Below are 56,413 nucleotides of genomic sequence, written 5' to 3' on the forward strand. Positions count from 1 at the left end.
AGGCACTGGCCGGCACGAACCCTGTCGCGCTGCTCGAACACCCACCGCCGGGCTACCGTGGTGAGGTGGATCAACTCGATGGTCAAGAGATTCCCCGCGGCAGCTGGGTTTTCGACAGAAAACAACGGAAGCTTGTATATTTGTTCAGCGGCAACAAAAATTTTTCCGGACGTCACTATGCATATTGGAGTTACCGTGTAGAATCACTTTGCTTGCCCACGAACAACGCCAAGCCGCCAGGAACGCCAGCAAAAATGCCCAAGCTGAGCGTTGCCCTTCATCAGGTAGACGGTTGAACAGAATGTAAAACGCATCCTCGTGTCGTTTCCGTCACAAACATTCTTAATTGTTACGTTGGAGATTCTCATGCAATTCAAACAAGCTTCGCTGTCGCAGGCATCCCGTGGTCAAGGCGGTTTCACCCTGATCGAACTGATCGTCGTCATCGTCATCCTCGGCATCCTGGCCGCGACCGCGCTGCCGAAGTTCGCCGACATGGGTGCGGATGCGCGCCGCGCCAAGATGCAGGGTGCCCGTGGCGCCGTCTCCAGCGCAGCAGCGATCACCCGTGCGCAGTGGCTGGTGACCGGTAACACCACCAGTACCACGGTCAAGCTGGATGGCGTCGACATCACGACGTCGAGCGGCGCGGCTGGCGGCTATCCGACCACCGACGGCATCCAGCTGGCCGCTGGCCTCAGCTCTGAGGATTACACGATGACGGCCGCTGCCGGCGTCCTGACGATTGCCGACAAAAAGGTTGAGGGCTGCGCCTTCACCTACACCGCCGCGAGCGGCACCGTCGGCGCGCCGCCGGCCCTGGCCAGCTGTCAGTAAGCGATCGGCGGATAATGGCATACTCGTCCTCGTGACGACCGCCAGCCTCCTTCGACCCCATTCCCGGCTGCCCCGACTTCGTGCGGGGCAGTTTGGTTTTACGCTGGTCGAACTGGTCCTGGTCATCGTGATCGTCGGGATTCTCGGCGCCGTCGCCGCGCCGCGCTTTTTCGAGCGGCGCACGTTCGACGTGGCCGGCTATTCCCAGCAGGTGACGTCGCTGATCCGCTACGCGCAGAAGCAGGCCATCGCGCAGAACCGCAATGTCTTCGTCCGCCTGGACGGCTTCGGCGTGGCGCTGTGCTACGACACGAACTGCGCCGTCAAGGTCGTGCCGCCGGCGCGCAGCAACAGCGGCAGCGCCGCCACGCTGGCGCGCTGCAGCAACCTGACCGGCTGGGCCTGCGAGGGCGTGCCGGACGGGCTGGCGATCAGCGCTGCGCCGATGTTCTTCTTCGATCCCGCCGGGCGGCCGTTCAATGCCTCCGACAATGCGGCGGCGATCACGTCCACTTTCGTGGGCCGGCTCGCGGTGCGCGTCAGCGGCGGCGGTATCAGCCTGGACACGCTGGTGGAACCCGAGACGGGATTTACCCGATGACGACGGCGCGAGCAATGCACCGCCAGCGTGGCCTGACGATAATTGAACTGGTCATGTTCATCGTTATCGTCGGCATTGCCGTGGTCGGCGTGCTGACCGTCATCAGCCAGAATACCCGCGGCAGCGCCGACCCGATCCGCCAGAAGCAGGCCATGGCGATCGCCGAAAGCCTGCTGGACGAGATCCGCGCCGCGCGTTTCACGTGGTGCGACATCACCGATCCGAACTTCCTGACGGCGGCCTCGGCTGCCGATTGCACGCTGGCGGAAGGCCCGGGCCAGGAAGCGGGCGGGGGCCTGCGGCCGTTCGACAATGTCAACGATTACGCGGGGCCGAACTGGGCGGCGCGGACCTATGCCAACGATGTCGTCGGCACCCAGTTCCCGGCCGGCTACACGGCCACCGTCACCATTACGCCGACCGCCATCGGCCCGGCGGCGGCCACAGTGCCCGCCGCGGCATCGCTGCGCATCCAGGTCACGGTGGCCTACGGCGGCGACGCGGTCACGCTGGAAAGCTATCGCATCCGTTACGCACCTAATAACTGATCATGACGAATCTTCGCAGACAGGGCAGGGAAGCCGGGTTCACGCTGGTCGAGGCGATCATCGTGATCGTCATTACCGGCATTATCGCCGGCATGGTGGCCCTGTTCATCCGCGTGCCGGTACAAAGCAATATCGACACCCGTTCGCGCGCCGAACTGGCCGACGCCGCCGATCTGGCGCTGCGCCGCATGAGCCGCGAGCTGCGGCTGGCGGTGCCGAACAGCGTGGCGGTCTACAGCAACAAGCTGGCGATCCAGTTCCTGCTGACCAAGACCGGGGCCCGCTACGTCAACGTGCTCGACGGCGCGCCCGCCACCTTGAAGCCGCTCGACTTCGTCGGCGGCAACAATACCTTCGACATGGTGGGGGCGGCGCCCACCGGCCGGCAAGCCATCGTTCCCGGCGACTATATCGTGATCGGCAACCTGGGCATTGCGCCAGCCAACGCTTATGACTACGGCAAGGGCGCCAACAATATTTCGCGGGTCAGCGCCGTCGCCGGCAGCCGCATCACCTTGCAGGCCAATAGTTTTTCCACGACCCAGTCACCCGCTTCGACCTTCCAGGTCGTGACCGGCAAGGTGACGTACGTCTGCACGCCGGGCGCCAACGGCGCCGGGACGCTGCAGCGCTTCTTCAACGCCACCGACCTGAGCGCGGGACTCGGTGCGCTGGGCAACGGCGCCCTCCTGAGCGACAAGATCGCCGGTTGCATCTTCGACAATACCGTGCTGCCGGGCCAGAACGGCGGTTCGCTGATGACGATGGTGCTGTCGCTGCAGCATGCCAACGGCGAGCGGGCGCAGCTGGTGCGCCAGACCCAACTCGATAATCCGCCCTCATGAACCGTACCGACCCGCATCGTGTTCTCGTGCGCCGCGCCGGTCCGGGCGCCGTGCGCCGCTTTGGCCGCAGCCGGGGCGTCAGCATCGTGACCGCGATCTTCCTGCTCGTGGTCTTGAGCGGCATCGGCGCGGCCATCGTCACTGTCGCTACCACGCAGCGGCAGGCCGCGGCCGCCGACCTGCTGGGCACCCGCGCCTACGAGGCGGCGCGCAGCGGCGTGGAATACGGGCTGTACCAGTTCCTGGCCAACAACGGCATTTGCGCCAGCGCGGATTTCGCGGGGCCTGGCGGCCTGGCGGGCATGACCGTGTCCGTGCGCTGCGTGCAGACCGCCACCGAGGGCGTACCGGCGCTCACGCAGACGCGCATTACGGCCACCGCCTGCAACGCCCCGGTCAACGGCGCCTGCCCGAACGGGGCACCCGGTGGCGACTACGTGCAGCGCGTGGTCGAGGTGGTCATCTGATGAAAGTGCTTCGCATGCTCCGTTTCCTCCCTGGCGCGCTGTGCGCGGCCATCCTGTCGCTGGCCGCCGCGCCGGCGCGGGCCGATACGCCGATCGCGCTGTTCAAGAGCTTCGCCGGCAACATCACGATGACGGGTACGCAGAAATCGCTGCGCACCAAGTCGAACAATGACGATCCGTGCGCCATCACGTCGTCGGTCAGCATGACCCTGGCGGGGGTGCCATCGCCCACCGCGGTGCTGGCCGCCTACCTGTACTGGGCCGGCTCCGGCACCAAGACCGACTATGCTGTCACGTTCGACGGCAAGGCGGTGTCCGCGCCGGCGACCCGGCGCTACGCGTCGAACACGGTCGGCTACAACTATTTCGGCGGCGCCGCCGACGTGACCGACCAGGTCAGGGCCAAGGGCAACGGCACTTACACGGCCAAGGACCTGGACATCGAAACGAACCTGTTCTGTTCCGTGTCCGGCGTGCTGGGCGGCTTCCAGCTGCTGGTGATCTACCGGGACAGCAAGGAACCGTTCCGCGTGCTGAACGTCTACGAAGGTTTCCAGTACATCCGCTATTCGTCGATCGAGCTGACGCTGGCGAACTTCCAGATTCCCAATCCGCCCGGCACCGGGCGGGTCGGCCACATCACGTGGGAGGGCGATACCACGCTGTCCGGCGGCGGCGAAACGCTGCGCTACAACGGCGTGCAGCAGACCGACACGCTCAACCCGTCCGGCAACCAGTTCAACTCGATCAGCAGCGTCAACGGCGACAAGAATTCCTACGGCATCGACTTCGACGTCTACACGGTCGGTTCGCCGACGATCGCCAGCGGCCAGAAGTCGGCGAAGACCATCTATACGTCGGGGCAGGACCTGGTGCTCCTCAATGCCGAGGTGATCGCCGCGCCGAACGTGCCGGCCACCGACCGCGGCGTGACGATGACGCTGAACGGTTCGCTGGTGCCGTCGGCGCCCGCCACGTACACGATCAGCGTCGTCAACAACGGGCCGATGGACGAGGGCGGCCCGCTGACGGTGACCGGCACGCTGCCGCCCTCGCTGATCTACGGCGGCGCCTCCGGGGCCGGCTGGACCTGCACCGCCCAGGGCCAGCTGCTGACCTGCACGTACAGCGGCGTGGTGAAGGCCGATGTCACGCTGCCGCCGATCACGCTGACGGCGACACCGGCCGCATCGGCCACCGGACTGATCTCGTTCGGCGTCACGGTGGGCGCCAGGCTCTTCGATTATTACGACGGCAACGACACGTCGACCGTCAGCGCCCGCGTCGGCAACCAGACCTTCGTTCCGCAGTTCATCTTCACCGACAAGCCATGCGTGCACAACAAGCCGTTCGGCGATCCGGACCAGCCGTGCAAGCCGCTGCAGCTGGAACACATGCCCGCCAACACGGACCTGAGCACCTACATTACCTATGTGGTGAAGAACGTGCCCACCGCGCTGGCCAGCGCGAATACCACGCTGCCGATGCGCTTCGCGATGAGCTGCCACGACCCCAGCACCAACGCCGGCGTGCGCGGCACCTACGCGCTGCGCAGCGCCACGGTCACGCTGCCGCTGTGCGCAGCCAATGGCGTGATCCCCGAACAGACCTCGGCTGCGTGGAGCACGGCCAATAACATCCTGTATCCCGGCGGTTCGCCTTCCAGCCAGGCCAGCACCGCCAAGAACCGGGACGATGACGACGATTTCCTGCTGCGCTACCAGGACGTCGGCCGCATCGAGCTGTTCGTCACCGACAACCAGGCGCGGCTGGGGGCCACGGGCGCCTTCGTGTCGCGCCCCGACAAGCTTCTGCTGCTGGCGCAGTCCAGCAACAAGGCCGGCGATCCGGCCAGCGCCACCGATCCGCGTTTCGTGCCGGCCGGCACGGCGTTCACGATGACGGTGCGGGCGCTGATGCGGGACCTGACGACGCCGGCGCCCAACTTCGGCCGTGAAACCGAAGCCGAGACGATCAAGCTGGTCGCCATTCCCGCGTCCACCGAGGACGGCTCGGCGATCAAGGCGATGGTGGCCGATCGCGATCCGAACAAGCAGTTCGCCCCGGTGAAGCTGCTCGGCGAGTTCGGCCCCTTCGTGAACGGCATTGCCACCGGCAATAACTTCGTGTTCGACGACCTGGGTGTGATCAAGGTCGACTCGATGATCGCGCCCACCAAGGCCGAGCTGGACGAAGACGAGACCCGTCTGGCGGGCTCGTACCTGGGTACCGGCAACGTGATCGGCAACTCGATCAACGTGGGCCGCTTCTACCCGGACCACTTCGATACGTTCGTGACGGGCCCGATGGAGTGCCCGGTCGTCGCGCAGTGTCCGAAGAACCCGACGACGACCACGGTGCCGTCGGTGGAAATCCCGACGATGGCCTACTCCGGCCAGCCGTTCCGGGTGGTCGTGAAGGCATTCAGCAGCCGGGGCACGCTGCTGAAGAACTACCGCGAAGACCTGGCGCACGATGTGCTGCTGAGCGCATGGAAGGCGCCCAATGGCAGCACCGGTCAAAACGCGCCGTTTTCCGGGCAGACCGGGTCGGTCCTCGGCGACCCGGGCATCCCGGCCGCCACCTTCGACGCCGGCACGGCGACCGTCACGCGTACGTACACCTTCCCCGGCGCGCTGGCCTATACGAGCAGCGCGCCGGCCGCCAACAACTGGCCGCAGCCCGTCTCGGTCTACCTGCGCGCCGCCGAAGTGATCAACTTCGACGATGTCACGTCGAAGCGCGCCGCTGCAGTCGAGGGCGGCGTGCAGGTGGCCGCCGGCCGCTGGTGGGTGCCGAACCAGCAGGGTTCGGCGAACCTGGCCATGAATGTCGAGGTCAAGCCGCAGTTCTTCGGCAAGCTCAACGGCCTCGAAGCCTGGTATGACGCGGTGACCGATTCCGCGACCACGTATGTGCCGCAGACGGAGGTGAAGTTTTCCACTTGCACGAAGCTGGCCGGGGCCAGCAGCTGCCGGCTGGCCTTGAGTGTCGACAAGACTTCCGCCGGCACCGTCACCAATGGCGTTGGCATGGTGAAACTTGCGGCGCCGGGCGCTGGCAGCAGCGGTTCGGTGTACATGTGGATGAGTGGCCCGGCATGGCTGCCGAGCGTGCGTGGCGTGCTGACCTATGGCACAGTGCACACCAGCCCTTACCGCTACCTGCGCGAGATTTACTAGTGCGGGCGGCCGGAGGGCGGCGCCGTGAAAAAAATACGGCAAAGTAGCTTTTTGCTACCGGAAGTCGCAGGAAACTTGAATATAATCAAGACTCTGCATGGTTTTCTGCAAGCATCACTCGATATTGGAACAGGCGCATGGCTTTCTGGCACAAGGCGAAGAAGAAGGAAGGCTGGCTGGCTGTAAGAGCCGGGGCAGCCGGCGTGACGGCGGCGGTCGTGCGCCGCGCGGCGGCCACAAAAGACCCCGCAGCAGCGGACTCCAGGCCGGCCGTGCTGGCGGCTGCCCATCATCCTGGCGCGCGCGCCGAGGCGGCAGCCCTGCTGGCCCGGGTCGGCCGGGAACTCGATGCCGGCGGCCACCGGTGCTCGAGTGTGCTGGTGCCGGGCGAATACCAGCTGCTGGCGCTGGAAGCGCCGAACGTGCCGGCCGCGGAACTGAAGACAGCCGTAGGCTGGCGGCTGAAGGACATGATCGACTTCCCCGTGCCCGAGGCCACGATTGACGTGCTCGACATCCCGGTCGCCCCGAACGGCCCGGCCCATAACCATCAGGTCTTCGCGGTGGCGGCGCGCAACGGCATCATCGAGGCACTGCAGAACCTGTACACGGAAGTCAAGATCGACCTGGCAGCGATCGACATTCCCGAGACCGCCCAGCGCAACATTTCCGCGCTGCTCGAACCGGAGGGGCGCGGGCTGGCCATGCTGGCGTTCGACGACCACGGCGGGCTGCTGACGGTGACCTTCCGCGGCGAGCTGTACCTGGCGCGCCGGATGGACATGACGCTGGCCCAGGTCGAAGGACCGCATGAGGCCCGGCAAAACCTGTACGACCGCATCGCCCTGGAACTGCAGCGTTCGCTGGACAATTTCGAGCGGCAGTTCCAGTATGTCGCCGTGTCGAAACTGGTCCTGGCTCCGACCGGCAGCGCCGGCCTGCATGACTACCTGGCAGCCAACCTGTACCTGCCGGTCGACCTGCTCGACCTCGACGCCGTATTCGATCTCGACAAGGTTCCTGAACTGCGCGATGCAGCGCGGCAGGCCCGCTTTTTCACAGTGCTGGGCGGCGGGCTGCGCGACGAGGACGCGGTGGCATGAGCCAGCAGATCAACCTGTTCAATCCGCGCTTCCGCAAGGAGAAGCGCTACCTCACGGCGCCCGCGCTGGCGATCGTGGTCGGCGTCGCGCTCGCCGGCTCGGTGGCGGCGGCGGTTGCCGCGCATGGCCGCGTGAGCGCGCTGGAAGACGAAGCGAGAAGCTTGAAGGAGCAGCTGGCGGAAGCGGAAAGCCGCAAGGCAAGCGTGCTGGCCGGACTGGTACCGCGGCCGAAGGATGCCGCGGTGGAAAGCGAGTTCGTGCGCGCCGGCGTGGAACAGCGCGCGCTGCGCGGCGTGACCGACATCCTGGAACAGAACCGGGTCGGCGATCCGCGCGGTTACTCGGCATATTTCCAGGCGCTGGCGCGCAGCCGCGTCAGCGGCCTGTGGCTGACGGGCGTGGAGGTCAGCGGCCCGAACGCCGACATCGGCCTGCGCGGGCGCGCCTTGCGCGCCGAACTGCTGCCGGGCTACCTCAATGGCCTGGCGCGCGAGCCGGCGCTGCGCGGCAAGACGTTCGAACACGTCGAGATCGCACGCCCGGGGCAGGCGGAAGTCCGGCCCGGCCTGCCGGTGCGGCCCGCGCCCGCCGCGGCTGGCAGCCCGGCCGGTGCGGACGACACGCCCGGGACCGCGCCAGCACCGACGCCGCCGCCATATATCGAATTTACGCTTCAGGCGCGTGCCGGGGAGATGCAATGAAGGCGCTATGGCTGCAATGGGCGGCACGCATCGATGCACTGGCGCCGCGCGAGCGGGCAATGGCCTGCGTCGCCGCGGTGGCGGTGGTGATCTTCATCGCGTACATGGGTTTCATCGAGCCGTCCGGCGCGCGTGAGCGGACGTTGCGCGCCGCGATCCAGCAGCAGAAGGCCCAGCTGGCCGGCATCGACGTGGAAATCGCCCAGAAGCAGGCTGCCGCCCAGGCCGATCCGGACGCCGACCTGCGCAAGCGGCTGGCCGCGGTGCAAAGCGAAAACGGGCAGCTTCGTGCCAGCCTGCGCACTACGCAAACGGCCCTGGTGGCACCGGAACGGATGAGTGTCCTGCTGCAGCAGATGGTGCAGCAGAACGGCAAGCTGAAGCTGCTGTCGCTGCGCACGCTGGCGCCAGCCGGCACGACGGACGGAAATTTCGGTACGGATTCCGAAGGCGCGGCGGGCGCCCCGGCGGCGCCGGCTTTGCCGCGCACCGCGCTGTCGACCACGCCGCCCGGTGCGCCGGTCGTCGATGCAATCGCCAGTGAACTGGGCATAGGCAAGCCGGACAAGCCGCTGCTATACCGCCATGGCGTGCGCATCGTGCTGCAGGGCGCCTATGGCGACATGGTGGCATACATGGCTGCGCTGGAGCGGCTCCCGTCCCGGCTGTACTGGGACAAGGCGACGCTGGACGCCACCGAACATGACAAGGCGACACTGACCTTGACCTTATTTACACTGAGCCTGGACCAACAATGGATCGCCCTGTGATGAAGTGTTTCCCGACGCGCAGCATGCGACGGACGCTGGCCGCAGCCGGCGCCCTGGCTTTCGCCGTGGCGCTGGCGGGCGGGGCATGCGCGCAGAGCGCCGATCCGACCCTGCCGCCCCCGGGCCTGGACACGCTGGCCGCCGGTGCCGACGCGCCGCCGCCGGTGCCGGCGGGACCGGAGCTGCAGTCGATCCTCGTTTCAAACGAACCAGGCGGGCGCCGTATTGCCGTGATTAGTGGCGAAATGGTATGGCAGGGCAGCCGCTTCCAGGGTGCGGTGGTGGAAAAGGTGGGCAATGACCGCGTAGTGCTGCGCCGCGGCAAGGTACGTGAAACGCTGCGGCTCAATGAGCAGCCTGCACAAGCGGCGGGGACACCGGCCCCGTCCGCACGACAAGAATGACGACAATGAATCGAATCATGCGAATCAAGCACACGAAGCTCACCCTGGCAACGCTTGCCTGCGTGGCGCTGCTGGGCGCCGGCTGCGACAGCGCCGGCCGCCGCGACACCTACGACACGATCAGCGGCGAGATGCGCAATGCCGCGGCGAAGGCGGCGCAGGGGCAGCACAAGGCGCCCGACGCGGTCGAGGCGGCACTGCTTCCGCCTGCGCCCGTGCTGGCGGCCACGCTGCCCAAGGCGCGCGCCGTGCTCGACGAGCGGTTCAACGTGGCGCTGAACAATGTGCCGGCCCAGCAGTTTTTTGTTTCGATCGCCACCGGTACCCGTTACAACATGCTGGTGTCGCCTGAGGTAACGGGCACGCTGTCCGCCAACCTCAAGGATGTGACGATCTTCGAGGCGCTGGACGCGGTGCGCGAACTGTACGGCTACGACTACAAGGTGGAAGGTAATCGGATTTACATCCGGCCGCTGACGATGCAAACCCGCATGTTCAAGGTGAATTACCTGACGGGCAGCCGGCGCGGCATTTCGAACGTGCGCGTGTCGTCGACGTCGATCAATACCGTGGGTACCAACGGCCAGGGCCAGGCCGGACAGGGCGGCCAGGCCAATGCGACGCCGAATCCGTCGCAGACGCAGAACGGCGTGCCGAACGGCGGCCAGTCCGTGCAGGACGACGCGAGCAACGTCAAGATGACGTCCGAGACCGATTTCTGGGGCGACCTGAGGGCCGCGCTGGAAGCGATCGTCGGCAGCGGCGACGATGGCCGCAACGTGATCATCACGCCGCAGTCAGGCGTGGTGCTGGTGCGCGCACTGCCGCCGCAGCTGCGCGCCGTGGACGATTACCTGAAGGCGACCCGGCTGGCCGTGGAACGCCAGGTGATCCTGGAAGCGAAGATCCTCGAAGTGCAGCTGAACAGCGGCTTCCAGACGGGCGTCAACTGGGCGGCCTTCCGCCAGGGCGGCAACAGCGCCGGCGGCATCGGCCTGATCTCGCCAGGTACCAGCCTGGTGCGCCGCACCGCGAGCGGCGCGGTTGGCCAGAGCACCGGCGACGGCTTCAGTTCCACGCCGGGCGCCTCGCTGAGCAATGCCGCCGATGCGCTGGGCACGATGTTCGGCCTGGCGATCCAGACGAGCAATTTCTCGGCCATGCTGTCGTTTCTGGAATCGCAGGGGACGGTGCACGTGCTGTCCAGTCCCCGTATCGCCACGTTGAACAACCAGAAGGCCGTGCTGAAGATCGGTACCGACGAGTTCTACGTGACCGGCATCAGCACGACGACCAACTCGACCGTGGGCGGCAACACCGTGACGCCGAACGTGGTGGTTCAGCCGTTCTTTTCCGGCGTGCTGCTGGACGTGACGCCGCAGATCGACGACGATGGCCACATCATGCTGCACGTGCACCCGTCAGTCAGCTCCGTCACCACCATCAACAAGACGGTGAGCCTGGGCAGCGCCGGCTCGCTGAACCTGCCGCTGGCGGCATCGTCCACGTCCGAGATGGACAGCATGGTGCGCGGGCGCAACGGCGAAATCGTCGCCATTGGCGGGCTGATGCGCCAGGCCACGTCCAGCGACCAGTCGCAACTGCCCGGCGTGGGCAGCGTGCCGGTGCTGGGCTCGCTGTTCCGCAACAAGGACAGCGTCAGCCAGAAGCGTGAACTGGTGGTGCTGATCAAGCCGACCATCGTCGACGACGCCGGCAGCATGACCGATGAACTGAAGGACACGATGCGCCGCATCGAGCGGCTCGATCCGCAACGGGGGCGGTAATGTACGAAGCCCACTTCGGCCTCGCCGAGCTGCCGTTTTCGATCACGCCGGATACCAGCTTCTTTTTCGGCAGCCCCCACTCGCAGGAAGGCTTGAACACCTTGCTGGTGGCGGCGCGCAGCGGCGAAGGATTCATCAAGATCACCGGTGAAGTGGGCACCGGCAAGACCCTGTTGTGCCGCAAGTTCATGGCCACGCTGGGCGAGGAATTCCACACGGCGTATGTGCCCAATCCCTACCTGGAGCCGCGCGCGCTGATGATGGCGCTGGCCGACGAGCTGGAAATCGCGCTGCCGCGCGACGTCGACCAGCACCAGCTAGTGAAGTCGCTGACATTCCGGCTGCTGGAACTGGCCGCGCGCGGCAAGCATGTGGTGCTGTGCCTGGACGAGGCGCAGGCGCTGCCGCTGGAAAGCCTGGAAGCGCTGCGGCTGCTGACCAATCTCGAAACGGAAAAACGCAAGCTGCTGCAGATCGTGCTGTTCGGCCAGCCGGAACTGAATGCGCACCTGGCCAGCCCCAAGATACGGCAACTGGCGCAGCGCATCACGTTTCACTATCACCTGGGCGCGCTGCGGCGCGACGACCTGGATTACTACCTGGCGCACCGGCTGCGCGTCGCCGGCTTCACGGGCGCGCGGCTGTTCAGCGCGGCGGCGGTGCGGCGCCTGTACCGTGCCACCGGCGGCATTCCGCGGCTGGTCAACATCGTCGCGCACAAGGCGCTGATGCTGGCCTATGGCGAAGGCCGCCACCTGGTGGAAAAGCGCCATGTGGCGCTGGCCGCCGGCGACACGATCGGCACCCGGCCCGCGCGGAAGATGCGCTGGGCGTGGCTGGCGAGCGCGGCCGCGCTGGCCGCCGCGGGCGGCATTACGCTGGCATTGACCCGATGAGCCCTGACTACATGAGCCTGACGGATGAGCTTAATTAACAAGATGCTGCAGGACCTCGATGCGCGCGGTGGCACGGCACGGCCGGCTGCCAGCGGCGACGTGCGCCCGGTCGCCGCCGGGCGCACGTCGCGCGCCGCGATCGCCGTCGGCGCCGGGGTCGGCGTGCTGATCGCGGCTGCCGGCGCGGGCGGCTGGTACTGGCTGAACCGGGAACCGGCCGCGCCCGCGCCCGTGGTAGCTGCCGTGCCCGCCATGGCGGCCCCTGCGCCCGCCGTCCCCGCGCCCGTGGTGCTGGCGCCTGCTGTGCCGACGGCGCCGGCGGAGCCGGTCGCCGCGCTGGCTGCTCCGGTGCCGGAACCGGCTCCACCCGGGGCGCCGCGGCCCCAGCCGGTGCCAGCGCCGGTAGCGGAAGCATCGCCCCCGCCGCGTGCGGACAGTGCCGCGATTGCCGCCGCGCCGCGGACGACACAAAAGGAACGCCTGGCGCGTCTGGCGAGCGGAGAACGCGATCGCATCGCCGCAGCCGCATCGTCGGCGCCGGTACGCGCCGCCGGCTCCCAGGCCGGGCAGGGCATCACGCTCACCGCCGGCCAGCAGGGCGAAAATGCCTACCGCCGTGCGCTGGCCGCGCTGCAGGACGGTCGCGTGACCGAGGGCGTGGCGGCGCTGGAGCAGGCCGTGCAGGCCTGGCCGCGCCATGAAGCGGCACGCCAGACGCTGGTGGGCCTGCTGATCGAGAACGGCCGCGCCGACGAGGCGATGCGCCATGCGCAGCTGGGCCTGGGCCTGGACGCCAACCAGCCGCAACTGGCAATGGTGCTGGCGCGGCTGCAGCTGGAACGGGGCGGCCCGGCGGACCAGACGCTGCTGCGCACGCTGCCGCACGCCGCCGGCAATGCCGATTACCTCGCTTTCCTGGCCGGCGTGCTGCAAAGGCAGGGCCGGCACCGCGAGGCCGCGCAGCAGTACGAAGCGGCGCTGCGTCTGCGGCCAAATAACGGCGTGTGGTGGATGGGGCTGGGCATCTCTCAGCAGGCCGAAAACCAGCGCACCAATGCGCGCGAGGCGTTCCAGAAAGCCCGGGAGGCCGGGCTGTCGCCGGAACTGCAGGCATTCGTCGAGCGGCGGCTGGGGCAGCTGAACTAGGGCAACACCAACAATTCGGGACGGACCGGAACGCCGGACCGCCTGTTTTTTCAGGCAACGTCCGATGCGGACGAAGGCAGCAGCGTCCTGGTGTCGGACACCGGCATCGGTGTCGGACACTGGTTTGTCGCGTCATGTCGTGGAAATGCTACCGAAAACCGGTGTCCGACACCCAAGGGTGTCCGACACCAGCAGCTCCAAAAAATGGGGACGGACCCTGTTTTTGAAGAAATTTCCTCAAAAACAGGGTCCGTCCCTATTTATTCGTTCCTGTTTATTCGCCCCAATTTTTGCCTACAGGCTAGCCAGCGGGCCCCACACCTGTTTCATCGACACGGGCAGTTCGCTGTCGTCGTCGCCCAGCGCGGCGGCGATCGCGCAGCCTTCCTCGCCCACGCGGCGCGGCAGTGGCACCGTGAACGTCCGTCCGGCCGTGTCGCGCAGGCAGAAGACGACGGGGATGCCGCCGTCGCGATGCGCGACGATGCCCCATTCGCCACTGGCCAGCCGCACCACAGCGCCGGGCGGATAGGCGCCGATTTCTTCGCGGAACGCGGCCGACAGTTCGGGGTCCGGCGACCCTTCGATGACCCGTGCCAGCGCGTCGTCGGGCAGCAGTGCGCGGCGGTAGTTGCGCGGCGAAATGCCGGCGCAGTAGCGGTCGGCCATGCGCAGCAGGTGAGAAGCGGTGCCCAGGTCCGCGGTGGCTTCCGCCGCCGGTGCGTGGTCGAGCAGCAGGCAGGCGAACCAGTCCGGTTCGGCGCCCCCTGTGCAGCGCAACGCCGCTTCCACGGGCGGCGCACCGTCGTCGGCCCCGTGGCGTCCGGTCGCATGCAATGCCAGCGCGGCGGACACCAGCGATAGCAGGTACGCCGGCCGCATGTGCAGGCGGCGGCCGACCAGCGCGGCGACGACGGCCGTTTCGATGCTGTGCCGCATGGCATAGCTGCCGGCGACCTGGTTGCGCAGCACGCAGGCCAGCGCCACGTCGGCGGACAGATCGAGCGCATGCAGCAGATCGCGTGCCGTGGCGCGCAGGTCGGCCGGATCGCCGTGCGCAGGCGTGTGCCCGATCTGTTCGAGCCGCCGCTGCACCGCGTTCAGCGCGCGCAGCACCGATGGCGGCGTGGCGGGGCGGCTGGCGGCGTCCGCATCTTGCAGGTCGTGCAGGTGGGGTTGCGGCTGCATGGCCGTCACAGGCTTGCCAGGCGTTCGAGCGCCAGCGCCAGCGTTTCGTCGCGCTTGGCGAAGCAGAAGCGCACGATGCCCGATTCCTTCGGCTGGCGATAGAACGCCGATACGGGAATCGCCGCCACGCCGATGTCGGTTGTCAGCCATTCGGCGAACGCGGCTTCCGGCAGCGGGGAGATGGCGCCGTAGCGCACGCACTGGAAATAGGTGCCGTCCGCCGGCAGCAGTTCGAAGCGGCTGCCGGCCAGGCCCGCACGGAACAGGTCGCGCTTTCTCTGGTAGAACGCGGGCAGCTCCAGGTACGGCGCCGGGTCGGCCATGTAGGCCGCGATGCCGTGCTGCATCGGCGCGTTCACGCTGAACACGTTGTACTGGTGGACCTTGCGGAACTCGGTCATCAGCGGGGCCGGCGCGGCCACGTAGCCGATTTTCCAGCCGGTCGTGTGGTACGTCTTGCCGAAGCTGGACACGACGAAGCTGCGCGCGGCCAGCACCGGATGGCGGCTGACCGATGCGTGCGGCTGGCCGTCGTAGACCATGTGTTCGTAGACTTCGTCGGACAGCACCAGGATCTGCGTGCCGCCGACGATGGCGGCCAGCGCTTCCAGGTCGGCCTCGCGCAGCACGCTGCCGGTGGGATTGTGCGGGCTGTTGACGACGATCAGGCGCGTCCTCGGCGACACCGCGGCGGCGATGCGTTCCCACGGCACGCGGTAGCCGGCATCGTCGAGCACCATCTGCACCGGCACCACGACGCCGCCGGCCAGTTCGACCGCCGGCATGTAGCTGTCGTAGGCGGGTTCGATGACGATCACTTCGTCGCCCGGGTGCACGACGGCCAGCAGCGCCGTCGTCAGCGCCTGCGTGGCGCCCGCGGTGACGGTGATTTCGGCGTCCGCGTCATAGGCATGGCCGTACAGGGCACCGATCTTGTCCGCGATCGCGCGGCGCAGCGCCGGCGTGCCCGTCATCGGCGGATACTGGTTGTGGCCCGCCCGCATCGCCTCGGCGACCAGGTCGACCAGCCGCGCATCGCAGGCGAAATCGGGAAAGCCCTGGCCGAGGTTGACGGCGCCGTGCTGCGCCGCCAGCGCCGACATGCGCGTGAAGATGGTGGTGCCGACGGCGGGCAGGCGGGTGGTCAGGGACGGCGTGACGGCATGCGGGATCGGACTGTTCATCGAGGGCTCGTGCATCGGGACGCGTGGTTGGTCGGGAGCATTGGCCGGCAGAGGATCACGGCTTGCGGCTCATGGGCTGAAGATCATTCTAGCGCAGCATCGGCAACCGTGGGGAGCGCCCATTGCTCGGGCGGAATCACGGCGAACATGCCCGCGTTGCGCAGGCGCCGCGCCAGCTTCAGCAGCGCCTTGTCCTTGGTGATCAGCACGTCGGCACCGGCATCGCGCGCCAGTTCGAGGAATTTCTGGTCGTCGGGGTCGGTGCAGACGGGCAGGCGCACACCCGATTCCGGCGGGGCGACGACCTTGATCAGCGCATCGAAACGGGCCGCGCTGGCCGGCCTGGTCGTTTCGTCCAGCGGCAGGTGTGGGTAGTGGAGCACGATGTGGTATTCGTCGCGGCAGTCGGCGCGCGTGATGGCTTCGACGGCGCCGCTTTCGATCGCCGCCAGCAGGCCGGCCCAGCGCGGGTCGCGGAAGACGAACAGGTCGAGGCAGACATTGGTGTCGATGACGATGCGCTGGGGCGCGCCCGGCGTTGCCGGCAAAACAGGTATCATGTGGGAAATCTATTGTTGAGAAGTCTGGTTTCGAATCATATGCTGATAGTGCTTTCCCCCGCAAAGAGTCTCGACCTCGAGACCCCTCCCACCACCGATATCGCCACCCGCCCCGTCTTCCTCGACCACTCGGCCCAGCTGATCGAGCGGATGCGCGACTTCGCGCCGCATGAACTGGCCGAACTGATGGACCTGTCCGATGCGCTGTCGACGCTGAACGTGGGCCGCTATGCCGCGTGGACCACCGACACCACCCACGCGCGGCAGGCCGTGATGACGTTCAGTGGCGACGTCTACGATGGCCTCGATGCCCGCACGCTGAGCGCATCCCAGCTCGACTACACGCAGGGCCGGGTGCGTATCCTGTCCGGCCTGTATGGCCTGCTGCGGCCGCTGGACCTGATCCATCCGCACCGCCTGGAGATGGGCACGCGGCTGAAGAACGCGCGGGGCAAGGACCTGTATGCGTTCTGGGGCGACCTGATCACGCAGGAACTGAACGGCGCCGCGCGGGCCGGCGGCGCGCGCTGGCTCGTCAATTGCGCGTCGGAGGAATATTTCAAGTCGGTGCGGCCGGCGCAGCTCGACGTGCCCGTCATCACGCCCGTGTTCGAGGAATTCAAGAACGGCCGGTACAAGATCATTTCGTTCTACGCCAAGCGGGCACGCGGCATGCTGGCCCGCTACGCCGCTGTCAACAACATCCTCGACCCGGAACAGCTGAAGGATTTCGACGCGGACGGCTATGCGTTCGCACCGGAAGCGTCGAACGACGAGAAGTGGGTGTTCAGGAGGAAGGTGGCCTGAGCCTTTAAAGAATAGCCCGTGTCCGCCGCAAGGTGGATACGGGCTCTTCAGTAGAGCAGGTTCCTGATGGGTGCCTAATGGGGGCCTAACGGCGGCCTGAGGATGCCTGACGGGAGCTTACGAAGCAGCCCAGAACTTCCACCACTTGCGGTCCGGCTTCGGGGCGCCTTCGTCGAGGAATTTGCTGTTCGGGAAATTGCGCTTGAAGACGCGCATCGCATCGTCGCGCAGCGCCACGTTGCCCAGCTTGTCGTAGCTGCGCGCCATGATCCACAGCGCTTCCTCGATGGCCGGCGAATCGGAATATTCGCGCACCGCGTCCATCGCCCGGTTGGCGGCGGCCAGGTAGGCGCCGCGCCGGTAGTAGTAGCGCGCCACGTAGACTTCGTACGCCGCCATCGCATTGATCAGGTACTTCATGCGGTCGATCGCGTCCGGCGTGTATTTACTTTCCGGGAACTTGTCGACCAGCGCCTTGAACGCGGCAAAGGCTTCGCGCGTGGCTTTCGGGTCGCGCTCGGCCGGATCCTGTTCGTACACGAAGTTCAGCAGGCCGATCTGGTCGTTGAAACTGATCAGGCCGCGCAGGTAGTACATGTAGTCGACGCTCGGATGGTTCGGGTGCAGCTTGATGAAGCGCTCGACGGCGGCCAGCGCCTGGGCCTGGTCCTGCGACTTGTAGTAGGCGTAGGCCACTTCCAGCTGCGCCTGCTGCGCGTACACGCCGAACGGATAGCTTGCTTCGAGACGGTTGAACAACTGGATTGCCCGTTCGTAGTGCTGTCCGGCCAATTCTTCCTTGGCCTCCGAGTATAATTTCGAAGCGGACCAGCCTTTGGTCTCATCCGACTGCTCCGGTAACAGGCTGCATGCCGAGAGACTGGCCAATAGTACGGATGCTGCGATTACCTTCAATTTTTTTTGCATGTTCTCGTGCAAGAAGACGTTTAAACAAGATACGACCTGGCTGATTATAGCCGATGGGAATGCTGTGATATTGAATCCTGAGCCGAATCCGGCCGACCAACCCTCCGACCACGACCTGAAGACCGATCTCGACGCCGACTTCGAAGCGGACATCCTAGCCGACGAAGTCCTTCCCGAAGCCGACGGCTTCGCGAACCCGCTGGGGCCGATCGAACTGCAGCTGACGCCCGACGCCTGCGGCGAACGCCTGGACAAGGTGATCGCGAAACTGGTGCCGCAGTTCTCGCGCGGCCGCCTGCAAAGCTGGATCGAGGAGGGCTTCGTCACCGTCGACGGCAAGCCGGCCAAGGTGCGCGCCACCGTCTACGGCGATGAAAAGATCGTCGTGCTGCCGCAGGCCGCGCCGGAAGACGTGGCCTTCGCGCCCGAGCCGATCGACGTGGACGTGGTCTACGAGGACGATCACCTCATCGTCATCAACAAGCCGGCCGGCCTGGTCGTGCACCCCGGCGCGGGCAACTGGTCGGGCACGCTGCTGAACGGCCTGCTGCACCGCTGGCCCCAGCTGGGCGGCGTGCCGCGCGCCGGTATCGTGCACCGCCTCGACAAGGATACCAGCGGCCTGATGGTCATCGGCAAGGACCTGCCGACCCAGACCGATCTGGTGCGCCAGCTGCAGGCGCGCACCGTGAAGCGCGAATACTGGGCGCTGGCCTGGGGCACGCCGCGGCTGTCCGGCACGATCGACGCGCCGATGGGACGCCACCAGCGCGACCGCGTGAAGATGGCCGTGTCGACGGGCTTCGGCGCGAAGCCGGCGATCACCCATTACGAGCGGCTGGCCGCCGGCGAGCTGGATCGCCGCCCCGTCAGCCTCGTGCAATGCCGCCTCGAGACGGGACGTACGCACCAGATCCGCGTGCACATGGCCCACCTGGGTTACCCGCTGGTCGGCGACTATGTGTACGGCAAGCCGCACCTGACCGGCGTGTTCCACCGCCAGGCACTGCAGGCCCGTCGCCTCGGCCTGGTGCACCCGGCCACCGGCGAGCAGTGCGAATGGGAGATCCCGCTGGCCGACGATTTCCGTGCGCTGCTGGAGGAATGCGGCATCGACGAAGCGTCGCTGCAGCGCGCTGCGGATGCGGACGGCGACAACGACGACTACGACGACGAGTTCGACGACGAATGAGCGCGACGAATGCCACCCAATGGCTGGTTCCCGACTGGCCCGACCTGCCGGACGGCGTCGGTGTGCTGTGCACCACGCGCCGCGGCGGCGTCAGCCCGGCGCCGTATGACGATGGCCAGGGCAAGGGCGGCCTGAACCTGGGCACGCACGTCGGCGATGCGCTGAAGTGCGTGGAGCGCAACCGCGATATCCTGCGCGCCGAGTTGCCGGCCGAGCCGGTCTGGCTGACGCAGGTGCACGGTACCCGCGTGCTCGATGCGGCCACGGTGGACGCCGATGCGGAACCGCCGATCGCCGATGCCAGCTTTACCAGCGCGCGTGGCGTGGTATGCGCGGTCCTCACGGCCGATTGCCTGCCGGTGCTGCTGTGCGACGCCGAAGGCCGCATGGTCGGCGCCGTGCATGCCGGCTGGCGCGGCTTGGCCGATGGCGTGCTGGAAAGGACCGTGGCGTCGATGCGCGAAGCGGGGGCTGGCGAACTGATTGCCTGGCTGGGCGCGGCGATCGGCCCGCACCGCTTCGAGGTGGGACAGGAAGTGCTCGATGCGTTCCTGCGCCGCCCCGGCGCGGACGAAGCGGCCATCCGCAGCGCGTTTCCGCCTTACGGCCTGAAACCGGGTAAGTATTTCGCCGACCTGTATGCGCTGGCCCGAATCGCACTGGCCGGCGTCGGCGTGAGCCGGGTATGGGGTGGCGATTTTTGCACCGTGTCGAATTCGGGCCGCTTCTATTCGTACCGGCGCGACGGCGTGACGGGGCGGCAGGCCAGCCTGATCTGGTTGAAGTAGGCAGCGCACAGTGCAGTGCAGTGAGCGTGCAGGGAGCGTACAGTAAGCGTACAAACCGGCAGTCAGGGTTCGCGGGTTGCCTGGTCGCTTTCGGATTGTCGTTTGGCCAGCTCTTGCTGCTCCTGCTGCTGCTGTTGCTGCTTGTGCTGTTCGCGCCGCGCGCGCTGCAGCCGCCGCCGCTGGCCGATGCGCCGGAAACCGCCGGTCACATAGAGTAAAATTGCAAGAGGAATAATGCAGTACAGCAGGAAAGTCATGACGCCTGCGACGATCGTCGGCTCAGTTACCGACATCAGCAGCACGACGTAAATCCAGGCAAGAGCAACGATCAGCATCGGTAGTTTCGGTTGGAATCACACACAATTCTAAATGGAATATACATGAATATGCCCGACGCGCAGTCCCTGGCCAGCTGGATGGATCCGGCCCAGTGGAAATCCTGGATGCCGAACCCCGACGCATTGGCGAACATCCCGTTGCCCGGTGCCGCGCTGTTGCGCGAAGCCGGTGCGACGGTCAGGCCGGAAGTGCTGGACACCCTGAAGAACGAATACATGGCCGAATTCGGAGCGCTGTGGCAGCAGCTCCTGGAAGGCAAGACTCCCGAGATCCGCGACCGGCGTTTCGCCGCCCCGGCATGGACGGCCAATCCCGTCACCGCGTTCAGCGCGGCGGCCTACCTGTTGAACGGCAAGTTCCTGCTGGCGATGGCGGACGCCGTCGACGCATCGACCCAGCAGAAACAGAAGATCCGCTTCGCCATCCAGCAGGTGGTGGATGCGATGTCGCCGGCGAACTTCTTGGCGACCAATCCGGAAGCCCAGCAGGCGTTGCTCGAATCGAAGGGCGAGAGCCTGACGCGCGGCCTGAAGAACATGCTGGCCGACATGCAGAAGGGCCACATCTCGCTGTCCGACGACAAGGCGTTCGAGGTCGGCCGCAACCTGGCCACGACCGAGGGTGACATCGTGCTGGAAACGCCGCTGTTCCAGCTGATCCAGTACAAGCCGCGCACGGATACCGTGAAGCAGCGACCGCTGCTGATGGTGCCGCCGTGCATCAACAAGTATTACATCCTCGACCTGCAGCCGGCCAATTCGCTGGTGCGCTACGCGGTGGAGCAGGGCAACACCGTGTTCATGGTGTCGTGGCGCAATCCGGACGCGTCGCTGGCGAAGACTTCCTGGGACGACTACACCGAGCAGGGCGTGATCCGCGCGATCCGCGCCGTGCAGGAGATCACGCAGGAAGACACGCTGAACCTGCTGGGCTTCTGCGTCGGCGGCACGCTGCTGTCGACGGCGCTGGCCGTGCTGGCCGCGCGCGGCGAGCAGCCGGCCGCCAGCCTCACGCTGCTGACCACGTTCCTGGACTTTTCCGACACCGGCGTGCTGAGCGTGTTTATCGACGAACCGCAGGTGAAGTTGCGCGAGCAGGCGCTGGGGCAGGGCGGCCTGATGCCGGGCCGCGACCTGGCCAGCACGTTCTCCAGCCTGCGGCCGAACGACCTGGTGTGGAACTACGTGCAGGCGAATTACCTGAAGGGCAATGAGCCGGCCCCCTTCGACCTGCTGTACTGGAACTCGGATTCGACCAACCTGCCGGGGCCGATGTTCTGCTGGTACCTGCGCAACACCTACCTGGAAAACCGGCTGAAGGAGCCGGGCCGCCTGACGGTGGCCGGCGAGCAGGTCGACCTGACGACGATCGATGCGCCGGCGTTCATCTACGGTTCGCGCGAGGACCACATCGTGCCGTGGACGAGCGCCTACGGCTCGATGAACATCCTGAACCCGGCGCGGCGCGAGGCGAACCGTTTCGTGCTGGGCGCTTCCGGCCATATCGCCGGCGTCATCAACCCGCCGTCGAAGAACAAGCGCAGCTACTGGGTCAACGAAGAGCGGCCGGAAGATGCCGATGGCTGGATGGGCGGCGCGGTCGAGCATCCGGGCAGCTGGTGGCCGCTGTGGGCTGCTTTCCTGGCCGAGCACGGCGGCGAGGACATCCCGGCCCGGACCGAGCCGGGCAATGCGGAATACCCTCCGCTCGAGCCGGCGCCTGGTCGTTACGTGAAGGAAAAGGCCGATTGACCGGCAGGAATGCCGGCCGGCAGGCCGGTTTGTCCTGCGCTTATTTTAGTTGCGTTGCAATAAGCGCCATTCCACGCCGTTTATCTTGCCAATTCATACGTTTTTCATATGACGGCACGTGCATGCGCTGAAATTTTCACTCTATAATAGGGTGAGCAGGGCTAGTGAAAGCGAACTCTACGTTCGCTTTTTTTTCGCGGGCCTTTTCGAAACCCAGAAGGAATGCGCTGCGGCGCAATAAACGGAACTCGTGATGAGTAGTGTAAAGAAAACTGCCGAACGCCTGATCAAGAAGTATCCCAACCGCCGACTCTACGATACGCAGACCAGTTCCTACATCACGCTGACCGACGTGAAACAGCTCGTGCTGGACAGCGAACCGTTCACCGTCGTCGATGCCAAGTCGAACGAAGACCTGACGCGCAGCATCCTGTTGCAGATCATCCTGGAAGAAGAGGCCAGCGGCGCGCCGATGTTCTCCACCGACGTGCTGGCGCAGATCATCCGCTACTACGGCCATGCCATGCAGGGCATGATGGGCTCCTACCTGGAAAAGAACGTGCAGGCCTTCACCGATATCCAGCGCCGCCTGACCACCGGCGCCGTGAATTTCGACGGCAAGACCTTCAGCCCGGAAATGTGGACCCAGTTCATGAACGTGCAGGCGCCGATCATGCAGGGCATGATGAACAACTACATCGACCAGAGCAAGAGCCTGTTCGTGCAGATGCAGGAACAGATGCAAAACCAGAGCAAGAACCTGTTCGGTGCCTTCCCGTTCGCCGTGCCGCCGGTACCGACCCCGCCAAGCGACAAGAAGTAACCGTTCCCCGATCAGCTCCCGGCGTACCGCTGCCGCTCGCGCGGCACCACGCCCGGGATGGCGATGCCGGCGCGCGCCGCGCATCGCTCTCCTTCAGCCGCTGTCGTCGCGCGGCGATTCCCAGCCTCTTTCCTTCGCCTACCGTGCCCCAGCCACGCCAGGCATCGCGCATGTGGGCGTTTCGCCACAACGCCGCGACGTGCGGAAACGTTTCCAAAAACTGTTTGACGCGTCAAAATTAACGCTGATAGTATTGTCAACAGATTGTGGAAGCGCTTCCACACCCCATTAACCCAGACGGTTTCATATAGCGAAGCGATGGGCGAACCAGAACCGTATGCCACGAATGACGCATCATTGGCGCGGGGACGGAACGCTTGTCGCGTTCGATCGGGAGATCTCGTGGTGCACAACGCTGTACAGATCCAGGTTGCCGAGACATTCGACGTACCGGCCGATTCCATCCTGTGGCGCAAGGACTTCCTGCTGGGCGTGGCCACGGCTGCCTACCAGATCGAGGGAGCGGCGCGGGAGGATGGCCGGCTGCCGTCGATCTGGGACACCTTCTCGGCCACGCCGGGCAAGGTACTGCACGGCGACACCGGCGCCATCGCCTGCGACCACTACCACCGCTGGCGCGACGATGTCGAGCTGATCGCGTCGCTGAACGTCGATGCCTACCGGCTGTCGATCGCCTGGCCGCGCGTGATGGACGCGGCGGGCCGCCCGAACGGCAAGGGCATCGCGTTCTACCGCGACCTGCTGCGCGCACTGAGCGACAAGGGCATCCGGACCTCCGTTACGCTGTATCACTGGGACCTGCCGCAGCACCTCGAGGATGCGGGCGGCTGGCTCAACCGCGACACGGCCTACCGCTTCGCCGACTATGCGGACCTGATGAGCCGCGAGCTTGCCGGCCTGGTCGATTACTGGTCGACGCTCAACGAGCCGTGGTGCTCGGCGATGCATGGCTATGGCACGGGCCATCATGCACCCGGCCATGCCAGCGTGATCGAGGCGAACCGCGCGCTGCACCACCTGCTGCTGGGCCACGGCCTGGCGCTGGCGGCGCTGCGCCGCAACGATCCGGCCTCGCGCAAGGGCATCGTCCTCAATGTCGGCCGCGGCACCACCGACGGTGCCTCGGCGGCCGACCGCCGCGCGGCCGAACTGTTCGAGCTGCAGCACAACGACTGGATCCTCGACCCGCTGCTGAAGGGCAGCTACCCGGCCGCGCTGTACGAAGAACTGTGGCCGGGCGCGCAGCCGCCGGTGCGGGAGGGCGACCTGGCGATCATCGGCGCGCCGCTGGACTTCATCGGCATCAACTACTACTTCCGCACCAATGTCCGCGCCGACGGCAACGGCGGCTACGTCGAGGTGCCGCTGGAAGGCGTCGAACGCACGCAGATGGGCTGGGAGGTCTATCCGGAAGGGCTGGCGCACCTTCTGATCGCGTTCCGCGACCAGTACCCGAACCTGCCGCCGGTGTACATCACGGAGAACGGCATGGCCTGCGACGACGAGGTGTGCGGCGGCGAAGTCGTCGATGGCCAGCGCATCGCGTTCCTGAACCGCCACCTGGCCGCCGTCGACCGCGCGGCCAGGGCGGGCGTGGACGTGCGGGGCTACTTCATCTGGTCGCTGATGGACAATTTCGAGTGGGCCTTCGGCTACGAGCGGCGCTTCGGCATCGTGCACGTCGACTACGCCACGCAACGGCGCACGCCCAAGCGCAGCGCCCGGCTGGTGCGCGACTTCCTGGCGCAGCGAAAGGAGCGCCCCTGAGTATCTGCCGGCGAGGCTTTCACTTATCATAAGCATCCCATACCAATAAGGCGCCCCGAGCGCCATGGAGACGACATGAACAAGGCACCATTCGGCGCCAGGGCCAGGGCCGCCGTGCTGGCCCTGGCCCTGGCGCAGCTGCACGCGGCGCAGGCGGCCGCACAGGCGCCGCCAGCGCAGACGCCAGCGCAGACGCCACTGAAGGCGACGGTGTCGCACTGGTGGACATCCGGCGGCGAATCGGCGGCGATCCGCCAGTTCGCCGATGCCTTTACCCGCGCCGGCGGCCAGTGGATCGACCAGGCGGTCGCCGGCGCCGACCAGTCGCGCGCGTCGACGATCAACCGCATCGTCGGCGGCAATGCGCCGGTTGCCGCCCAGTTCAATACGTCGAAGCAGTTCCGCGACATCGTCGACCAGGGCCTGCTGAACAACCTGGACGACGTGGCCGCGAAGGGCAACTGGGACAATATCCTGCCCGGCACGATCATCGACGCCATCAAGATCGACGGCCATTACTATGCCGCGCCCGTCGACATCCACATGCCCGCGTGGTTCTTCTACTCGAAAGCGGCCTATGCGAAGGCGGGCATCAGGGCCGAGCCGCGCAACTGGAACGAGTTCGTCGCCCAGCTGGAGCAGTTGAAGAAGGCGGGCCTGATCCCGCTCGCGTTCGGTGGCCAGGTGTGGCAGGAAAAGATCGTGTTCGACGCGATCTTCGCGCTGGTCGGCGGGCCCGAGCTGTACCTGCGGATCTACCGCGACCGCGACCTGAAGGCGGTGGCGTCGCCGGCGTTTCGCGAGGTGCTCGTGAAATTCAAGTCGCTGCGCGCCTACACGGACCGTGGCGCGCCCGGCCGCAACTGGAACGATGCGACGGCCCTGGTCGTGTCGGGGCGTGCCGGGGTGCAGATCATGGGCGACTGGGCAAAGGGCGAGTTCACGTCGGCGGGCCAGGTCGCGGGCCGTGATTTCGGCTGCTACCCGGGCTTCGGTCCGCGTCCGCCGTACATGGTGGCCGGCGATGCCTTCGTGTTCCCGAAGACGGCGAAACCGCAGGTCGTCAAGGCGCAGAAGCTGCTTGCCACGGTCATGACGGCGCCGGGTCCGCAGGCCGAGTTCAGTGCCCGCAAGGGATCGATTCCGATCCGGCCGGACGTCGACATGACGAAGCTGGACCTGTGCGCGCGGATGGGCATCGAGATCATGCAGGACAAGTCGCGCCAGCTGCCGAACGCTGAAATGCTGCTCGATCCGGACCTGAACGGCGCGCTGCAGGATGTGCTGACGAACTACTGGAACCGCAACGAAACGCCGGAGCGCGCGCAGCAGGCCTTCGCCCAGGCCATCAGGGACAACACATGGTAGCCGCTCCGCGTCCTGTCCGACGTCCTGGCCGAACCTCCACGGCACGGGTGGCCTGCCTGTCGGCCTATCTTGCGCTGCTGCCGATGGCGCTGACGGCGCTCGGCGCCTATGTGCTGACCATCCTGTGGACGGCGCGCGTCTCGGTGTCGTCGAGCCGCATCTTCCCGGCCGGCGACTTCGTCGGCATGGGCCAGTACGAGCGCCTGTTCCGCAACGCGCGCTGGCTGCTGTCGCTGGAGAACCTGGCGATCTACGGCCTGCTGTTCATCGCCGCCTGCCTGGTGCTGGGCTTCCTGCTGGCAGTCTTCATCGACCAGAAGGTCATGGCGGAAGGCACGCTGCGCACCGTGTTCCTGTACCCGTACGCGATGTCGTTCGTCGCCACCGGCCTGGTCTGGCAATGGATCCTGAACCCGGAGCTGGGCATCCAGGGCGTGGCCCGCCGGCTGGGCTTCGAGGACTTCACGTTCGACTGGATCGTCCAGCAGGACAAGGTGCTGTTCACCGTCGTCATCGCCACGGTATGGCAGGCCTCCGGGCTCGTGATGGCGCTGCTGCTGTCCGGCCTGCGCGGCATCGACGACGAGCTGTGGAAGGCCGCCCGCATCGACGGCATACCGGCCTGGCGGGTGTACGCATCGATCGTGCTGCCGATGCTGTGGCCGTCGGTCTCCACCGCGCTGATCCTGCTGTTCGTGATGGTCGTCAAGCTGTTCGATGCCGTCGTCGCGATGACGCAGGGCGGGCCCGGCACGGCCAGCGAAGTGCCGGCCAAGTTCATCATGGACTACCTGTTCGGCCGGGCCAATATCGGGCTGGCGTCGGCCGCCTCGATCGTGCTGCTGCTGACGGTGCTGGCGATCGTGGCGCCGCTGTACTACGCACGCGGCAAGGCCGTGCAAAGGGGGCAGCAATGAAGCGCGACATGGAATCGGCCGTGCGGCCGCCGCCTGCGCTGCCGGTGCGCCTGAGGCGTCCGCTGCTGACGCCGGGCCGCATCGGCATCTACCTGTTTCTCGCCACCGCCGCGCTGTTCTTCCTGGTGCCGCTGTACGTGATGCTGGTGACGTCGGTGAAGCCGATGGCCGAGATCCGTCTCGGCAATATCTTCGCGCTGCCGGCCGCGCCCACGCTCGAACCGTGGCGCAACGCGTGGCAGGCGGCCTGCACGGGGCTCGAATGCGAAGGCATCCGCGGCGGCTTCTGGAATTCGGTGCGGATCACCGTGCCCAGCGTGCTGCTGTCGATCGCCCTGGGCGCCGTGAACGGCTATGCGCTGTCGTTCTGGCGGCCGCGCGGCGCCAACGCGCTGTTCGCGGTGCTGATGATCGGCGCATTCATTCCGGGCCAGGTGCTGCTGTATCCGCTGGTGCGGGCGCTGGCCGCGGTCGAACTGTACAGCAGCCTGCCGGGCATCGTCATCGTGCACGTGATTTTCGGCATGCCGATGATGACGCTGCTGTTCCGGAACTACTACGCTTCGCTGCCGCAGGAGCTGTTCAAGGCCGCGCGCATCGACGGCGGCGGCTTCTGGCGCATCTTCTTCGAGCTGATGCTGCCGATGTCGACGCCGGTGATCGTCGTCGCCGCGATCATGCAGGTGACGAACATCTGGAACGATTTCCTGCTCGGCCTCGTATTCGCCGGCTCGGACAACCTGCCGATGACGGTCCAGCTGAACAACATCATCAACACGACGACCGGCGAGCGGCAGTACAACGTGAACATGGCGGCGACGATCCTGACGTCGCTGGTACCGCTCGCGCTGTACTTCTTTTCCGGCCGCTGGTTCGTGCGCGGCATCGCCAGCGGCGCCGTCAAGGGTTGAATCGAAGGTCAAGTCTTGGGTCAAGAAGGTCAATCAAGGGGTAATCCGATGTCGAATGTTTCCATCCGCAGTCTGCAGATCCAGCTGGGCGCCAACAAGGTCATCGATTCGCTCGACCTGGAAGTCGACGCCGGCGAATTCATCGTGCTGCTGGGCCCCTCCGGCTGCGGCAAGTCGACGCTGCTGCACAGCATCGCCGGCCTGAACGACGCGGCCGGCGGCAGCATCCGCATCGGCGGGCGCGACATGACGTACGCCGACCCGAAGGACCGCGGCATCGCGCTGGTGTTCCAGTCGTATGCGCTGTACCCGACCATGAACGTCGAGCGCAACATGTCGTTCGGCCTGCGCATCAACGGCACGCCGAAGGCCGAGATCGAGCGCCGCGTCGCACGCGCGGCCGAGATGCTGCAACTGGGCCCGCTGCTCAAGCGCAAGCCGGGCCAGCTGTCCGGCGGCCAGCGCCAGCGCGTGGCGATCGGCCGGGCGATCGTGCGCGAGGCCGACGTGTTCCTGTTCGACGAGCCGCTGTCGAACCTGGATGCCAAGCTGCGCACCGAGCTGCGCCGCGAACTGAAGACGCTGCACCGCCAACTTGGTGCGACGATGATCTACGTGACGCACGACCAGGTCGAGGCGATGACGCTGGCCGACCGGATGGCCGTGATGAAAGGCGGCGCGATCCAGCAGTTCGACACGCCGGATGCGATCTACCGCGCGCCGGAAAACCTGTTCGTCGCCAGTTTCCTGGGTTCTCCCGGCATGAACCTGTTCAGGGGCCGCATCGAGACCGATGGCGCGATCCGCTTCACCGACGGCCACATGGCGCTGGACCTGTCGCACTATCCGTTCCGCCAGCGCCCCGCGCACGGGCAATCCGTGGTGCTGGGCGTGCGTCCGGAAGACGTCGAGGTGTCGGCCGGCGGCGCCTGCCGCGCGCCGGTGACGCTGGTCGAGGCAATGGGGGCGCACCGCATCGTCTGGCATGACTACCACGGCACCCAGGTCGCCGCGATCGTGCAGGACGACCGGCCGGGCGGCGCCTTCTCGCTGCGCGCCGGCCAGGTGTCCCTGTTCGACGAGACCTCGACACAGCGCCTGTAACGCCACACACCGTTTTGCAGTACATGCCGCGCGAGCGGCGGGAACCGTCACGCGTGCACGGCAGGGCCGGCGCACGCCCGCGGAATGAAGTCCACGTCAACCACAGGGAAGAAGAGGGCAGATCATGAAACAGTTCAGGAAGAGCGCGCTGGCGCTGGCGGTCGCGGCGATGAATGTGACGACAGGTGCCGCGCTGAGTGCCAGTCCGGCGCACGCGCAGACCGGCACGGGGGCGGCCGAAGGCGCCGCGGACCGCGCCAATGCGGCCGGCGGCGGTCTGGAACGCATCGTCGTGACGGCGAACCGGCGCGACCAGCTGGTGCAGGATACGCCGCTGGCCGTGTCGGCGTTCACGCAGGATACGCTGCAGAACAACCAGGTCAAGGACCTGGCGTCGCTGACGGCGCTGGTACCCAGCCTCGTCGTCGAGCCGCACAGCGACTCCGGCGGCGTGCACGTCTACATGCGCGGCGTGGGCTCGGCCAACCACACGGAGCTGGGCGACCCGGCCGTGGCGTTCTATGTCGACGGCATCTACCTGCCGCGCCCGCAGGGCGCCACCGCGCTGATGTACGACCTGTCGCACGTCGAGGTGGCGCGCGGGCCGCAGGGCACGCTGAACGGCCGCAACTCGACCGCGGGCGCCGTCAATCTCGTGTCGGCGGCGCCGAACACGACCAAGCTGCTCGGCTCGGCCTCGATTGTCGTGGGCAACCACCACCGCATCCAGACCCAGGGCATGATCAACATACCGTTCGGCCCGAACATTGCGCTGCGGGTGGCGGCGATCAAGGACAGCCACGACGGCTACGTGGACTTCGCGCGCGGCTCGAACGTGCCTCCCGGGGCCGACAGGTACGGCGCCCAGGACCAGTCCGGCGCGCGCGCCACGCTGCTGTGGAAAATCCTGCCGACGCTGAAGGCCACCTTCATCGCCGACTACTACGAGGACCAGGGCGCCGGCAGCATCTACCTGCCCATCGAGACGCAGGGGCGCGACCGGTGGAGCGCCGTGATCGATACGCCCGGCGTGCTGGACCAGTCGATCACCACTTACAAGACGAAGTGGAACTGGGCGCTGAACGACGCGGTGGACGTCCAGTACCTGGGCAGCTGGAGCCGGCTGAAACGCAGCAATGCGAGCGACGCGGACGCGGGCCTGTACCTGGGCTTCAAGGCCGAGAACCGCACCGAGTGGGGCCAGTTCGACAGTCACTCCAACGAGCTGCAGTTCCGCTCCGCCGAGGGCGGCGCGATCGAGTGGGTGGCCGGGCTGTTCGAATTTGGCGAGAAGAACAAGATCCGCTTCGACATCGACCGCAGCCAGATCTCCGAGGCGGCCCTGCAGCAGGACCTGGCGAACGGCAACGTGATCTTCGTGCAGCCCACCGTGGGCCAGTACGCATCGGCGATGACCTTCATCCAGGGCGACCGGCAGCTGAAATCGAAAGCGGTCTTCGCGCAGGGCAGCTGGAACCTGGACGAACGCTACAAGGTCACGGCCGGGGCACGCTACACGAAGGACCACAAGTTCGACCGGGGCGGGCAGAACTGGGCGTGCCCGAACTGGCCGGACAACGCGCCGCGCGGCACCACGGTATTGACGCCGAACCAGGTCGCGCCGGCCAGGGCGCCGCCCGCCCGGTGATCGGGGCAGAAGCATGCTTCCGGCAGCGCCGGGTGCGCGCGGTTCAGGAAGGCGATGCGCGGGTGCAGGCGCTGCAGCATCAGCAGGTCGTCGTCGCGCAGGTCGTGCGCGAGCACGACGATGCCGTCGCAGTCGCGGCCGATCAGGAACTTGACGGCCTCGATGGCCTCCTCGCGCGGCGGCAGCGGACCGCATCCGGTCGCCACCACGACATGGCGGCGCAGCGCACGCAGTTCCACGTCGGTCTGTTTCAGGATGGTGCCGTAGTAGGCGCCGAAGAAGGTGGGGGCGAAGATGCCGATCATGCCCAGCGACTGGGCCGACAGGGAGCGGCCGATCGACGACGGCCGGAACTTCAGCGCCTCGACGGCTTCCTGCACGCGGCGCTGCGCGTCGGCGGAAACGGGGCCGGAACCGGTGATGGCGCGCGACGCGGTGGACATGCCGACACCGGCAAGGGTTGCAACGTCCTTCAGCGTGGCCAAGCGACACTCCCTCGAATGAGACGGGCTATGGTAGCACGGGGCCACTTCAGGTAAAATAGACGATTGGTCCGAACATTCGTTGACACTTGAACATGCAATCTCAGCCACTTTCCCGTCTTACCAAGCCCGCCGATGGATCGCCAGCACCCAAGGTAGGTTTTGTTTCGCTCGGCTGCCCGAAGGCGCTGGTCGATTCCGAGCAGATCCTCACGCAGCTGCGCGCGGAAGGCTATGACACCGCCAAGTCGTACGCCGGCGCCGATCTCGTCATCGTCAACACCTGCGGCTTCATCGATGCCGCGGTGCAGGAATCGCTCGATGCGATCGGCGAGGCGCTGGCCGAGAACGGCAAGGTCATCGTGACCGGCTGCCTGGGCGCGAAGAAGGATGCCGCCGGCGACGACCTGATCCAGAAGATCCACCCGAAGGTGCTGGCCGTGACCGGTCCGCACGCGGTAGGCGAGGTGATGGCGCAGGTGCACACGCACCTGCCCAAGCCGCACGAGCCGTTCATCGACCTGGTGCCGCCGCAGGGCGTGAGGCTGACGCCGAAGCACTATGCCTACCTGAAGATTTCCGAGGGCTGCAACCACCGCTGCTCGTTCTGCATCATCCCGTCGATGCGGGGCGACCTGGTGTCGCGTCCGATCGGCGAACTGATGATGGAAGCGGAAAACCTGTTCAAGGCGGGCGTCAAGGAACTGCTGGTGATCTCTCAGGACACGTCGGCCTACGGCATCGACGTCAAGTTCCGCTCCGGCTTCTGGAACGGCCGCCCGGTGAAGACGCACATGACGCAGCTGACCGAAGCACTGGGCCAGCTGGCCGCGCAGTACGGTGCGTGGGTGCGCCTCCATTACGTCTATCCGTACCCGCACGTGGACGAGATCATCCCGATGATGAGCGGCGGCCACGTGCTGCCTTACCTCGACATTCCGATGCAGCACGCCCACCCGGAAGTGCTGAAGCGGATGAAGCGTCCGGCCTCCGGCGAGAAGAACCTGGAGCGCATCCTGAAATGGCGCCAGATGAATCCCGACCTGACGATCCGTTCGACCTTCATCGCCGGCTTCCCGGGCGAGACCGAAGCGGAGTTCGAGTACCTGCTGGACTTCCTGAAGGAAGCGCAGATCGACCGGCTGGGCTGCTTCGCCTATTCGCCGGTGGAAGGCGCCACCGCCAACGAGATCGCCAACCCGGTGCCGGAAGAACTGCGCGAGGAACGCCGCGGCCGCGTGATGCTGCTGCAGGAGGAAATCTCGCGGGCGCGCCTGAAGGCCAAGGTCGGCAAGACCATCAAGGTGCTCATCGACGAGCTGACCCCGTCCGGCGCGATCGGCCGCTCGGCCGCCGATGCGCCCGAGATCGACGGCGTGGTCCACGTCAAGAAGCCGTTCGAGCCGCACAAGAAGCTGGCTGTCGGGCAGTTCTTCGATGTCGAGATCACGCGCGCCGATGCGCACGACCTGTGGGGCGATGCGTAACGCTGCGTAACGCTACCTAACGCACGCTACAATGCAGGGCGGACCATCACGGTCCGCCTTTTTTTATGCCCGCAATGTTATCCCGACTTCTGCCCGACCGACGCTGACATGACCACCAAGAAAATCTCCCCGCAGACCGCGCTGATCCATTCGGAGTATGAACCGCCGGCCGGCTTCGGCGCGTTCCCGCCCGCCATCCACCACGCCTCGACGGTGCTGTTCCCGAACGTGGCGGCGCTCCGCTCGGGCGACTGGAAGGACAAGAGCGCCTACACCTACGGCCTGCACGGCACGCCCACCACGTTCACGCTGGAAGCACGCCTGGCGCAGATCGAGGGCGGCACCGATTGCCTGCTGGCGCCGTCCGGCCTGGCGGCCATCGCGATGGTCGACTTCGCGCTGCTGAAGACGGGCGACGACGTGCTGCTGCCCGATAACATCTACAACCCGAACCGCGTGCTGGGCAACTGGCTGCAGGAGTCGATGGGTATCACGGCGCGCTACTACGATCCGCTGGTCGGCGCAGGCATCGCGGCACTGATCCAGCCGAACACGCGGCTGATCTGGACCGAGGCGCCCGGCTCCGTATCGATGGAAGTGCCGGACCTGCCGGCGATCTGCGCCGCCGCCAAGGCGAAGGGTGTGGCGGTTGCCCTGGACAACACCTGGTCCGCCGGCATCGCACTGCGCGCGTTCGAGCTCGGCGTCGACATCGTCGTGCAGGCGCTGACAAAGTACCAGTCCGGCGGCGCCGACGTGCTGATGGGCGCCGTCATCACGCGCGACGACGGGCAGCCCGGCGGCCTGCACGACCGGCTGTCGCTGTCGCACATGCGGCTCGGCTACGGCGTCGGCGCCGACGATGCCTACCTCGTGATGCGCGGCCTGCCGACGATGAAGCTGCGTTTCGATGCGCACGATGCCGGCGCCCGCACGGTCGCCGCATGGTTGTCGGCGCGGCCCGAGATCGCGAAAGTGCTGCACCCGGCGTTCGAGGATTGTCCGGGACATGAAACGTGGAAGCGCGACTTCACCGGTGCCGGCGGCCTGTTCTCGGTCCTGTTCGATGCGCGCTACACCGAGGAGCAGACCGACCGCTTCATCGATTCGCTGAAGCTGTTCAAGATCGGCTACAGCTGGGGTGGGCCGAACAGCCTGTGCGTGCCGTACCGCATCCAGGCGATGCGGCGCGGCTGGCCCGACGCCGGTATTCTCGTGCGCTTCAATATCGGGCTGGAAGATCCGGCCGACCTGATCGCCGATATCGAGGCGGCGCTGGCGCTCATGTGATCCCTGTCGTTATCGGTAGGCACCGCCTATCGCTGCGATGGAGTAATTCAATCGGCCAGTGCCTTTCAAACAATGGATCCGCCTGCTTTAATGAAAAAGCAAGTCTGTCAAAGGAGAAGTCTGCCAGCCCTTCATTCATAACGACAAGGAGGAGTCATGAAAGCTTCATGCGGCAAGGTTTCATACAGGCCGTTGGTCGGTGCCGTCGCCATCGCCCTGGCGCTGGTCCCGGCACTGGTCTGGACACAGGATGCCAGACCCAAGCCACCTCCGGCGCAGCTGCCGAGCAGCTACATGAAGGTCGACATCACCGAGCCGTTCCAGGTGACGATGGAGCGGATGAAGGCGGCGCGGCCCGCCATCGAGCGCCGCCAGCAGGACCTGCTGGCGCAGCGCTACGACCTGGCGAACCGGCCGGCGGCGGGCGTGACGATGTTTCGCGGAAAGCCCGTGCAGGCGGGCGTGCGCGTCAAGCTGCCGCGCGGCGTGACCTGGCAGCAGCTTGCGGGCATGCGCCCCGAGGACGTCAAGGCGAAAGGCCTGTTCCCGGCCGGCTTCCTGCCGCTGTCGCATCCGAACCATCCGGAAGGGGGCATGCTGTTCCCGCAGTTCCACATCGACGAGATCCTGCGCCAGGAACGGCGCGACCTGAACCGTTTCGACCTGTCGTTCGACCTGCCCGACCATATCCTGCCGGAGTTCCACGCATCCGGAAATGGGCGACGTGGCGAACGGCAGGCTGCTGACGATCGATAACTACTACGAGATCTTCAACGGCCTGCTCAATCCGAAGCAGATCGAGGGCCTGCGCCTGCTGCTCACGCCATTCCCGCAGCAGCAGTTCAACCAGACCGAGGACCGGCGCTCGGTGCGCCCGAGCATGGGCGTGTCGTGCTTCGACTGCCATTCGAATGGCCATACCAACGCCTCGACGCACCTGGTCGGCGACATCCGTCCGCAGGAACTGCGCCACCGCATCGAAACGCCGACCTTGCGCGGCCTGAACGTGCAGCGCCTGTTCGGCTCGCAGCGGGCGCTGAAGACGGTCGAGGACTTCACCGAGTTCGAGCAGCGCGCCGCCTATTTCGACGGCGATCCCGTGATCGCCACGAAGAAGGGCGTCAACATCCTCGAACGGGGCAGCCAGGTGCATTTCATGGCCGAATTCCAGGCATTGATGGACTTTCCGCCGGCGCCCAAGCTAAACGTGTATGGCAAGCTCGATCCAAGGAGGGCCACTGAGCAGGAGCTGCGCGGCGAGGCTGTCTTCAACGGCAAGGGGCAGTGCGTGGCCTGCCACGCTGCGCCGTACTATACGGACAACCTGATGCACGACCTGAAGACCGAGCGCTTCTACAAGGTGCAGATGGTGAACGGCATGAAGGCGGTCGGCGACGGCAAGATCAAGACGTTCCCGCTACGGGGCATCAGGGAGTCGCCGCCATACCTGCACGACGGCCGGCTGATCACGCTGGAAGACACGGTGGAATTCTTTAACCTCGTGCTGGAGACGAAGCTGACGGATACGGAGAAGGCCGACCTGGTGGCGTTCCTGCGGGTGTTGTAGGCGCATCCTGAAAAGAGGCGCTGCCGCTGGTGTCGGACACTTTCTCGCACCGCGAAAAGGTGTCGGACACCGGTTTCATCGACCTCGGCTTCGCATCACACCGGCTCGTTGTTGTTGAGCGCGATGAAGCCGCGGATCAGCCGGTAGGCCTTCCAGACCCACGCGGCGACCCAGATGACCCACGCGAACAGGATGCCGATGATCGTGGCGAACAGGATCCAGCCCAGCGCCATCCACACGACATACCACCAGAACGAACGTATCTGCCAGCCGTGATGGCTGTGCACGAACGTGCCTTCGGTTTCGGGCCGCTTCACGTAGTTCAGGATCAGCGGGATGAAAGAAAACAGGCCGAGCGTGAAGAAGAAACTGACGGCATGCGCCACGTACAGCCACCATGCCCAGCTCTTGGCCGAGTCGGTGCGGGAATCGAGAACGAGGTCCTGGGCCATCTAGCACTCCCCTTGTTGGAGGTTGAAAGGAAGGCACAGTCTATAGCAATTCTGCCAAGGCGGGAGCACCGCCTGGCCGCTGGCTACATGCTGCGGCCGTCGTAATGCTGGACCGGGATGGCATCCAGATCGATGCCGTCGATGCAGCGGATGTTGATCGCCGCCGTCGCATTGCCTTTCGGATCGGTGCCTTCGCCGTAGGGATGGATGCCGCAGGCCGGGCAGAAGCGGTGCCGGATCACGTGCTTGTTGAACAGGTAGGTGGCCGCGTTCTCGTCCGGCGTGGTCAGCTTCAGCTGGCCGCGCGGAACGAACCACAGCAGCGATCCCTTGCGCCGGCAGATCGAACAGTTGCACGACAGGGCACCGTCGATCGTGCCCTCGATTTCAAACGCCACCTTGCCGCAGTGGCAGCTTCCCTTGTAGAGCATGGCACCTCCCGGAATGGTCAGGACTGGTCGCTGCTGGAATACTCGGCCGCCGCCTTGGCGGACCACATCGCTTCTTTCTGCGAGGGATAGGGTTCGTCGTAGCCTTCGATGCTGCCGTCGTCGCCGACGAACCACAGCGTCCAGCCCCCGTCGACCTGCTGGATGGCGATGTCGCCCGGACGGCAATGGGTAGCCGGCTCCTCGCCGATATCGAGGGTGACGATGCGGGTGCGGCGGTGCGTGATGGTGGTTGGCATGGCTATTGGTATTGACGCAGGTAGGCAAGCAGGTTGGCGATCTTGCGCTCGTCGGAATAGCCCCACAGGCGCATCTTCGTGCCCGGCACGACGGCATCCGGATCGCGCAGGAACGCGGCCAGGGTGCTGTCGTTCCAGACGACCGGCGATTTCTTCATCGCGGCGGAATAGGCATATTGCAAACTGCCGGCGCGTCGGCCGAACAGGTTGTTGAGGTGCGGGCCGAACGCGTTGCGCGCGCCCGGACCCACCTGGTGGCACGAGGCGCACACGCGGAACGCGGCCGCGCCGGCCTTCGGATCGGCACCGCCAGCGGCGTTGGCATTCAGGGCAGGCAGCATGGCAATCAACAGCGCAGGGATGTGCAGAAGACCGGATCGTTTCGTGACGCGACGTTTCATCGCCTGATTATAGACCCGCCGGGGCCGCCCGTGCGCGGTACGCCGGTAACGCATGCAATGCCGGCGCAGCGGACGACCGCCCAGCGATTGATGCTCGAGTATAAGTACGCGCGGGGCACCCCGGTTGGCATCAAAATTTCTTGATTGGAAATTGCAAGTTGTGAATATGGGACAGTGCGAATATCTTTCGGAAAAAATATCGGACCCGTTCGGCCGGTGTTAATATCATATTTTATTAATAACAGGGGCGGGCATGAGAATACTTTCTAGCATAATGATAGCTGCAGCCGTATGTTGTGCACCGATTGCTAACGCTGCCCTGCAAGAGGTTTCTGTCACGACCAATATTGCTACCCTGCAGAAGGATGGCGTGGAAGTGGAATCGGTCCTGATTAACCAGTTTGACGGATACCAGCCCGTGGATTTGCTGGTCGTCGGACAAATCCACACAGGTACGCTGACGTATGGGTTCGCAGACCCATCGGCGGCGCTGGATTGGTATCAGCCTGACCCGGACATTCCCAGGTGGCAGGCGATGATCACGGAAGACAGTGTCGCGGCAAACATTCCCGAACTGGCTTCCTGGACTTCGCATCCCTGGTTCGAGAAATCTGCAGACGGAGTTAAAGTGCATCTCTATTTCCCGGGCGTGACAGGGGCTTACACCATCACCGGGTCGGCGGCGGCAGGAGCACTCGACGGGGTTACCACATGGCGAGGGGCACTGGATCGCCTGTTCCTGGAACCTGGGTTCAAGTTTGACTATATTTATGAGGGTTATGAAGAAGTCGAGGGCTATGCTTTTTCATTTACCGGCAATTTTATTCCTGAAATTGCCGCGCCTGTGCCGGAACCTGGTGCAGCCGCGATGACAATCGCCGGCCTGTTCGTAGTTGGAGCAGCGGCACGTCGCCGCAGGAAAATCCGCCAACGCGACATTTATTCCGTCGCAATGACCCTGGATAATCTGCAACGCGCATAATCGTGCGGGACACGAAGGTGGATTTCGCCACTTTCGTGCCACTCGACTGATTGCCGCGTTTGCCACGCTGCGCAATCCGAATCTCGATTCAATCCCGATTCCGATCCCGATCCCGATCCCGATTCCAGTTCAATCCCACACCAGCGGCGTATTGCCGGACCGTGAATCGGCACATGCCATGTACGCAGGAATGCTGCCCGCGCGCCGGGCTGATGCCACCCCTGCTACAGTTAGTATTCCTCCAACAAGCTGCATGGGTCATGGATACGCACCGACTTGCCGACAACATCAAGCACCTCGCCGGCTGGCTGCTGGTCACTTTCGCGGCGGCGGCGCTGGGCGCCTGGGCCTCGCAGGACGCGCCGCAGTTCTACGCGCAGCTGAGCAAGCCCGACTGGGCGCCTCCGGCCGGTGTGTTCGGTCCGGTGTGGACGGCGCTGTACCTGCTGATGGCCATCGCCGCGTTCCTGGTCTGGCGCATGCGCGGCTTCTCGACGGCGCCGCGCACGCTCTGGCTGTACCTGGTGCAGCTGGCCGCCAACGCCTTGTGGAGCTGGCTGTTCTTTGCCTGGCACCTGGGCGGCGCGGCGTTTGCCGAAGTGCTGCTGCTGTGGGCGCTGGTGCTGGCCACCACGGTGGCGTTCTGGAAGGCGCGCCGCATCGCCGGCGTGATGCTGCTGCCTTACCTGGTGTGGGTCACCTTCGCCGCCGGGCTCACGTTCGCCTGCTGGCAGCGCAATCCTCAACTGCTGGGCTGACCCCGGGGTCCAGGTCATCTCCGGCCCGCTGGACGGAAGCGCCACCGTTGTCTATGCTCCCCGCATTACATTGGAGAAGAGACATGAGCGGACCCCTGCAAGGAATCAAAGTGATTGAAATCGGCGCCCTGATCGCGGCGCCGTTCGCGGCCCGGCTGATGGCCGAGTTCGGCGCCGACGTGATCAAGATCGAGGCGCCCGGCGACGGCGATCCGATCCGCAAGTGGCGCAAGCTGCACAACGGCACGTCGCTGTGGTGGTACCTGCAGTCGCGCAACAAGCGCTCGATCGCGCTGAACCTGAAGAGCCCGGACGGCATCGCCATCGTCAAGCGCCTGCTCGAGGATGCCGACGTCCTCATTGAAAACATGAAGCCCGGCGCGCTGGAAAAGCTGGGCCTGGGCTGGGACGTGCTGCATGCGCTGAACCCGAAGCTGACGATGGTGCGCATATCCGGCTATGGCCAGACCGGCCCTTATAAAGACCGGCCGGGCTTCGGCGCGATCGGCGAGGCGATGGGCGGCATCCGCTATACCACCGGCGAGGCGGGCGGCGTGCCGGCCCGTGTCGGCGTCAGCCTGGGCGACTCGCTGGCGTCGCTGCACGCGGTGATGGGCGCGCTGATGTCGGTGCTGCGCGTGAAGACGGGGCAGGGCGACGGCCAGGTGGTCGACGTATCGCTCGTCGAGAGCGTGTTCAACCTGATGGAAAGCCTGGTGCCGGAATACGACCTGCTGGGCCACGTGCGCGAGCGCAGCGGCGGCGCGCTGCCGGGCATCGCGCCGTCGAACACCTATCCGACACGCGACGGCGCCTACGTCGTCATCGCCGGCAACAGCAATCCGATCTACAAGCGGCTGATGGCCGTGATCGGCCGGCCCGACCTGGCCGACGACCCCCGTTTCGCGCAGAACGACGGCCGTGCCGCGCAGGCCGCGCTGATCGATGCGGCGATCGCCGGATGGACGTCGTACCATCCGATCGAACACGTGCTGGCCGAACTGGAAGCGGCCGACGTGCCGGCCGGCCGCATCTACTCGGTGGCCGATATCGTCGCCGATCCGCACTACCAGGCACGCGGCATGATCCTGCGCCAGCGCCTGCCGGACGGCGTCGAGGTGGCCATGCCCGGCATCGTGCCGAAGCTGTCCGACACGCCGGGCGCGGTGCGCTGGCAAGGTCCGGTCCTGGGCGAGCATACCGATGCCGTGCTGGCGCAGCTGGGCATGACGGCGGCCGATATCGCCCGCTTGCGCGAGGGCGGCGCGGTGCAGTAGGAATAGTAGCGCCGGCAAACTGCCTGGTGTCGGACACCTTCAGGTGTCGGACACCGGTTTTACCTGCATAGATCGACGATGGCGGCGAAAACCGGTGTCCGACACCGAAGGACCGGTATCCGACACCAGGCCGCGGACTCCGCCAGCAGCAGCGAATGCCCCGATTTCAGTCGAGCAGCTCAGTCGAGCAGCTTAGTCGAGCAGCTTAGTCGAGTAAATTAAGAATCCCGTCCAGGCCGACGAAGTTCAGCGCCACCGTGGCCTGCTCGCGCACGACCGGCTTGGCGCGGAACGCCACCGACATGCCGGCGATGCCCATCATTTTCAGGTCGTTGGCGCCGTCGCCCATGACGATTGCCTGGCTCGGGTCGATGCCCAGCGTGGCGCAGACATGTTCGACGGTGGCGCGCTTGGCCTCGGCGTCGACGATATCGCCCAGCACCTTGCCGGTCAGCTTGCCGTCGACGATTTCCAGCTGGTTGGCACGCGTGAAATCCAGGCCGAGCAGGGGCTTCAGGCGGTCGGTGAAATACGTGAAACCGCCGGAGACCAGCAGCGTCTTCAGGCCGGCCGCCTGCACCGCTTTCAGCATGCGCTCGGCACCGGGCGAAAGGCGCAGCCGTTCCTCGAACACGCGCTGCAGCGCCGACGCGTCGAGTCCTTCGAGCAGCGCCACGCGGCGGCGCAGGCTTTCCGAAAAATCCAGCTCGCCGCGCATCGCGGCCTCGGTGATCGCCGCCACCTGGGGCTTCAGGCCCTGCATGTCGGCGATCTCGTCGATGCACTCGATCGTGATCAGCGTGGAGTCCATGTCCATCGCCACCAGCTTGTAGTCGGCCAGGTGCTGGGAGCCCATCATGTAGGTCGCGTCCAGCTCGGCCGCATGGGCGGCCACTTCGATCGTCTGCCGCAGCGCCGGAGAGAAAGCGATGCCTTCGCAGCGCAGCGCGTTGTCGGAAACGCGCGTGACGCGCTTCGGCGCCGTCAGCGCCGCGATGCGCTCGAGGCGCGGATGGCAGTCGTCCAGGCCCTGCAGGACGAGGTTCATGGTCATGTCTTGTACTTGATTCATCAGCTAATTCGTCAGGCAGTCAGTTGTTTGATGGCGGTCTTGATCTGTGCGACACGCGCTGCCAGGTCCGGCATGCTCGCGGTGATCTTCAGTTTGTCCTGCCCGTTCAGCTTGATGTGCCGGTGCTTCTGGATCAGGGTGATGATGCGCATCGGGTCGATGGGCGGCTGCGGCATGAATTGCAGGTTCGCTGCTTCTCCATGGGCGTCGATTTTAACAATTCCGACGGTCTTTGCGGCAATTCGCAGCCGGTGGGTCTCGACCAGCGCCTTGGTCGGTTCGGGCAGTTTGCCGAAGCGGTCGATCAGTTCTTCCTGCAGGCCGTCGATCGCTTCCTGCGATTCGCAGTTGGCCAAACGCTTGTAGATCGACAGGCGCTCGTGCACGTCGCCGCAGAAATCGGCCGGCAGCAGCGCCGGCACGTGCAGGTTGATCTCGGTGGTGGTGGCCAGCGGCGCCGCCAGGTCCGGCTCCTTGCCGGCCTTCAGCGCGCGCACCGCTTCGTTCAGCATGTCGGTATACAGCTGGAAGCCCACTTCGAGCATCTCGCCCGACTGGCTTTCGCCCAGTACTTCGCCGGCACCGCGGATTTCCAGGTCGTGCATGGCCAGGTAAAAACCGCTGCCCAGTTCTTCCATCTGCTGGATCGCGTCGAGCCGGCGCTGCGCCTGCTTCGACAGCGACTGCAGGTCGCTCACCAGCAGGTAGGCATAGGCCTGGTGGTGCGAACGGCCGACGCGGCCGCGCAGCTGGTGCAGCTGTGCCAGCCCGAATTTATCCGCGCGGTGCATGATGATGGTGTTCGCGGTCGGCACGTCGATGCCGGTCTCGATGATCGTCGTGCACAGCAAGATGTTGTAGCGCTGCGCCACGAAGTCGCGCATCACTTTTTCCAGGTCGCGCTCGTGCATCTGGCCGTGGGCGACGGCGATGCGCGCCTCGGGCACCAGTTCGGTCAGCTGCGCCAGGCGGTTCTGGATCGTCTCGACCTCGTTGTGCAGGAAGTACACCTGGCCGCCGCGCTTCAGTTCGCGCAGGATCGCTTCGCGGATGATCGAGCCGTCCTCGCTGCGCACGAAGGTCTTGATGGCGAGCCGCTTTTGCGGCGCGGTGGCGATCACGGAAAAGTCGCGCAGGCCTTCCAGCGCCATGCCCAGCGTGCGGGGAATCGGCGTGGCGGTCAGCGTCAGCACGTCCACTTCCGCGCGCAGCGACTTCAGTGCTTCCTTCTGGCGCACGCCGAAGCGGTGTTCCTCGTCGATGATGACCAGGCCCAGGCGGGTGAAGTTCACGTCGCTCGACAGCAGCTTGTGGGTGCCGATCACGATGTCGAGCGTGCCGTCGGCCATGCCCTTGATCGCGTTGGCGATTTCCTTGCCGGTGCGGAAGCGCGACATTTCCGCGATCTTGACGGGCCAGTCGGCGAAGCGGTCGGCGAACGTCTGCGCGTGCTGCTCGGCCAGCAGCGTGGTCGGCGCCAGGATCGCCACCTGCTTGCCGCCCATCACGGCGATGAAGGCGGCGCGCAGCGCCACTTCGGTCTTGCCGAAACCGACGTCGCCGCACACCAGCCGGTCCATCGGTTTGCCGGACGTCATGTCGCGGATCACGTTCAGGATGGCGGCCGCCTGGTCCGGCGTCTCGTCGAAGCCGAAGCTTTCGGCGAAGCGCTCGTAGTCGTGCGACGAGTATTCGAAGGCGTGGCCCTGGCGCGCGGCGCGCCGGGCATACAGGTTCAGCAGCTCGGCCGCCGTGTCGCGCACCTGCTCGGCGGCCTTGCGCTTGGCCTTGTCCCACTGGCCGGAACCCAGCGCATGCAGCGGCGCGTCTTCCGGCGCGCCGCCGGAATACCGCGAAATCACGTGCAGCTGCGAGACGGGCACGTACAGCTTGGTGTCCTTGGCGTATTCCAGGTGCAGGAATTCGGTCTCGCCTTCGCCCAGGTCCATGCTGACCAGGCCCATGTAGCGGCCGATGCCGTGGTTGATGTGCACCACCGGGTCGCCGATCTTCAGCTCCGACAGGTCGCGCACCATCGACTCGACCTGCGTGACGGCTTCCTGTTTTTTCTTGCCCACGCGCCGGCCCGAACCGGCATAGATCTCGGTCTCGGTGATGAACACCAGCGTTTCAGTGCCCGAATGCAGTTCGAAACCGGCCTGCAGCGGCGCCACGCCGAGCACCAGGCGATCGTGCGAGGCGAGGAAGCCGGCAAAGCCGTCGACCAGCGCCGGGTGCAGGTCGAACTCGGCGAAATACTGCTGCAGCGTTTCGCGCCGGCCCGCCGAATCGGCGCAGATCATCACGCGCAGGTCGGGGCGCATCGCGTAGGCGCGCAGGTTGATCAGCGGATCGTCCAGGTGGCGGTTGACGGCCACGTTCGGCACCGGTGCCGACAGTTCGGACGGCTCGCCATCGAGGCTCTTGCCGATCGTGAGGCGGGCATGCTGCTTCGCGCACGTGAAGAACGCTTCGTCGCGCAGGAAAATCGCTTCGGGCGGCAGGATCGGCCGTTCGCGGTCGGCCTTCAGGAATTTGTAGCGGCTCTCGGTGTCGCCCCAGAAGCGGCGGATCGCACCGTCGATGTCGCCCACCAGCGCCAGGGCGGCACCCTCGGGCAGATAGTCGAACAGCGTGGCCGTCTCTTCGAAGAACAGCGGCAGGTAGTATTCGATGCCGGCCGAGGCGATGCCGCTCTTGATGTCCTTGTAGACCACCGAGCGCGACGGATCGCCTTCGAACGTCTCGCGCCAGCGGCTGCGGAACGTGGTGCGCGCCGCTTCGTCCATCGGGAATTCACGGCCCGGCAGCAGCCGCACTTCGCCGACCGGATACAGCGAGCGCTGCGTGTCGGCGTCGAAGGTGCGGATCGTCTCGATCGTGTCGCCGAACAGGTCGAGCCGGTACGGCAGCGCGGAACCCATCGGGAACAGGTCGATCAGGCCGCCGCGCACCGAGTACTCGCCCGGCGACATCACCTGCGTCACGTGCGTGTAGCCGGCCAGCGTCAGCTGGGCTTTCAGCTTCGCCTCGTCGAGCGATTCGCCCTTCTTGAAGAAGAACGTGTAGGCCGCCAGGAACGACGGCGGCGCCATGCGCACCAGCGCCGTGGTGGCCGGCACCAGCATCACGTCGCACTGGCCGCTGCGGATCTCGTGCAGCGTGGCCAGGCGCTCCGATACCAGGTCCTGGTGCGGAGAAAAAGCGTCATAAGGCAGGGTTTCCCAGTCCGGCAGCAGGTGGCAGCGCAAGCCGGGCGCGAACCAGGGTATCTCGTCGAGCAGCCGCTGGCCGTCGCTGGCCGCGGCCACGATGACGGCCAGCATGCGGCCCTGTTCCTTCAGGTGCAGCGCCGCCTGGGCCAGCGCATGGGAGTCGGCGGAACCATACAGCGCGGGCAGCGCGAAGCGGTTGCCGGGTTTGGGGAAAGCTCGTGTAAAGTCGAAGGGCATGCGGCAGGAAGGCTAACGTGGCTGCTGACTGTAACTGCTGAGTGGAAGGATGCTGAAAGGCAAGGCAACATTATAGTCGAAGCACGCAGGTCCCGTCGCCCGTCAGGCGGCACTGGACAAGGCGCTCACAACCCTCGGGCAGCAGCGCGCCTCTCGCGCTGGTGCACCAGTGTGCGCGCGAATGCCACGGCATTCACGCTACAGTCGAACGATGGAGTCGAAAACGCAAATGGCAGGCCTGCAGCAACCCCTGGCGATCGTGCGATGGTGGCCGCAGCACTACACACTGGAATGGCAGGTCACGCCGCGCGCGTGGCGCGCGCGCGGCCCGGATGGCGCCCCGGCACTGGTCAAGGCCGGCGCCGTGCCTGCGGCGCTGTGCGGGCTGGAACATCCGAACCTGGCCCGCGTCCTGGAGCAGGGCACCTGCTGGCATGCGCTGGCATGGATCGACGGTCCTGCGATGTCCGAACCGATGGACGGGCCGGTGGCGCCGGCCACCTTGCTGGCGTGGATGGACGGTCTCCTCGCGGGCCTGGAGGCGCTGCACCAGCGCGGCCTGGTCCATCGGGACATCAAACCCGCCAACGTGCTGCTGGCCGGCGGCACGCCCGTCATCGCCGACTTCGGCCTGGTTTGCCATGCCGGCCCGTGTGCCGTGCGGGGCACCCCGGCCAGCACCCCGCCGGAACAGTGGCGGGGCCGCGTCGATGCACGCGCCGACCTGTTCGCCGCCGGCGTCCTGTTGTATCGCCTCCTGTCCGGCACGCACCCCTTCGCCGGAACGCCGTTCGAAGCGATGGCCGCCATCGTGGCCGGCCGCTGGCCGCTGCTGCCGGGATGGGAGGCAGTGCTGGACGCAGCGCTGGCGCCCGAACCCGCACGACGCGTCGCCGACGCTGCCGCCTTCCGGACCATGCTGTCGACACGAAAGCAGCCCTGATGTCCAGGCAGGCTGCTCTCGGGTTGAACAGTCTGCTACCCGTCATCGAAGGCCACCAGCCATCGCGTGGCGGGTGCTTTCCGGCGCATGGCCGGCGCGATCTGCCGCTGCTGGCCGGCAGCGCAGGATTGCTATATCCTGACCTGTCTTCTGACCTATCATCAACGGTGTCGAACTGGGGAAACATGAACAGGAAAACAGTCTTGAAGCTGTCGGTGCGCGGCATGCTTGCTGCCATCGCCATGATGTCGCTGCCGGTCCAGGCGCAGGTTCCCGCGGCCGGCATCGAGGCCACGCAGGTCGCGGTCGGCGACAAGCCGTACCAGATACAGGCCGCGATCGCCGGCAGCGGGAAGTACACCGTGATTTTCGAATCCGGCTTCGGCAGCGACCTGCGCGCCTGGCGCAAGGTGGCGCCGCAGGTGGCCGCCACGGCGCGGGTGCTGACCTATTCGCGTGCCGGCCACGGCGCATCCGATGCCCGGCCGGAGCCCCGCACGATCGCCCAGAACACGGCCGAACTGGAGCAGCTGATCGCCGCCGCGCGGCTGGCGCCGCCGTTCATCCTGGTCGGCCATTCCTACGGCGCGCTGCTGGTGCGTTCGTTTGCGGCGCGGCACCCGGGCCAGGTGGCCGGCATGGTCCTGGTCGACCCGAGCGACGAACGTTTCAGTCCCGCCTTGCGCAAGCTCGATGCCGCGCGTACCGCCGAGGACGACAGCAAGTTCGCGTCCATCGTGCCGCCCAAGTTCAAGCCCGAGCTCGCGCTGCTGCAGCCGGTTCTCGACAGCGGCGTACTGCCGCTGGCAGGCAAGGTGCCGGACGTCCCGGTCGTCGTGCTGACATCGGTGCAGCAAGCCGGGAAGGCCGAATTCTTCCTGGAGACGCAGGAAGCGGTGGCGATCAAGCGGGACCTGCACGCCGACTTCGCCAGGCAGTTTACCAACGGCTGGCAGGTCGTGACGGCAAAGAGCGGGCACGGCATCCAGATGGAAGAGCCGGAACTGGTGATCGATGCGGTGAAGAAGGTCATCGATGCGGCCGACAAGGGCCACGGCGCCGCGGGTACCGGCGGCATCTGACGCAGCACGGTAGCCGCGGCCGTACGGCTACCAGTACGATGCCCCGAACTGCAGTGCCAGGTGCTCCACCAGCAGCCGTGCGCCGGCGGTCTGCGTGCCGTGCCACACGGCCTGCACGGGCTGCGGCGGCGGTTCGAAATCGTGCAGCATCAGCTGCACGCGTCTTTCGTCGAGCAGCCGCCGCACCTGCCACAACGCGGCCATCCCGGCGCCGAGGCCTTGCGCCACCGCTTCGTTGCAGGTGGCCGCGTCGTTGGCACGGAAGGCGCCGGCCACCCTGACACGCCGCGCGGTACCGTCCACCTGCCAGGGCCACTGGCCCCGCTCGGGGCCGATCGTGCGGATCACGCACGGAAGCCGTGCCAGTGCTTCAGGCGAAGCCGGTGTGCCGTGCCGTTGCAGCCAGTCGGGAGAGGCGAAAAAAACCCGCCGCAGCCGCGCCAGCGGGCGGGCGCGCAGCGAGGAATCGGACAGTTCGCCGACGCGCACGGCCAGGTCGAGCTTTTCCTTCAGCAGGTCGGCGTGCCGGTCGCCGACGACCAGTTCGACGTGCAGTTCCGGCCAGCGTTGCATGAAGCGCGCCAGCATCGGCGCGAGGTGGCTGGCGCCCAGCAGCGCCGGCGCGGCAACCCGCAAGGTACCCGCCACGTGCTGCGCTTCGCTGCGGACGTCGGCGCGGGCGGCATCGATGTCGGCCAGCGCGGGGCGCAGCCGGTCGGCGAACGCGGCGCCGGCCGGCGTGGCCTGCAGGCTGCGCGTGGTGCGGCGAATCAGCTGGGTGCCCATTTCTTCTTCCAGCCGCGCCAGCATCCTGCTGACCGATTGCAGCGAACGGCCATGGGCGCGCGCCGCCGCCGTCAGCGAGCCGGCATCGACGATCGTCACGAAGACCTTGTAGTCATCCAGTTGGTTCATCGGACCTATTCTATTGCCAGGCGAGAGAGTCTGTCATCCCCGGCGAGTATTGTTCCAGCGATGGCCAGAGTCTATGCTGTCGGCATCGAAACCTGGAAACGGAGAACGCATGGAACGCAGGATTTTTCACGTGGACGCATTTACCCGCACGGCCGGCAAGGGCAACGCGGCCGGCGTGGTGCTTGATGCGGATGGCATGAGCGAGGAGGAGATGCTGCGCATTGCCGCGGCACTGGGCTACTCGGAAACGGCGTTCGTATTGAAGCCGGCCGACGCCGGCCATGACGTGCACGTGCGCTTCTTCACCCCGACGGTCGAGGTTCCCGTGTGCGGCCATGCGACGGTCGCGGCGCATTACGTACGCGCGGCCACGCAAGGCCTCGAGGGCAGCTTCGTGCAGAAGACGGGCGCCGGGCTGCAGCGCATCACGGCGTCGCGGCACGGCGGCGACTGGCGCGTCGCGATCCGGCAGGGTGCGCCCACGTTCGGCGACCCGGTAGCGCCGGCGCTGCGGCCGCGGATAGCGGCGGCGCTCGGCATCCGGCCCGACGATATCGCGGCGGGACTGCCGGTGCAGGTGGTCTCGACCGGCCACTCGAAGGTTCTGGTGCCGCTGGCCGACGTGCAGGTACTGGACCGGCTGCTGCCCGATCCCGCGGCACTGGTGGCGCTCGGCGCCGAAGTCGGCAGCAAGGGCTGGTTCCCCTTTGCCGTGGGCCAGCGCTGCACGGAAGGGCGCATGTTCGCGCCGGCGATCGGCGTGGCGGAAGATCCGGTTACCGGCAATGCCAACGGCCCGCTGGGTGCCTACCTGGTACGCCATGGGTTGATGGCGCACGACAGTGAACGGCTGGCGTTCGAAGGCCACCAGGGCCGTGCACTGGGGCGCGACGGCGTTGTCCACGTCGATGTGGAAATCGCTGCCGGCGAGCCGGCGGTGGTCACGATCGCCGGCGACGCGGTGATCAGGCGCGACAGCGCAGCAGCAGCGCAGTGATATTGTCGCGGCCGCCATCGCGCCGGGCCAGGTCGACCAGCGCGGCGCAGCAGGCATCGAGGTTGTCGTCGCGGGCGTCGGCCAGGATCGCCGCGATGGCCGCCGGATCCGAGTCGCCGTACAGGCCATCGCTGCACAGCAGGTAGACGTCGCCCGGAGCCACCGCCCGCGTCAGCAGCTCCGGACGAACGGTCGCGGTCGGGCCCAGCGCCTGCAGCAGCAGGTTGCGCGGCGGCAGCGGCTCGGGCGCGCCCAGGTCGAGCGCCTGCTGGTACAGCGTCTGGTCGCGCGTCAGTTGCCGCAGCGCGCCGCCACGCCAGCAGTACAGGCGGCTGTCGCCGACGTGGAAGATGAACACGGGGCCGTGCGGCGCGGGCTGCCACATGCCCGTCAGGGTCGTGCCCATGCCCATGCCGTCGGCCTGGTGGCGCGCCACGTTTGCCGCATACAGTCGCGCATTGGCAAATTCCACCGCGTCGTGCAGCGTGATCATGGCTTTCATCGTGGCGTCGGTCCACGTCGCGTCCGGGTCGGTCGAAGAAGGATCGAACGCGCTGGCGCGGAAAACGGGTATGGTGGTGTCGCCATCGGCGCCGAGGACCGGACCTTGCCCGCGCGCGGCGGCGATGAAGCCGCACAGCTGTTCGATGGCTTCGGCACTGGCGATTTCGCCGCCCGCGTGGCCGCCCATGCCGTCCGCCACGGCCAGCAGGCCCAGTTCGGGGGAGATATGGAAATTGTCCTGGTTCGCGGTGCGTACGATGCCCACGTCGGTGATGCCGAACGCCACGCCGAGGTCCAGCGTGTGGTATTGCGATGGCGATAACTGCTTCCAGCTGCCCAAGGTATCTCCCGCGGTAATGATGCGGCCATGTTGCCAGGGCCCAGGGACCGCATGCTAGCATGCGCGCCCGTGGTTGAGACAGCACCGCAGTTGAGACAGCACTCCGGCCCCGTACCCGCAGCGCCACTGCGGATCAGCCGGTCATTGCCGGCCGCCTCCAGCGCACATCAATTGACGTAGGGCGATGGCTGCGGCTCCGGTGGGACTGGAGCCTGCACCGGCGCCGGCTCGCTGCCGTCGTCGGGCATGGCCGGCGCCGCACCGTCGAGCGTTGCGGGATCGATATCGATCGTGCGCACTGCCGGGTCGCCGGCATACTCCTCGAGCACCCAGTCGTCGTTCATCTGGACCACGCCTTCCGGCACCGGGCGTTCGACGATCGGCCGGCCGGCCAGCGCGCTGCGCATGTAGTCGATCCAGATCGGCAGCGCCAGCGTGGAACCGAACTCGCGGCCGCCCAGCGACTTCGGTTCGTCGTAACCCATCCACGCCACCGCCACGATGCCGCCGCCATAGCCGCCGAACCAGCCGTCGAAGGCGTCGCTGGTGGTGCCGGTCTTGCCGGCGATGTCCGGCCGGCCGATGCGCTGCACCGCCGCCGCGCCGGTGCCGGTGCGCGCCACCTCGTGGAGCATGCTGTCCATCAGGAAGGCGTTGCGCGGATCGAGCACGCGCGCCGATTCCTCGGGCCGGGCGGTGCGCTGCATGACGCGCAGCACCTTGCCGCTGGCATCCTCGATGCTGGCCACCAGGTAGGGCCGGATGCGGTAGCCGCCGTTCGCGAATACCGCGTAGGCGCCGGCCATCTGCTCCGGCGTCACGGCACCGGTGCCGAGCGCCATCGTCAGGTTTTGCGGATGTTTCGACAGGTCGAGGCCGAAGCGGCCCAGGAATGCATGCGCATACGGCACCGAGATGGCACGCAGGATGCGCACCGAAGGCACGTTCTTCGACTTGGCCAGCGAGATGCGCATCGAGATCGGTCCGTCGAACACGAAGTCGTCGTTCTGCGGGCGCCAGGGCTCGCCGTTGGCGCCGCCCGGCAGTTCGAGCGGCACGTCGTCGATCAGCGTGGCCGGGCCATAGCCCTTTTCGACGGCCGCCGAGTAGACGAACGGCTTGATCGCGGAACCGGGCTGGCGCCACGCCTGCGTGACGTGGTTGAGCTTCTGCACGCTGTAGTCGAAGCCGCCGACCATGGCGCGGTAGGCGCCGGTCAGCGGATCCATCGACGCGAACGCCGCCGCCACCTTCGGTACCTGCGTGATGGCCCAGCCTTTCTTGCCGGCGCGGCTGACGCGGATCACGGCGCCCGGCCGGATCCGCACGCCATCCTTCGCCTTCGGCGACAGCGCGGCGGCGGCCAGCTTCAGGCCATCGCCGGTGATCGTCACGTCCGTGCCGTCCGCCAGCTCGGCGCGCACTTCGCGCGGGCCGGCGGCCAGGACCACGGCGGCAATCAGGCCGTCGGTGACGGGCTGCCGGGCCAGTGCCCGATCGATCTCTTCTTCGCGCTCGGCTTCGTCCTCCGGCAGCGCGATGAAGGCTTCGGGCCCCCGATAGCCGTGGCGCTGGTCATAGGCGATGACGTTGCGCCGCACCGCCTGGTAGGCGGCTTCCTGGTCGGCGGCCACGATGGTTGTGCGCACCACGATGCCGCGTGTATAGGCGGCTTCCTGGAACTCGGTGAACGCGGCCTGGCGGGCCAGTTCGGCCACGTACTCGGCATGGACGGCGAAGTCCTGTCCCTTGCTGCTCACGCGCAGCGTCTCGGCACGCGCCTTCCGGTACTGCGCATCGGTGATGTAGCCCACGGCGAGCAGCCGGCGCAGCACCACCTGCTGGCGCAGCTTGGCGCGCTTGAAGTTGGTGATCGGGTTGTGGCGCGCGGGATTCTTCGGCAACCCGGCCAGCATCGCGATCTCGGCGATCGACAGCGCGCTCAGCGGCTTGTCGAAGTAGGTCTGCGCGGCCGCGCCGAAGCCGAACGTGCGCTGGCCCAGGTAGATCTGGTTCATGTACAGCTCGAGGATCTGGTCTTTCGTCAGCGCGTCCTCGATCTTGAAGGCCAGCATCACTTCGTTGAGCTTGCGGGAAATGACCTTTTCGCGCGTCAGGTAGAAGTTGCGCGCGACCTGCATCGAGATCGTCGAGCCGCCCTGGCGGAAGCTGCCCGACAGGTTGGCCAGGACGGAGCCGGGCACGCGCAGCCAGTCGACTCCGCCGTGCTCGTAGAAGCGGGTGTCCTCGATGGCCAGCACGGCCTTCTTCATCATGGCCGGCATCTGCTGCACCGGCACGAAGTCGCGGTGTTCCTCGCCGAACTCGCCGATCAGCACCTTGTCCGCGGTGTACACGCGCAGCGGGATCTTCGGTTTGTAATCGATGACGGCGTCGAGTTCGGGCAGCCGGGGACGCACGACAAGGAACAGGTAGCCCAGCAGGGCGATGCCGGCGAGGAGGGCGGCAATGGCGGCGGCGGCGACACCGATGATGGCGTTGCGGCGGTTCAGCCAGGAAGGGAGATTGCTCAAGAGTTGGGTTTCCTCGGTTGCGGTGAGACAAATGCGCCGGCCATTATAGACCAGCGAATATGCGGCGCCGACAGTCGCTTCGGCGCCACATCCGGCACCTGAATTTGCGCTGCCGCCCTTGAAAACCGCGTCGCTGTAACGAGCTAATCCACATGCTCAAATCGAAACTTCACTGGAAGCGGCCGCTGTTCTACCTGCTGCTGCCCGTTTTGCTGGTGATGGTATTCCTGGGTTTTCCGCTGCCGCTTGCGCCACCGCCGGCCCTCAAGCCGGCGCAGGAGCAGTCGGAAACGGTCAAGAAGCGAGAGGTGAAGTGACATGGGGCGCGGCCAGACGTGATGCGCTGGCGCACGATACTTGCTCAACCCATGTAACTATCGTATCTTCATAGAAATTAATCAGCCGGGGATCCGATGGCAGCGGCAAGGCAGGACGTCGATTGCGACGTGTTGGTGGTAGGGGGCGGCATCAATGGCGCCGGCATTGCCCGCGACGTGGCGGGGCGCGGCCTGTGCGTGGCACTGTGCGAGCGCGACGACCTGGCCGCGCATACGTCGTCCGCTTCCACCAAGCTGATTCACGGCGGCCTGCGCTATCTCGAGCATTACGAGTTCGGCCTGGTGCGCAAGGCGCTGGCCGAACGCGAGGTGTTGCTGCGCGCGGCGCCGCACGTGATCCGGCCGATGCGCTTCGTGATGCCGCACACCGGGCAGCGTTCCGCGGCGCTGCTTCGCGCCGGCCTGTTCCTGTACGACCGGCTGGCGCGGCGCGAGCTGCTGCCGGCTTCGGAAAGCGTGCAGCTGGCTTGCCACCCGGCCGGCCGGGCACTGAACCCGGCGCTTGGCCAGGCATTCGTGTACTCGGATGGCTGGGTCGACGACGCAAGGCTGGTGGTGCTGAACGCGGTCGACGCGGCGCATAAAGGGGCGTGCGTCCTGACGCGCACGGCATGCACCGAAGCGCGCCGCGAGAACGGCGCGTGGCGCGTCACCCTGCGCAAGCCGGACGGCACGTTCAAGCAGATCGCGGTGCGCGCCATCGTCAACGCGGCCGGACCCTGGGCCGCCGCTTTCCTCGACGTGGCGCTGGGCCGGCCCGAGGCGGCGCAGGCAAGGACGCGGCTGCGGCTCGTCAAGGGCAGCCACATCGTGGTGCGCCGCCTGTTCGCGCACGACGACGCGTACCTGTTCCAGCACGAGGACGGCCGCATCGTCTTCGCCATTCCCTACGAGCGCGATTTCACGCTGATCGGCACCACCGACGTCGAGTACGCGGGCGACCCGGCAAAGGTGGCGATCGACGCCGACGAGATCCGCTACCTGTGCGGCGTGGCCAGCCACTATTTCAGGGAGCCCGTGGTTCCGGCGGATGTGGTGTGGAGCTATGCCGGCGTGCGCCCGCTGCTCGACGATGCATCCGCCCGTGCCAGCGCGGTCACGCGCGACTACCGCCTGCAGGTCGATGGCGGCGGGCCGTCCGGCGAGGCGCCGCTGCTGACCGTCTTCGGCGGCAAGCTGACCACCTACCGCAAGCTGGCCGAGGAGACCACGGACCTGCTCTGCAAGGCGCTCGGTCACCGGAGCGGGGCGTGGACGGCCGGCGCCTGCCTGCCGGGCGGCGACCTGTTCGGCGCCACGCCGCAAAGCCGTTCGGTGCTGGAATTCGATGGCTGGCGCTCGCGGGTGCAGGTGCAGTACCACTGGCTCGACTGCGCACTGATCGGCCGCTATGCACGGGCTTACGGCACCCGCATCCATACGTTGCTGCAGGGGCGGTCGTCAATGGCGGACATGGGGGGCGAGGTGCTGCCCGGCCTGTTCGAGGCGGAACTGGATTACCTGCGGCGGCACGAATGGGCGATGACGCCCGAGGATATCCTGTGGCGGCGCACGAAGCTCGGGCTGCATTTGCCGGCCGGCGCCGCGGCGCAGCTGGATGCGTGGCTTATGGAACATCCGCTGCAGGTGGCGGGCAAGTAAAAACGGCGCCCCGCGGGGCGCCGTTTTTACTTGCCGGATCACGAATATTACTTCACGCCGTGCATCAGTTTCTGGATCAGCGGTGCCAGCAGGAACAGCAGCACGCCGCCGATCACCAGCGACCAGAAGCCGAAGTTGTAGCCGGACAGCGCCGATTCCACCGACATGCCCGACTCGCCCGAGACGTGCGAGGCGAAGATGCCGGACAGGTTGTTGCCGATGCCGGTGGACAGGAACCAGCCGCCCATGCCCAGGCCGACCAGGCGGGTCGGCGCCAGCTTGGTCACCATCGACAGGCCGATCGGCGACAGGCACAGTTCGCCGATGGACTGGATCACGTAGACCATGAACAGCGTCCAGAACGGGATCTTGCCGTCGACGACCATCGTCTTCAGCGCGAACACCAGCAGCAGGAACGCCAGGCCGTTGAAGATCAGGCCCAGGCCGAACTTGCGCGGGATCGACGGTTCGACATTGCGCTTCGCCGTGAAGATCCAGATCGCCGCGATGATCGGCGCGCACGTGATGATGGCGATCGAGTTTACGCTCTGGAACCACGCGGTCGGGAAGATCCAGTCGCCGAAGGCGCGGTTGACGATGTTCTCGGCCAGGAAGGTGAACGAGCTGCCGGCCTGTTCGAAGAACATCCAGAACAGGATGTTGAACGCGAAGATGATCATCATGGCCCACACCTTGTCGCGTGCCACGGGGCCGTTGCGGTAGCCTTCGACCAGCAGCATCACCGCCAGCAGGATGAACAGCACCGTCAATACGCCCTGCAACTGCTGCGCGCCGACGGCCAGCAGTGCGAACACGACGGGGATCACGGCCAGGCAGCCGGCGATCACGTACAGCACGCGGGCGGTGCTTGTCGCATGCGGTTCGGGCATGCCGATGCCTTTCAGCTCCTTGCGTCCGATGAAGAACCACACCAGCGAAATCAGCATGCCGATGCCGGAAGCGATGAACACCACCTTGTACTCGGGTATGTCGCCCGTATTGAACACATACTGGGCCAGGTGCTGGGTCAGGATCGGGGCGATGAACGCGCCCGCATTGATACCCATGTAGAAGATCGTGAAGCCGCTGTCGCGGCGCGAATCTGCCGCGGCGTACAGCTTGCCGACCATCGTCGAGATGTTCGGCTTGAACAGGCCGTTACCCGTGATGATGGTGGCCAGGCCCACCTTGAAGATGGTGGGGTCGGGTACGGCGATCATGAACAGGCCGGCCGCCATGAAGGCTGCACCGACCAGGATGGAACGCTGGTAGCCGAGCACTCGGTCGGCTACATAGCCGCCGAAAAGCGCCGCCGCATAGACGAGCGCGAGATACGAACCATAGGTGAGGTTTGCGTCGGCCTCACCGGAAGCCGCACCACCGTGGAATTGGGCGACGATATACAGCACCAGCGCCCAACGGATGCCGTAGAACGCGAAGCGCTCCCAGAACTCCGTCATGAACAACATCCACAGTGGAGCGGGATGCCCCAAAATCTGTTTGAATTCGGGGATGGCCGTGTCTACTGCCTTGCTAGAACCGCTCATGCGGCATCTCCTGAAAAAAAGTCGCCATTGTAATGGAGCCCCGAATTTTGTCGAAGGATTCGTGTGGTGCAACGCAGCAATATGGTTCGTTTGAAAAGATTGCAATCCATGTACCGCGCCGATGTCGTATATTGGCAGTCATACGGGGGCAATACGCATTATTTGAATAAAGGATGGTCGCACCATGGAACAAGGATTTGTCGATACTCTGATTTCACCGGAAGGCAAACTCGAGGTACTGTCGAAAGCGGAAGTGCTCAAGCTGCTCGATACGGGCAAGGGTGGTTTATATAAAACGTTCCGCCAATGCGCACTGGCCGTGCTCAATTGCGGCAGCACCATCGACGACGGCAAGGAGCTGCTGGACCGCTACCAGTCCTTCGACATCAACATCCTGCAGCGCGAGCGCGGCATCAAGCTCGAGATCAAAGGCGCGCCGGCCATCGCATTCGTCGATGGCAAGATGATCAAGGGTATTCACGAACACCTGTTCGCGGTGCTGCGCGATATTGTCTTCGTCAGCAACGAAGTGACCGATAACCCGAAATTCGACCTGTCGCGCACCGACGGGATCACCGATGCGGTATTCCACATCCTGCGCAATGCCAATGTGCTGCGGCCGCAGACCAATCCGAACCTGGTGGTGTGCTGGGGCGGGCACTCGATCAATCGCGCCGAATATAACTATACGAAGGAAGTCGGTTATCAACTGGGCCTGCGCGCGCTGGATATCTGCACCGGCTGCGGTCCGGGCGCGATGAAGGGGCCGATGAAGGGCGCAACGATCGGCCATGCCAAGCAGCGCTTCATCAATGGCCGGTATCTCGGCATCACGGAGCCGGGCATCATCGCCGCCGAGTCGCCGAACCCGATCGTCAACGACCTGGTGATCATGCCGGACATCGAGAAGCGGCTCGAGGCCTTCGTGCGCACCGGCCACGGCATCATCGTGTTCCCGGGCGGCGCCGGCACGGCCGAGGAAATCCTGTACATCCTCGGTATCCTGCTGCACCCCGAAAATGCCGAGATTCCGTTCCCGCTGATCTTTACCGGCCCCGCATCGTCGCGCGACTATTTCGCGC

General features: G+C 66.2%; 53 protein-coding genes and 1 pseudogene (2 of these 54 cut by a window edge). 38 read left to right on the plus strand and 16 right to left on the minus strand.

Annotated elements, in window-relative coordinates; translation table 11 throughout:
- From FHS02_RS02230 to FHS02_RS02295, 14 genes are all read left to right on the plus strand, one after another.
- Positions 1–296, plus strand: the 3' portion of a protein-coding gene (locus tag FHS02_RS02230) for a hypothetical protein (RefSeq protein WP_137312604.1). 220 nt of this gene lie to the left of the window's left edge; the window shows 296 of its 516 coding nt (coding positions 221–516); its start codon lies beyond the left edge, outside the window; it ends in the stop codon at positions 294–296.
- A 70-nt stretch (positions 297–366) separates the two neighbouring features.
- Entirely contained in the window at positions 367–837 is a 471-nt protein-coding gene (locus tag FHS02_RS31910) for a type II secretion system protein (protein WP_137312605.1), read from the plus strand.
- A 31-nt stretch (positions 838–868) separates the two neighbouring features.
- Entirely contained in the window at positions 869–1,438 is a 570-nt protein-coding gene (locus tag FHS02_RS02240) for a pilus assembly FimT family protein (protein WP_217496898.1), read from the plus strand.
- A gap of 53 nt (positions 1,439–1,491) precedes the next feature.
- Positions 1,492–1,986 (plus strand): hypothetical protein, encoded by a 495-nt coding sequence (locus FHS02_RS02245; protein WP_229422518.1) that lies wholly within the window; start codon positions 1,492–1,494, stop codon positions 1,984–1,986.
- A 2-nt stretch (positions 1,987–1,988) separates the two neighbouring features.
- The gene (locus FHS02_RS02250; RefSeq protein WP_137312607.1) at positions 1,989–2,831 is read left to right on the plus strand and encodes a prepilin-type N-terminal cleavage/methylation domain-containing protein; all 843 of its coding nucleotides are present in this window, start codon (positions 1,989–1,991) and stop codon (positions 2,829–2,831) included.
- On the plus strand, positions 2,828–3,298 hold the full coding sequence (locus FHS02_RS02255; protein WP_221403760.1) for an agglutinin biogenesis protein MshP: 471 nt from the start codon (positions 2,828–2,830) through the stop codon (positions 3,296–3,298). Before FHS02_RS02250 ends, FHS02_RS02255 begins: the two co-directional genes overlap by 4 nt.
- 14 nt (positions 3,299–3,312) lie before the next feature.
- Positions 3,313–6,480, plus strand: coding sequence for a DUF11 domain-containing protein (locus FHS02_RS02260; protein WP_229422519.1), 3,168 nt, complete (start codon positions 3,313–3,315; stop codon positions 6,478–6,480).
- A gap of 137 nt (positions 6,481–6,617) precedes the next feature.
- Positions 6,618–7,583 (plus strand): type IV pilus biogenesis protein PilM, encoded by a 966-nt coding sequence (gene pilM / locus FHS02_RS02265; protein ID WP_137312609.1) that lies wholly within the window; start codon positions 6,618–6,620, stop codon positions 7,581–7,583.
- A complete protein-coding gene (locus FHS02_RS02270; protein WP_137312610.1) occupies positions 7,580–8,284 on the plus strand; it encodes a PilN family protein in 705 nt (234 codons plus the stop codon). Before pilM ends, FHS02_RS02270 begins: the two co-directional genes overlap by 4 nt.
- Positions 8,281–9,054, plus strand: a complete 774-nt coding sequence (locus FHS02_RS02275) for a type II secretion system protein M (RefSeq protein WP_137312611.1) — start codon at positions 8,281–8,283, stop codon at positions 9,052–9,054. Before FHS02_RS02270 ends, FHS02_RS02275 begins: the two co-directional genes overlap by 4 nt.
- Positions 9,055–9,077: 23 nt before the next feature.
- Positions 9,078–9,458 (plus strand): MSHA biogenesis protein MshK, encoded by a 381-nt coding sequence (locus FHS02_RS02280; RefSeq protein WP_137312612.1) that lies wholly within the window; start codon positions 9,078–9,080, stop codon positions 9,456–9,458.
- A 17-nt stretch (positions 9,459–9,475) separates the two neighbouring features.
- The gene (gene mshL / locus FHS02_RS02285) at positions 9,476–11,245 is read left to right on the plus strand and encodes a pilus (MSHA type) biogenesis protein MshL (RefSeq protein ID WP_229422520.1); all 1,770 of its coding nucleotides are present in this window, start codon (positions 9,476–9,478) and stop codon (positions 11,243–11,245) included.
- A complete protein-coding gene (locus tag FHS02_RS02290) occupies positions 11,245–12,141 on the plus strand; it encodes an ExeA family protein (protein ID WP_137312614.1) in 897 nt (298 codons plus the stop codon). Before mshL ends, FHS02_RS02290 begins: the two co-directional genes overlap by 1 nt.
- 24 nt (positions 12,142–12,165) lie before the next feature.
- A complete protein-coding gene (locus tag FHS02_RS02295; RefSeq protein WP_137312615.1) occupies positions 12,166–13,287 on the plus strand; it encodes a tetratricopeptide repeat protein in 1,122 nt (373 codons plus the stop codon).
- A 294-nt stretch (positions 13,288–13,581) separates the two neighbouring features.
- On the opposite strand, the gene FHS02_RS02300 is transcribed toward FHS02_RS02295, so the two are convergent.
- The 3 genes from FHS02_RS02300 to FHS02_RS02310 all read right to left on the minus strand — a co-directional run bounded on the left by FHS02_RS02300 (position 13,582) and on the right by FHS02_RS02310 (position 16,219).
- Positions 13,582–14,475, minus strand: coding sequence for an HD-GYP domain-containing protein (locus tag FHS02_RS02300; protein WP_137312616.1), 894 nt, complete (start codon positions 14,473–14,475; stop codon positions 13,582–13,584).
- Positions 14,476–14,480: 5 nt separating this feature from the next.
- Entirely contained in the window at positions 14,481–15,659 is a 1,179-nt protein-coding gene (locus FHS02_RS02305) for a pyridoxal phosphate-dependent aminotransferase (RefSeq protein WP_137312617.1), read from the minus strand.
- A gap of 83 nt (positions 15,660–15,742) precedes the next feature.
- Positions 15,743–16,219: a putative toxin-antitoxin system toxin component, PIN family gene (locus FHS02_RS02310; RefSeq protein WP_137312618.1), complete on the minus strand. Its 477-nt coding sequence runs from the start codon at positions 16,217–16,219 to the stop codon at positions 15,743–15,745.
- Positions 16,220–16,258: 39 nt separating this feature from the next.
- Here FHS02_RS02310 and yaaA point away from each other — a divergent pair, with 39 nt between their 5' ends.
- Entirely contained in the window at positions 16,259–17,026 is a 768-nt protein-coding gene (gene yaaA / locus FHS02_RS02315; protein WP_137312619.1) for a peroxide stress protein YaaA, read from the plus strand.
- 117 nt (positions 17,027–17,143) lie between these two features.
- Here the strand turns inward: yaaA and FHS02_RS02320 are convergent, their stop codons facing one another.
- Complete coding sequence (locus tag FHS02_RS02320) at positions 17,144–17,953, minus strand: outer membrane protein assembly factor BamD (RefSeq protein ID WP_137312620.1); 810 nt, start codon at positions 17,951–17,953, stop codon at positions 17,144–17,146.
- Positions 17,954–18,017: 64 nt separating this feature from the next.
- Here FHS02_RS02320 and FHS02_RS02325 point away from each other — a divergent pair, with 64 nt between their 5' ends.
- Together FHS02_RS02325 and pgeF are read left to right on the plus strand one after the other, a co-directional pair.
- Positions 18,018–19,145 carry an RluA family pseudouridine synthase gene (locus FHS02_RS02325; protein WP_229422521.1) on the plus strand — a complete coding sequence of 376 codons (1,128 nt, stop codon included), beginning with the start codon at positions 18,018–18,020 and terminating at the stop codon, positions 19,143–19,145.
- A complete protein-coding gene (gene pgeF / locus FHS02_RS02330; RefSeq protein ID WP_137312622.1) occupies positions 19,142–19,933 on the plus strand; it encodes a peptidoglycan editing factor PgeF in 792 nt (263 codons plus the stop codon). The genes FHS02_RS02325 and pgeF overlap by 4 nt, the downstream gene beginning before the upstream one ends.
- Before the next feature lie 62 nt (positions 19,934–19,995).
- On the opposite strand, the gene FHS02_RS02335 is transcribed toward pgeF, so the two are convergent.
- Positions 19,996–20,268, minus strand: a complete 273-nt coding sequence (locus FHS02_RS02335) for a hypothetical protein (protein WP_137312623.1) — start codon at positions 20,266–20,268, stop codon at positions 19,996–19,998.
- Positions 20,269–20,313: 45 nt separating this feature from the next.
- On the opposite strand from FHS02_RS02335, the gene phaC reads away from it, so the two are divergent.
- From phaC to FHS02_RS02375, 8 genes are all read left to right on the plus strand, one after another.
- Positions 20,314–22,023, plus strand: coding sequence for a class I poly(R)-hydroxyalkanoic acid synthase (gene phaC / locus FHS02_RS02340; RefSeq protein WP_137312624.1), 1,710 nt, complete (start codon positions 20,314–20,316; stop codon positions 22,021–22,023).
- 253 nt (positions 22,024–22,276) lie between these two features.
- A complete protein-coding gene (gene phaR / locus FHS02_RS02345; protein ID WP_137312625.1) occupies positions 22,277–22,846 on the plus strand; it encodes a polyhydroxyalkanoate synthesis repressor PhaR in 570 nt (189 codons plus the stop codon).
- A 402-nt stretch (positions 22,847–23,248) separates the two neighbouring features.
- Positions 23,249–24,634 carry a GH1 family beta-glucosidase gene (locus FHS02_RS02350; RefSeq protein ID WP_371861452.1) on the plus strand — a complete coding sequence of 462 codons (1,386 nt, stop codon included), beginning with the start codon at positions 23,249–23,251 and terminating at the stop codon, positions 24,632–24,634.
- 75 nt (positions 24,635–24,709) lie between these two features.
- Positions 24,710–26,002, plus strand: a complete 1,293-nt coding sequence (locus FHS02_RS02355; protein ID WP_137312627.1) for an ABC transporter substrate-binding protein — start codon at positions 24,710–24,712, stop codon at positions 26,000–26,002.
- Positions 26,003–26,085: 83 nt separating this feature from the next.
- Entirely contained in the window at positions 26,086–26,919 is an 834-nt protein-coding gene (locus FHS02_RS02360) for a carbohydrate ABC transporter permease (protein WP_229422750.1), read from the plus strand.
- Entirely contained in the window at positions 26,916–27,830 is a 915-nt protein-coding gene (locus FHS02_RS02365) for a carbohydrate ABC transporter permease (protein ID WP_137312629.1), read from the plus strand. The genes FHS02_RS02360 and FHS02_RS02365 overlap by 4 nt, the downstream gene beginning before the upstream one ends.
- Positions 27,831–27,878: 48 nt before the next feature.
- Complete coding sequence (locus FHS02_RS02370; protein WP_137312630.1) at positions 27,879–28,934, plus strand: ABC transporter ATP-binding protein; 1,056 nt, start codon at positions 27,879–27,881, stop codon at positions 28,932–28,934.
- A gap of 169 nt (positions 28,935–29,103) precedes the next feature.
- Positions 29,104–30,582 carry a TonB-dependent receptor gene (locus FHS02_RS02375; RefSeq protein ID WP_229422754.1) on the plus strand — a complete coding sequence of 493 codons (1,479 nt, stop codon included), beginning with the start codon at positions 29,104–29,106 and terminating at the stop codon, positions 30,580–30,582.
- Here the strand turns inward: FHS02_RS02375 and FHS02_RS02380 are convergent.
- A pseudogene (locus FHS02_RS02380) lies at positions 30,549–31,067 on the minus strand (LacI family DNA-binding transcriptional regulator); the annotation flags it as partial. The gene FHS02_RS02375 and the pseudogene FHS02_RS02380 sit on opposite strands and share 34 nt — an antisense overlap.
- 92 nt (positions 31,068–31,159) lie before the next feature.
- On the opposite strand from FHS02_RS02380, the gene rimO reads away from it, so the two are divergent.
- The 4 genes from rimO (at position 31,160) to FHS02_RS31180 (ending at position 35,408) form a co-directional block, all read left to right on the plus strand.
- The gene (gene rimO, locus FHS02_RS02385) at positions 31,160–32,551 is read left to right on the plus strand and encodes a 30S ribosomal protein S12 methylthiotransferase RimO (RefSeq protein ID WP_137312632.1); all 1,392 of its coding nucleotides are present in this window, start codon (positions 31,160–31,162) and stop codon (positions 32,549–32,551) included.
- A 108-nt stretch (positions 32,552–32,659) separates the two neighbouring features.
- Complete coding sequence (locus FHS02_RS02390) at positions 32,660–33,841, plus strand: cystathionine beta-lyase (RefSeq protein ID WP_137312633.1); 1,182 nt, start codon at positions 32,660–32,662, stop codon at positions 33,839–33,841.
- A gap of 156 nt (positions 33,842–33,997) precedes the next feature.
- A complete protein-coding gene (locus tag FHS02_RS31175) occupies positions 33,998–34,597 on the plus strand; it encodes a hypothetical protein (protein WP_217496899.1) in 600 nt (199 codons plus the stop codon).
- On the plus strand, positions 34,557–35,408 hold the full coding sequence (locus tag FHS02_RS31180) for a hypothetical protein (protein ID WP_217496900.1): 852 nt from the start codon (positions 34,557–34,559) through the stop codon (positions 35,406–35,408). The genes FHS02_RS31175 and FHS02_RS31180 overlap by 41 nt, the downstream gene beginning before the upstream one ends.
- A gap of 95 nt (positions 35,409–35,503) precedes the next feature.
- Here the strand turns inward: FHS02_RS31180 and FHS02_RS02400 are convergent, their stop codons facing one another.
- The 4 genes from FHS02_RS02400 to FHS02_RS02415 form a co-directional block, all read right to left on the minus strand.
- Positions 35,504–35,860, minus strand: coding sequence for a DUF4870 family protein (locus FHS02_RS02400; protein WP_137312634.1), 357 nt, complete (start codon positions 35,858–35,860; stop codon positions 35,504–35,506).
- Positions 35,861–35,943: 83 nt separating this feature from the next.
- Entirely contained in the window at positions 35,944–36,291 is a 348-nt protein-coding gene (locus tag FHS02_RS02405; RefSeq protein ID WP_137312635.1) for a GFA family protein, read from the minus strand.
- Positions 36,292–36,308: 17 nt separating this feature from the next.
- Complete coding sequence (locus tag FHS02_RS02410; RefSeq protein ID WP_137312636.1) at positions 36,309–36,548, minus strand: hypothetical protein; 240 nt, start codon at positions 36,546–36,548, stop codon at positions 36,309–36,311.
- Positions 36,549–36,550: 2 nt separating this feature from the next.
- Positions 36,551–37,003, minus strand: a complete 453-nt coding sequence (locus tag FHS02_RS02415; RefSeq protein ID WP_308700773.1) for a c-type cytochrome — start codon at positions 37,001–37,003, stop codon at positions 36,551–36,553.
- 199 nt (positions 37,004–37,202) lie between these two features.
- On the opposite strand from FHS02_RS02415, the gene FHS02_RS02420 reads away from it, so the two are divergent.
- The 3 genes from FHS02_RS02420 to FHS02_RS02430 all read left to right on the plus strand — a co-directional run bounded on the left by FHS02_RS02420 (position 37,203) and on the right by FHS02_RS02430 (position 39,966).
- Positions 37,203–37,931 carry a PEP-CTERM sorting domain-containing protein gene (locus tag FHS02_RS02420; RefSeq protein ID WP_175424703.1) on the plus strand — a complete coding sequence of 243 codons (729 nt, stop codon included), beginning with the start codon at positions 37,203–37,205 and terminating at the stop codon, positions 37,929–37,931.
- A gap of 260 nt (positions 37,932–38,191) precedes the next feature.
- Positions 38,192–38,689: a TspO/MBR family protein gene (locus tag FHS02_RS02425; RefSeq protein ID WP_137312637.1), complete on the plus strand. Its 498-nt coding sequence runs from the start codon at positions 38,192–38,194 to the stop codon at positions 38,687–38,689.
- An 83-nt stretch (positions 38,690–38,772) separates the two neighbouring features.
- A complete protein-coding gene (locus FHS02_RS02430; RefSeq protein WP_137312638.1) occupies positions 38,773–39,966 on the plus strand; it encodes a CaiB/BaiF CoA transferase family protein in 1,194 nt (397 codons plus the stop codon).
- 205 nt (positions 39,967–40,171) lie between these two features.
- Here FHS02_RS02430 and serB read toward each other — a convergent pair whose 3' ends face one another.
- Together serB and mfd are read right to left on the minus strand one after the other, a co-directional pair.
- Positions 40,172–41,014, minus strand: coding sequence for a phosphoserine phosphatase SerB (gene serB / locus FHS02_RS02435; RefSeq protein ID WP_137317265.1), 843 nt, complete (start codon positions 41,012–41,014; stop codon positions 40,172–40,174).
- A 35-nt stretch (positions 41,015–41,049) separates the two neighbouring features.
- The gene (mfd, locus tag FHS02_RS02440) at positions 41,050–44,490 is read right to left on the minus strand and encodes a transcription-repair coupling factor (RefSeq protein WP_137312639.1); all 3,441 of its coding nucleotides are present in this window, start codon (positions 44,488–44,490) and stop codon (positions 41,050–41,052) included.
- Between the two features lie 229 nt (positions 44,491–44,719).
- On the opposite strand from mfd, the gene FHS02_RS02445 reads away from it, so the two are divergent.
- The gene (locus FHS02_RS02445) at positions 44,720–45,433 is read left to right on the plus strand and encodes a serine/threonine-protein kinase (protein WP_175424704.1); all 714 of its coding nucleotides are present in this window, start codon (positions 44,720–44,722) and stop codon (positions 45,431–45,433) included.
- 185 nt (positions 45,434–45,618) lie between these two features.
- Positions 45,619–46,515: an alpha/beta fold hydrolase gene (locus FHS02_RS02450; protein WP_175424705.1), complete on the plus strand. Its 897-nt coding sequence runs from the start codon at positions 45,619–45,621 to the stop codon at positions 46,513–46,515.
- A gap of 27 nt (positions 46,516–46,542) precedes the next feature.
- Here the strand turns inward: FHS02_RS02450 and FHS02_RS02455 are convergent, their stop codons facing one another.
- A complete protein-coding gene (locus tag FHS02_RS02455) occupies positions 46,543–47,430 on the minus strand; it encodes a LysR family transcriptional regulator (RefSeq protein ID WP_137312642.1) in 888 nt (295 codons plus the stop codon).
- Positions 47,431–47,539: 109 nt separating this feature from the next.
- Here FHS02_RS02455 and FHS02_RS02460 point away from each other — a divergent pair, with 109 nt between their 5' ends.
- On the plus strand, positions 47,540–48,427 hold the full coding sequence (locus tag FHS02_RS02460; protein ID WP_137312643.1) for a PhzF family phenazine biosynthesis isomerase: 888 nt from the start codon (positions 47,540–47,542) through the stop codon (positions 48,425–48,427).
- Here the strand turns inward: FHS02_RS02460 and FHS02_RS02465 are convergent.
- Positions 48,396–49,271 carry a PP2C family protein-serine/threonine phosphatase gene (locus FHS02_RS02465; RefSeq protein ID WP_175424706.1) on the minus strand — a complete coding sequence of 292 codons (876 nt, stop codon included), beginning with the start codon at positions 49,269–49,271 and terminating at the stop codon, positions 48,396–48,398. The genes FHS02_RS02460 and FHS02_RS02465 overlap by 32 nt on opposite strands.
- A 167-nt stretch (positions 49,272–49,438) precedes the next feature.
- A complete protein-coding gene (locus FHS02_RS02470; protein WP_137312644.1) occupies positions 49,439–51,805 on the minus strand; it encodes a penicillin-binding protein 1A in 2,367 nt (788 codons plus the stop codon).
- Between the two features lie 152 nt (positions 51,806–51,957).
- Between FHS02_RS02470 and FHS02_RS02475 the strand changes: the two genes are divergently transcribed.
- The gene (locus FHS02_RS02475) at positions 51,958–52,122 is read left to right on the plus strand and encodes a hypothetical protein (protein WP_175424707.1); all 165 of its coding nucleotides are present in this window, start codon (positions 51,958–51,960) and stop codon (positions 52,120–52,122) included.
- 96 nt (positions 52,123–52,218) lie between these two features.
- Positions 52,219–53,784, plus strand: coding sequence for a glycerol-3-phosphate dehydrogenase (gene glpD / locus FHS02_RS02480; protein ID WP_137312645.1), 1,566 nt, complete (start codon positions 52,219–52,221; stop codon positions 53,782–53,784).
- Between the two features lie 47 nt (positions 53,785–53,831).
- Here glpD and FHS02_RS02485 read toward each other — a convergent pair whose 3' ends face one another.
- Positions 53,832–55,331: a peptide MFS transporter gene (locus FHS02_RS02485; RefSeq protein WP_137312646.1), complete on the minus strand. Its 1,500-nt coding sequence runs from the start codon at positions 55,329–55,331 to the stop codon at positions 53,832–53,834.
- Between the two features lie 184 nt (positions 55,332–55,515).
- Here FHS02_RS02485 and ppnN point away from each other — a divergent pair, with 184 nt between their 5' ends.
- Positions 55,516–56,413, plus strand: partial view of a nucleotide 5'-monophosphate nucleosidase PpnN gene (ppnN, locus tag FHS02_RS02490; RefSeq protein WP_137312647.1) — the 5' portion only. The gene runs 473 nt beyond the window's last position; the window shows 898 of its 1,371 coding nt (coding positions 1–898); it begins with the start codon at positions 55,516–55,518; its stop codon lies off the right edge, out of view.

The sequence above is a fragment of the Pseudoduganella umbonata genome, from assembly GCF_014192225.1.
GTDB lineage: Bacteria > Pseudomonadota > Gammaproteobacteria > Burkholderiales > Burkholderiaceae_D > Rugamonas > Rugamonas umbonata.

Excerpts from the sequence above, each read along its gene's own strand:
- FHS02_RS02475 (WP_175424707.1), top strand. The coding sequence starts at position 51,958 with ATGCTCAAATCGAAACTTCACTGGAAGCGGCCGCTGTTCTACCTGCTG.
- serB (WP_137317265.1), bottom strand. The coding sequence starts at position 41,014 with ATGAACCTCGTCCTGCAGGGCCTGGACGACTGCCATCCGCGCCTCGAG.
- FHS02_RS02410 (WP_137312636.1), bottom strand. The coding sequence starts at position 36,548 with ATGCCAACCACCATCACGCACCGCCGCACCCGCATCGTCACCCTCGAT.
- FHS02_RS02335 (WP_137312623.1), bottom strand. The coding sequence starts at position 20,268 with ATGCTGATCGTTGCTCTTGCCTGGATTTACGTCGTGCTGCTGATGTCG.
- FHS02_RS31175 (WP_217496899.1), top strand. The coding sequence starts at position 33,998 with ATGAAAGCTTCATGCGGCAAGGTTTCATACAGGCCGTTGGTCGGTGCC.
- FHS02_RS02250 (WP_137312607.1), top strand. The coding sequence starts at position 1,989 with ATGACGAATCTTCGCAGACAGGGCAGGGAAGCCGGGTTCACGCTGGTC.
- FHS02_RS02305 (WP_137312617.1), bottom strand. The coding sequence starts at position 15,659 with ATGAACAGTCCGATCCCGCATGCCGTCACGCCGTCCCTGACCACCCGC.
- FHS02_RS02400 (WP_137312634.1), bottom strand. The coding sequence starts at position 35,860 with ATGGCCCAGGACCTCGTTCTCGATTCCCGCACCGACTCGGCCAAGAGC.
- FHS02_RS02360 (WP_229422750.1), top strand. The coding sequence starts at position 26,086 with ATGGCGCTGACGGCGCTCGGCGCCTATGTGCTGACCATCCTGTGGACG.
- FHS02_RS02370 (WP_137312630.1), top strand. The coding sequence starts at position 27,879 with ATGTCGAATGTTTCCATCCGCAGTCTGCAGATCCAGCTGGGCGCCAAC.
- glpD (WP_137312645.1), top strand. The coding sequence starts at position 52,219 with ATGGCAGCGGCAAGGCAGGACGTCGATTGCGACGTGTTGGTGGTAGGG.
- FHS02_RS02245 (WP_229422518.1), top strand. The coding sequence starts at position 1,492 with ATGTTCATCGTTATCGTCGGCATTGCCGTGGTCGGCGTGCTGACCGTC.
- FHS02_RS02460 (WP_137312643.1), top strand. The coding sequence starts at position 47,540 with ATGGAACGCAGGATTTTTCACGTGGACGCATTTACCCGCACGGCCGGC.
- phaC (WP_137312624.1), top strand. The coding sequence starts at position 20,314 with ATGAATATGCCCGACGCGCAGTCCCTGGCCAGCTGGATGGATCCGGCC.
- FHS02_RS02430 (WP_137312638.1), top strand. The coding sequence starts at position 38,773 with ATGAGCGGACCCCTGCAAGGAATCAAAGTGATTGAAATCGGCGCCCTG.
- FHS02_RS02270 (WP_137312610.1), top strand. The coding sequence starts at position 7,580 with ATGAGCCAGCAGATCAACCTGTTCAATCCGCGCTTCCGCAAGGAGAAG.
- FHS02_RS02260 (WP_229422519.1), top strand. The coding sequence starts at position 3,313 with ATGCTCCGTTTCCTCCCTGGCGCGCTGTGCGCGGCCATCCTGTCGCTG.
- FHS02_RS02320 (WP_137312620.1), bottom strand. The coding sequence starts at position 17,953 with ATGCAAAAAAAATTGAAGGTAATCGCAGCATCCGTACTATTGGCCAGT.
- FHS02_RS02390 (WP_137312633.1), top strand. The coding sequence starts at position 32,660 with ATGACCACCAAGAAAATCTCCCCGCAGACCGCGCTGATCCATTCGGAG.
- FHS02_RS31180 (WP_217496900.1), top strand. The coding sequence starts at position 34,557 with ATGGGCGACGTGGCGAACGGCAGGCTGCTGACGATCGATAACTACTAC.
- pilM (WP_137312609.1), top strand. The coding sequence starts at position 6,618 with ATGGCTTTCTGGCACAAGGCGAAGAAGAAGGAAGGCTGGCTGGCTGTA.
- FHS02_RS02405 (WP_137312635.1), bottom strand. The coding sequence starts at position 36,291 with ATGCTCTACAAGGGAAGCTGCCACTGCGGCAAGGTGGCGTTTGAAATC.
- FHS02_RS02310 (WP_137312618.1), bottom strand. The coding sequence starts at position 16,219 with ATGATACCTGTTTTGCCGGCAACGCCGGGCGCGCCCCAGCGCATCGTC.
- FHS02_RS02420 (WP_175424703.1), top strand. The coding sequence starts at position 37,203 with ATGAGAATACTTTCTAGCATAATGATAGCTGCAGCCGTATGTTGTGCA.
- FHS02_RS02300 (WP_137312616.1), bottom strand. The coding sequence starts at position 14,475 with ATGCAGCCGCAACCCCACCTGCACGACCTGCAAGATGCGGACGCCGCC.
- FHS02_RS02450 (WP_175424705.1), top strand. The coding sequence starts at position 45,619 with ATGAACAGGAAAACAGTCTTGAAGCTGTCGGTGCGCGGCATGCTTGCT.
- FHS02_RS02365 (WP_137312629.1), top strand. The coding sequence starts at position 26,916 with ATGAAGCGCGACATGGAATCGGCCGTGCGGCCGCCGCCTGCGCTGCCG.
- mshL (WP_229422520.1), top strand. The coding sequence starts at position 9,476 with ATGCGAATCAAGCACACGAAGCTCACCCTGGCAACGCTTGCCTGCGTG.
- mfd (WP_137312639.1), bottom strand. The coding sequence starts at position 44,490 with ATGCCCTTCGACTTTACACGAGCTTTCCCCAAACCCGGCAACCGCTTC.
- rimO (WP_137312632.1), top strand. The coding sequence starts at position 31,160 with ATGCAATCTCAGCCACTTTCCCGTCTTACCAAGCCCGCCGATGGATCG.
- phaR (WP_137312625.1), top strand. The coding sequence starts at position 22,277 with ATGAGTAGTGTAAAGAAAACTGCCGAACGCCTGATCAAGAAGTATCCC.
- FHS02_RS02485 (WP_137312646.1), bottom strand. The coding sequence starts at position 55,331 with ATGAGCGGTTCTAGCAAGGCAGTAGACACGGCCATCCCCGAATTCAAA.
- FHS02_RS02280 (WP_137312612.1), top strand. The coding sequence starts at position 9,078 with ATGCGACGGACGCTGGCCGCAGCCGGCGCCCTGGCTTTCGCCGTGGCG.
- FHS02_RS02415 (WP_308700773.1), bottom strand. The coding sequence starts at position 37,003 with ATGCGTTACCGGCGTACCGCGCACGGGCGGCCCCGGCGGGTCTATAAT.
- FHS02_RS02290 (WP_137312614.1), top strand. The coding sequence starts at position 11,245 with ATGTACGAAGCCCACTTCGGCCTCGCCGAGCTGCCGTTTTCGATCACG.
- FHS02_RS02355 (WP_137312627.1), top strand. The coding sequence starts at position 24,710 with ATGAACAAGGCACCATTCGGCGCCAGGGCCAGGGCCGCCGTGCTGGCC.
- FHS02_RS02295 (WP_137312615.1), top strand. The coding sequence starts at position 12,166 with ATGAGCTTAATTAACAAGATGCTGCAGGACCTCGATGCGCGCGGTGGC.
- FHS02_RS02455 (WP_137312642.1), bottom strand. The coding sequence starts at position 47,430 with ATGAACCAACTGGATGACTACAAGGTCTTCGTGACGATCGTCGATGCC.
- FHS02_RS02275 (WP_137312611.1), top strand. The coding sequence starts at position 8,281 with ATGAAGGCGCTATGGCTGCAATGGGCGGCACGCATCGATGCACTGGCG.
- FHS02_RS02255 (WP_221403760.1), top strand. The coding sequence starts at position 2,828 with ATGAACCGTACCGACCCGCATCGTGTTCTCGTGCGCCGCGCCGGTCCG.
- FHS02_RS02425 (WP_137312637.1), top strand. The coding sequence starts at position 38,192 with ATGGATACGCACCGACTTGCCGACAACATCAAGCACCTCGCCGGCTGG.
- FHS02_RS31910 (WP_137312605.1), top strand. The coding sequence starts at position 367 with ATGCAATTCAAACAAGCTTCGCTGTCGCAGGCATCCCGTGGTCAAGGC.
- FHS02_RS02375 (WP_229422754.1), top strand. The coding sequence starts at position 29,104 with ATGAATGTGACGACAGGTGCCGCGCTGAGTGCCAGTCCGGCGCACGCG.
- pgeF (WP_137312622.1), top strand. The coding sequence starts at position 19,142 with ATGAGCGCGACGAATGCCACCCAATGGCTGGTTCCCGACTGGCCCGAC.
- yaaA (WP_137312619.1), top strand. The coding sequence starts at position 16,259 with ATGCTGATAGTGCTTTCCCCCGCAAAGAGTCTCGACCTCGAGACCCCT.
- FHS02_RS02445 (WP_175424704.1), top strand. The coding sequence starts at position 44,720 with ATGGCAGGCCTGCAGCAACCCCTGGCGATCGTGCGATGGTGGCCGCAG.